Here is a 57671-nt window from a genome sequence, read left to right on the forward strand (position 1 = left end):
CTGATAGCTTGGCAGCAACGGTGGTGACTCAGTTAAGCCCGGAAATGGTTCCTTCATTGATACGCTTGTTGATTGAGTCGGATGTTCAGCTGTATGGAGTGGAGACGAAAAGTCCAACACTGGAGGATCTATTTTTGAGCTTAACGGAGGGGAAGAGCATTGGTTAGTTTATATCCTTTGGTTAAAAACGAATGCATCAAAATCGTTAAGAAAAAACGACTGTTGGTCGTGTTGCTAATATTGGCCGCACTCATACCTATGTTTACTTTTGCCCAGATGAAGGTTGCTCAAAATAATCTGAAGCAGTTTGGAACGAAAGATTGGCGTGCTGAGCAGAGGCAGAAAATTACGGATTACACTAGGAGCATCGGTAGCGCACGCGTACCTGAGGAATGGAAGCAGTTTCGTAGGGTTGAAGTCATACTGGCCCAGTATTACTTGGATAAAGATGTGAATCCTGCAGAACCTAACGGGGTAACCTTTACAAGAGAATTTCTTAAAAATGCTGTCGGTTTGTTCATCCCTTTAATGATTATGGTGATCGCTTCCGACCTTGTGTCGTCCGAGCATTCAACCGGAACTATCAAGCTGCTGCTGACGAGACCCGTTGAGCGATGGAAAATTTTAATGAGCAAGCTGATCAGTATTATATTGTTTACTTCTCTGATTGTAACCTGCACGGCCTTGCTTTGTTATCTCATATCCGGTATTGTATTTGGCTACGGAGGTTGGGATATGCCGATCTTCTTTGGATTTAAAGTTGTCGGTACCGAAGTGGATACTTCTTATGTTCGTCCAGTGGAGCAATGGCTTTATCTTATCATGGAATTCGGTTTGGTTTGGTACTCTGCGCTGATCGTAGCGGTGATGTCTTTGATGGTTTCAGTTATGATACGCAGTACGGCCGCTGGGATGGGATTGATGCTGGCTGTGCTAATTTCGGGTACCATACTGACGAATATGGTGTCTTCGTGGGAAACTGCAAAATATTTATTTATGGTCAATTTGCGGTTAACTGATTATTTAACAGGCAGCCTTCCGCCCATAAAGGGTATGGATTTACCGTTTTCTTTGATGGTACTAACGGCATGGGGAGCTGCGTCCATAATTGCATCATTTGTAGTATTTACGAAAAAAGATATATTGAACTAACGGTACAAGATGTTATAATGCACAATAGAAACTAGAGCTAGAGAAATAATGTGACAACCAACTTCGTTTAGTTTGTAAGAATGGTTGCACATAAGGGGAGGCTGCGATGGCGGAACAACTCGATTTGTTTGCTAACAAAACAACCACGCGGACGGATTACGACGCTGACGATATTCAAGTGCTTGAAGGGCTTGTAGCGGTCCGAAAAAGACCAGGTATGTACATAGGGAGCACAAGCTCCTCCGGGCTTCATCATTTGGTGTGGGAAATAGTGGATAATGCCGTTGACGAACACTTGGCCAAATTTTGTTCCAAGATAGACGTGACGATTCATAAGGACCAATCTATTACGGTTCAAGATAATGGACGTGGGATTCCTACAGGGATGCATAAAACAGGTATTCCGACGCCACAAGTTGTCTTTACGATTCTGCATGCCGGCGGAAAATTCGGCGGTGGAGGATATAAGAAATCCGGAGGTTTGCATGGTGTAGGAGCATCTGTTACTAATGCGCTTTCCGAATGGCTGGAAGTTATTATTTATCGCGATGGGAAGACACATCGCCAACGGTTTGAATATTGGGTGGACGAGAAAGGCGTAGAGCATGTTGGCGAACCGACATCCGGACTCGAGATCATAGGAAATACAAGACAGACGGGTACGAAGGTTACCTTTAAACCGGATAAACGCGTATTTCAAGCCGGCATAGCGGTTAATTACGATACTTTGCTTGAACGGCTTCAAGAAATTGCATTCTTGAATTCAGGCTTGCAAGTGACCGTAAAGGATGAGCGAGCCGATAAGCAAGAAACATTCCAGTACGAAGGTGGCGCAAGCCAGTTCGTCCAATTTTTGAATGAAGAAAAAACAGTGCTGCACGAAGTTATTCATTTCACAGCGGAAAAGGATGATATCGAGGTAGAGGTAGCACTTCAGTATAATGACGGTTACACGGAAACGCTGGTTTCGTTTGTTAACTCTATACCTACCCGTGGCGGCGGTACGCATGAGACGGGCTTTAAAACGGCTTATACACGAGTAATGAATGACTATGCGCGTAAAACGGCTGTTCTGAAAGAGAAGGATAAAAATCTGGACGGTCAAGATTTGCGCGAAGGCATGATGGTCGTCATCAATATCAAGATGGGCGAGGTTGAATTCGTCGGTCAAACGAAGGATCAATTAGGCAGTGCGATAGCTCGAAGCGTTGTAGATTCAATCGTATCTGAGAAGATGGCTGTATTCCTGGAAGAAAATCCTCAAACCGCGCAGATGGTGATGAAGAAGGCTGTTCAATCGGCTAAAGCTCGCGAGGCTGCACGAAAAGCACGCGAAGAGGTGCGCAGCGGCAAGAAGGGCAAGAGCGAGAGCTCTAACCTTGGAGGCAAGCTAACCCCGGCACAATCGAAGGATCACACCAAAAATGAGTTGTTTATCGTAGAGGGAGATTCTGCGGGAGGCTCTGCCAAGCAAGGCCGTGACTCCAAGCATCAAGCGATTTTGCCATTGAAGGGCAAGCCGATGAATCCGGAGAAGGCAAAGCTTCTTGATATTATGAAAAACGATGAATATAAGGCGATCATTGCGACGATTGGAGCGGGGGTAGGTCCTGAATTCGATGCAACGGAGAGCAATTATGCCAAAATCATCATCATGACGGATGCTGATACGGACGGTGCGCATATTCAGGTGCTGCTTCTTACCTTCTTTTATCGTTATATGAAGCCATTAATAGATGCTGGGAAGGTTTATATCGCCCAACCGCCATTGTACAAAGTAACCAAAAAAGCTGGCAAAAACAGCTCGGTTAACTATGCTTGGACCGATGAACAGCTGAATAAGCTGACCAAGGAATTGGGCAAAAATATCGAATTACAGCGCTATAAAGGATTGGGTGAGATGAATCCTGATCAGCTGTGGGAGACAACCATGGATCCAGCGACAAGGACGATGCTGCAGGTGCAGATTGAGGACGCGGCAAAAGCTGAACGGCGTGTATCTACGCTGATGGGTGATAAAGTTGACCCGCGCAAGCGTTGGATTATCGAGAATGTCGACTTTACCGAGTTCGAGGAGTAGATAAACTGTGACAATATTGGAAAATTTTTTACCTGCATTTCTGGAGGAAGTAGTTGGAGACCGATTCGGCCGCTATTCCAAATACATTATACAAGACCGTGCGATTCCTGATGTGCGGGACGGCTTAAAGCCTGTACAGCGTCGTATTCTATATGCTATGTACGATGCTGGCAATACGCCTGATAAACCTTACAGCAAGTCTGCCAAAACAGTCGGGTATGTAATGGGTAATTACCATCCTCACGGAGATTCGTCCATCTATGATGGAATGGTACGGATGGCGCAGCCTTGGAAGATGGGGCATACACTGGTCGATGGTCACGGAAACTGGGGATCACAAGATGATGATCCTCCTGCAGCAATGCGTTATACCGAGGCACGGTTGTCCGAAATTGCTATGGAGCTGCTGCGTGATATTGAAAAACGTACAGTGCTGTTTAAGGATAATTTCGACAATACGACCAAGGAGCCTGTGGTTCTGCCGGCGCGTTATCCGAATTTATTGGTTAACGGAGTTAGCGGCATCTCCTCCGGCTTTGCAACGGAAATACCGCCCCATAACCTTCGTGAGGTAATCGATGCATGTATAGCCATGATCGACAAGCCCGGTATGGAGCTTGAAGAGCTGATGCAGATCGTCAAAGGACCGGATTTCCCGACCGGCGGTATCATTATGGGCTCCGATGGTATTCGTGAAGCTTATCGCACAGGAAAAGGGCGGATTTATGTCCGGTCTCGTACAGAAATTGAAAATATGCGCGGTGGACTTCAACAAATCGTCATTTCTGAAATTCCTTACCAAGTCGTCAAATCACGTCTAGTTACGGCAATGGAAAATATACGGATTGAGAAGAAAATTGAAGGCATCGCCCTGGTGCGGGATGAAAGCGGACGTCAAGGTTTGCGAATCGTTGTCGAACTGAAGAAAGAGGCGGATGCACAAGGTATTCTTGCTTATTTGTTGAAAAAAACCGATCTTCAGGTTACTTATAATTTCAACATGGTTGCTATTGTTAATAAAACTCCTAAGCAGCTGGGCATACAGGATATTATTCACGCTTACATTCAACATCAGAAGGAAGTAGTGACACATCGTACACGCTATGACCTGGACAAGGCTGAGGATCGGGCGCATGTGCTGGAAGGGCTGGCCAAGGCATTAAACATTTTGGACGAGGTTATAGCAGCGATCAAGGCATCCAAAAACCGGTTGGATGCACAAAATAACCTGGTTGCTATGTTCGGCTTTACAGAGCGTCAAGCCGATGCCATTCTGACCTTGCAGCTGTATCGTTTGACCAATTTGGAAATCCACTCCATCGAGAAGGAGCTTAAGGATGTCCAAAAAACGATAGCACTTTTGAACTCCATCTTGAACAGTGAAAAGAAGCTGCTATCGGTTATCAAGGATGAGATGACAGCAATTCGCAATAAATATGGCGTAGACCGCCGCTCTGACATTCAAGATGAGGTGGAAGAGCTCAAGGTTAACCTTGAGGTTATGGTAAGCGCTGAAGATGTTTATGTTACCTTGTCCAATGAAGGATACATTAAGCGGACAAGCAAAATGTCCTTTATTCGATCAGGCGGGGAAATTGAGAAAACAGGTCTCAAGGATGGCGATTATGTACGCTACCTTCTGGAAGTAAATACTCTGGAGAATCTGCTCATTTTTACGCAAAAGGGACAGTTTTATCTGCTGCCGGTACATCAGGTTCAGGAGTACAAATGGAAGGAAAACGGCACAGCCATTGTGAATGTTATTCCTATTTCCAAAGATGACCGGATCGTCAATGTGATCCCGGTGAAGGATTTCGAAGAACCTGGCCGGTCGGTTGTATTTGTTACCAAACGCGGACAGGTAAAGCGGACCGAGCTCAAGGAATATTTCACCAACCGATCGATTGGCATTGTAGGTTGCAAGGTCGGGGATAACGATGCAATATTTGAAGTACGTCTAAGCAGCAACGATCAAGATATCATGCTCGTATCCAAGCAAGGTATGGCCATTCGCTTTGCGGAAACGGAAGTGAATCCGATGGGACGGGCGGCTGCCGGTGTTCGTGGTATTCAATTGAAGGATGATGATGAAGTCATCAGCGCCGAATGGATCAAAGGGGAGGAAGGCGAACTGCTTGTTGTTTCCGACCTCGGCTACGCGAAACGTTCGCTTGTTCTTGATTACCCTGTTCAGGGTCGTGGAGGCAAGGGAATTGTCACCTTTGAATTCAGAGATGGCAAGCGCGTGAAGCCTAACGGCAATCAGCTTGTGAAAGCCTTCATCGTCAAAGAGGAGCTGCTGATTACCGCATTCCTGCAAAGCGGTGAACGTGTCTCATTTTCTACGGAGAAAACGCCGATAGAACAGCGCAAATCAACAGGAAGACAGGTTGTTACCGTTAATAAACCAGACCTGATTTCCGATTTGTTGAAGAGCGATTAGAGTTGGATTAATCGTAGCTATTGTAATGAGCTTCATGTTTTTCAATAAATTCCAAAAATAATTTCAATACGGCCCACACCGGCATCGATTCGTCCAATCGGTCGAGCCATTGTGGGTCGTTTATTATGCCGGATTGTAATGCCTGTTCCCCGATAAGCTGTTTCCAATCTTCCATCTCCCAATCACTCCTTACACGAATTGACAAGCCCCGCCTCTAGTCAAATACCTATGCTGCATTATATGTTGAAACGAGTCTAATGTTCCTGTTATTTATCGATTAATGTCTTAAAGTATTTATGATATTAACCTTTAAACGTAAGAAAGGTAGTGATATAATAAAAATAACAAACGAGGAAAAATTTTGGAGTTGAAAACAGGAGTGATAATCTGTGGTAACCCAAGAATTTGCTAAGCTATGGTGGAAGCTGTCCAAGGATCTTCATACCCATATGGATGCGGAGCTTGCCCCGTCCTTAACTGAAGGGCAGCTAACGGTTTTAGAATTGCTTTTGAACCGGGATCGAATGAAGCCTTCAGATTTTATCGAATTTCTAGCAACAACCCCTGCTGCGATTACTACACTATTGGATCGGATGGAAAAGGCGAATCTGGTTACACGGGAGCGGGATGAGAAGGATCGCCGTATCGTATGGGTGCAGGTCTCGGAGAAGGGAAGAGCGGAATGCGAACGCGGAATGCAAATTCGTGAACGGTTTCTGCAAAGCTATTTGAGCCGAATATCTTCACATAATCAACAGCTGTTGGTTTATCTTCTCGGCAAGGTAGCGAATGCATGATAGTGAGAGTTCAAAAAGTCGCTGAAAGTTTTTGAGGGTTGCTATTTTTCCAGATTAGGTTACAATTGTTTTTAACAAAGAAAGCTGTGTGTGACTGGCGGAACATGGGGAACCATGAGGGAGCACATAGGGTACAGAGCCGTACGCCTGGGCAAAGGTAAGGGAGCATATCCCTTGCCTTTTTCTGTTCTTAATCGAGACGAAGGGTTGGGAGAACATGACAACAAAAAGCCTTATATTAGATGGAGCTCAAGTAGCGGATACCATAAAGGCACAATTGACTAAAAGGATTGAACAGCTGGCAGACAAAGGAGTTATCCCCTGCTTGGCGACAGTTATTGTAGGGGATGATCCTGCTTCTGAAACCTATGTGAGAATGAAAGGAAACGCATGCAAGAGGATTGGGATTGTATCGAGGCGGATTCAGCTTGCCAAGGATACCACTACGACACAACTGCTGGATGTTATTCAACAGCTCAATAATGATCCTCTTGTACATGGCATTTTATTGCAGCATCCGGTTCCATCCCATATTGACGAAAGAGCAGCCTTCGATACAATAAGCATCGATAAAGACGTAGACGGAGTTACGACGTTGGGTTTCGCTCAGACGGCATTTGGAATTGGGGCTTTTCCATCCTGCACGCCAGCAGCTATTGTAGCGATATTAGATGCATATAACATTTCTATCGAAGGCAAGCATGCTGTAGTTATCGGGAGGAGTCCAATCCTCGGCAAGCCTGTATCCCTAATGCTGTTGAACCGGAATGCAACGGTAACGATATGCCATTCCAAAACGCAGCATCTGGATCAGATCGTAAAGTCAGCGGATATCGTTGTTGCAGCAGTAGGCAGACCCAAATTTGTGCAAGGCGACTGGATTAAGCCTGGAGCTGTAGTCATGGATGCCGGTTACAATAAAGGAAATATCGGTGATGTGGATTATGATGCATGCTTGCGGCATGCAAGTGCGATTACACCGGTACCGGCAGGTGTAGGACCCGTAACTATCGCAATGCTGCTTAAGCATACCGTTGATGCAGCCGAGAGGACCCGTATCCTATAATAAGGATGTATACAGAAAAGCATGAGGAGCAGCCTTAAATCGTGAGAGAGGTTGATATCATAAGCCAAACTTTAAAAAGTGAGGTATAATTGAACTCGATGATTTATAGGGATCTTTTTTTATAGGAGGGGAATCCGTGAGCGAGATCGCGATTCTAGAGCTGGATTGCTTACAGAAATCCATTTTCCAAGAAAAACCGAGAACCTTGTTTCAGGGGATTACTGCGAGGATTGAGGAGCCTTCAATAATCGCAGTGCTAGGAGTCTCCGGGCAAGGGAAAAGCACGCTGCTGCGCATCCTGGGCAGGCTGGATACAGCAGATGCGGGGACGGTAAGTTATCGTGGCCGACTTTCCAGCATATGGCGTCCTCATGCTTGGAGAATGAAGGTGAGCTATGTGGCTCAGCTATCGGTTATGCTTTCGGGTAGTGTGGAGGATAATTTGCGAGCAGCAAGCTTTATCCATATCCAGCCGTTTGATAATCAACTGGCAGTAGAACTGATGGGCAAGGTAGGACTTGGCAGCATGGATTGGAATAAACAAGCAGCCGATCTTTCCGGTGGTGAGAAGCAAAGGGTTGCATTGGTACGATCCATGCTGCTAAGGCCGGAAGTGCTTCTATTGGATGAAATCACAGCTTCTCTTGATTTGCATAGTAAGATAGCGGTTCAAGAGCTGTTAATGGAATGGCAAAGAAAAGAAGAAAGCACGATTATCTGGGTAACACATGATTTGGAGCAAGCGCGACTAACGAGCGATCGCGTTTGGTTCATGGGAGAGCAAACATTGCTGGAGCAGAAGGATACCGTTGATTTCTTTACGAGCCCGGAATCTGAGATTGCCCGCCAGTTTTTGCAAATTACGCGGGAGGAAGCTAATTAATTATGTCCAATCTTGCGTTAGGCTTTACTCTTGTTTTTATCGTTATTACAATTCTTGTATCCATGTGGCAGAAGCTGGGGTTAGAAAAAGATATTATTATAGGGACGATTCGTTCAGCCGTTCAATTATTGCTTGTAGGGTATTTGCTGCAGTTTGTTTTTAATGCTAACCATCCGGCATTTTTAATCCTTATTTTATGTGCCATGATTATTATTGCAGCTTGGAATGCAAGCCATCGGGCAAAAGGAGTTTCAGGCATCCGATGGCGGATCATTCTGGCTATAGGGATCACAGAAGGGCTAACGATGGGACTGCTGCTGACACTGGGTATTATTGATCCGACTCCTCAATATATCATACCTGTGAGCGGCATTATCATTGGCAACGCTATGGTTGTATCCGGTTTATACTTGAACCAAATGAAACGGGAGATCCAAACTTCGAGGGGGCAGATTGAGACTTTGCTTTCGCTTGGAGCGACAATGCGTCAGGCTATTCAAGAATCGTTAAAACGCTCTGTGAAGGCAAGCATGATCCCAACTATCGATGGAATGAAGACAATGGGTCTTGTACAGCTGCCAGGAATGATGACGGGGATGATTGTAGCAGGAGCCAATCCGGTAGAAGCGGTGCGTTATCAGGTACTCATTGTATTTACGATTATTGCAGCAGCGGCGTTGTCAAGTATTGTCCTCAGCATGATCAGCTATAAGCTGTGGTTTACGAGTGATGAGCAGCTGCGTTCAACGGTATAAATACAACGGCTTTCAATGAAACATAAAAAAACGACCGCTTATAAGCGATCGTTCCACATTATCCAAGGAAATGCTGCAGGAGGCGTTGAGGTAAAGCTCAGCGTCTCTTTTGTAACCGGGTGCTCAAAGCTGAGCTCGGTTGACCATAAAGCGATTTGCTGACCGGGCTTGGTTAGATGCGCTCCATAGCGCTGATCTCCGACCAAGGGACAGCCAATGGTTGCGAATTGGACACGGATTTGATGCGATCTGCCGGTATGCAGCTCGATGTTGACGAGTGAGAGTCCATCCATATGGTCTATCACTCGGTAATCCAATATGGCTTCTTTGGCTCCTGGTTTGCCGGGAGGTACAGCGGATACCATATTGGTTTTAGTATCCTTAAGCAAATAATGGGTCAATGTACCGAATGGCTGTTTAGGCTTTCCGTTGATGACCGCTGTATAATGCTTGCGGATCGTACGTGTCCTAACCGCATCAGAGAGTCGGGATGCGGCCTTCGAGGTTTTGGCGAACACCATGACGCCGCCGACAGGCCGATCTAACCGGTGAACCAACCCCAAGTATACGTTGCCCGGCTTGTTATGCCGATGCTTGAGATCCTGCTTGATCATGGTAAGAAGATCAGGATCGTGGGAATCGTCCTCCTGTGTCGGCACGTTCACCGGCTTGACGATCACTATGACATGATTGTCCTCGTATAGAACAGGGATGGAGGGAAGAGCGGCTTGCGCCATTGGCTACGCCTCCCAGCGGCCCAGGATGCCGCAGGGCAGCATCAGCTTCGAAGCCGTAATCGGCAGCCCGATTTCTCCGCAGGTTATATTGCCGCCATATTTGTTGCCAAGCGACAAAGCTAAAATGTTTTTCAATACCGTCGCGGAAATGCCGGTCGTATACGAGTTAATAAGGAAAAACAACGGACGGTCCGACATGATTTGCATACATGATTCTACAAATGGGAACAGGTTCGTTTCAAGCTTCCAGGTTTCACCGTTCGGTCCGCGGCCGTAAGAGGGAGGGTCCATAATGATAGCATCGTACTGGCTTCCCCGGCGCTGCTCTCGCTGTACGAACTTAAATACATCATCTGTAATGAATCTCACCGGACGGTCTCCCAGACCGGATAATTGAACATTCTCCTTGGCCCATTGCACGACTCCTTTGGATGCGTCCACATGACACACCTCGGCTCCGGCATAGGCGCAGGCGACAGAAGCTCCACCTGTATAAGCAAATAGATTCAGGACACGGATCTTGCGTCCCGCTCCTTGAATTTTATCAATCATCCATTTCCAGTTAGCTGCTTGCTCAGGGAATAATCCTGTATGCTTGAAGCTGGTTGGCTTAATATGAAATGATAATTTATCGTAGGCGATGGTCCAGCGTTCCGGGATTTGCTTCTTATAGTCCCATTCTCCGCCGCCGCTGGAGCTCCTATGGTAATGGGCATCTGGATTTTTCCACAATCCGCTCTCTTTGGCTAGCGGCCAAATGATCTGTGGATCCGGTCTGCGCAATATGATGTCGCCCCAGCGCTCCAGCTTTTCTCCTTCGCCAGTATCAATAACCTCGTAATCTTTCCAATCGTGTGCTGCAAACATGACGTTACCTTCTTTCTATCATTTTCCGAAATTCCATACTTGACAATCCTATCTATTGTACACGAATTTATATCGAGAAAAAAGGAGTAAACAAATTTGCAATGGAAACTTCATTTTTGTCTATACTAGATAGTATTTTACAATAATCTTAATACAAAAAGACTGGAGTCGCCTCCAGCCTCTGAGTAGAACCTTATTATTTAGTTAGATCGATGCTCTCGATAAGTCCTGGCAGCTCATTTGTGGAGAACTGCTGGAAGCTTGAGTTGATCAGTCTCTTTTTGATGCTATCCGGAGCTTGTACATAAGGGGTGTAGCCACGTGATTCTACGCGCATGATATGGTAGCCGAATTGTGTTTTAACGGGCTCGCTAATCGTTTTTACTGGCAATTCAATCGCTGCCTTCTTAAATTCAGGGACCCATTCGCTTACAGCAGCATTTTCGTAATAACCGCCATTTGACTTGGAGCCCTCATCCTCTGAGTACTCTCTGGCTACAGCGGCAAAATCAGCGCCGCCCTTAAGCTTCTCCTGTACTTCCTTCACTTTCTTGTCCACTTCTTCTGCAGGACGTGTTGCACCTTGTTCATCTCTGAAATTGATTAGGATGTGGCTGACAGAGGCCGCTATATAGTCCGTGTTGTTGTTGCTTACTTCCTTATCGTACATAACCTTGGCAGGAACCGCCAATGCTTTCTGCGAACCAATCACATTATCAAGATAATCGCGCAGATCCTCTTCAGTCAGGTTTAATTTGGCTAGAAAGGCTGCTGAGCCCTGGTCGCCGCTAATTTCTTCAATATATCCCTTTAAGCTGTTGAACTGCTTGGTTACAGCCTTAGGAAGCAATTCTTTATCCTCACTGGTCATTCGGCCGTACAAAATCTTGCTTGCAACAAATTGTTTGAGCAGGGAAGTTTTATAGTTAATATCAGCATTCGCCGATATATCCTGTTGATTAAGCAGACTTATAATATTCATATACTTCTCAAAATCGCCAAGTGTAACCTGCCCGTCTTTATAAACGGCAACGATACTGCTTAAATCGACTTTGCGACCTACATAAATGGTTTCATTGTCGCCGTCCCAAGTTACTTCCTTACCCAGTGCTTCGCTTACAAAGCGTAGCGGAACATAAGTGGTACCGTTATAGATAAAGCTATCATCCGCCGGTTTTTTCTGTTGACCATCAAACATATATTTGATGTTTTTGAAATATACTTCAATTTGTGTCCCGCTGGCATATGCTATCGACCCTGTCATCATAACACCAATCGACAAGCCCAGTACGAGTCCTTTTAACTTATCATTCATATCTTATTTATCCACCTTTCTTTTCTCCAGTGTGCTCTGTGGTTGTACGGTATAAAAGCACACTTAATATATATTCCTCTTCAATCGACAAATTCCTGCTTTTTTTGGTTAAAAGGATATTAGGCCAGCTGGCCGGATGTCGATTAATAAGAAAAAGTATATTTAGTCAAAAGAGAGGATTTTGGAAGCTGATGTAGTATTTGTCTTAAAGAAACAGAAAAATTAAACAATAAGGGGATGGATGACTTTATGATGGATTTATTCCCCGGTCCGGAAGATCTATTCTTGTTTCACGAGGGCAGCTTGTTTAAGAGCTACCGGGTGCTTGGAGCACACTTTGCGAAACTTGAAGACACCTTGGGGGTTCGGTTTGCTGTTTGGGCGCCGCACGCAAGGGAAGTACGGGTTATTGGTGATTTTAACAACTGGGATGGCAGCGGATATGCAATGAGCAGGGCGAGCACTTGGGGTGTATGGAGTTTGTTTATTCCTAATGTGCGGGAAGGCGATTATTACAAGTACGAAATTGTTACACAGCATGGAACTCTGGTTCTGAAGGCAGATCCCTATGCATTTTACTCGGAATTGAAGCCGGGGACTGCCTCACGAGTGTATGCACTCGAAGGCTACGAATGGAATGATCAGGAATGGGAAGGAAGAAAAAGCGCCAATTCCTCCTACAACAGGCCGATGAACATCTACGAAATACACATGGGAACCTGGAAAAAGAAGCCCGATGGTGAGTATTATACATACCGCGAGCTCGCTGATGAATTGGTCGATTATGTAGCCGGCATGGGTTATACCCACGTAGAGCTGCTGCCCCTAGCGGAGCATCCGTATGATCGGTCATGGGGCTACCAGGCTACAGGCTACTATTCTGTAACGAGCCGCTTTGGTACACCGAAGGACTTTATGTACTTTGTGGACCGCTGCCATCAGGCTGGAATTGCAGTAATAATGGATTGGGTTCCAGGCCATTTTGTGAAGGATGATCATGGTTTAAGGCAATTCGACGGGCAGCCCTTATATGAGCATAAGGATCCTCGGCATGCAGAGAAGCCGGAGTGGGGAACGCTTGCCTTTGATTTTTCCAAGCCTGAAGTCATCAGCTTTCTAATTTCAAATGCATTGTTTTGGATGGAAATGTATCATATTGATGGACTTCGGGTCGATGCAGTTGCAAGCCTACTTTACTTGAATTTCGGGAAGCCGCAGGATCAGTGGATCAAGAATGCGCATGGAGGGGACGAGAACCCCGAGGCGATAGCCTTCATTAAGAAGCTGAACCACACGGTGTTTGCCCATTATCCTCATGCTTTAATGATGGCGGAGGATTCAACGGATTGGCCAATGGTTACTTCACCGGTGTACGCAGGTGGGCTTGGCTTTAACTACAAATGGAATATGGGCTGGATGAACGATATGCTGAAGTATATGGAGCTGGATCCGTATTTCAGGCGCGGCAGCCACAATTTATTGACATTTTCATTCATGTACACCTTCTCCGAAAATTATGTACTGCCCCTATCTCACGATGAGGTTGTGCATGGCAAGAAATCGCTGCTCAACAAAATGCCGGGGGATTATTGGCAGAAGTTCGCAAATTTACGCGCTCTATACGGTTATATGATGGCCCATCCGGGTAAGAAGCTGCTGTTCATGGGCAGTGAGTTCGGCCAGTTTGATGAATGGAAGGATCTGGAGGACCTCGATTGGGAGATGCTGGAGTATGATAGCCACCGAACGATGCACCAGTATGTCCGGGATTTAAATCACTTCTATTTACAAGAGAAATCGCTATGGGAGCTGGATCATCAGTCTGAAGGCTTCTCATGGATCGATCCCCACGATAATAATCAGAGTATTGTTACATTTATGAGAAAGTCCAAGGATCCTGAAGATTTTTTGATTATATTATGTAATTTCACCCCTGTCACACACAGTCAGTATCGGATAGGCGTCCCATTTGCCGGTGAATATTTAGAGTGCTTTAACAGCGATATGCCTCAATATGGCGGCTCTAATCAGTTCAATAATGGAAAATTGAAGACACAAACCGTTTCTTGGCATTATCAACCGTATAGTTTGCAGCTAACGATTCCTCCGCTTGCAACCATTGTGTTAAAGCCTGTCAAGATCCAACATCTTATACACACTAAAAGAATAGGAAGGGGTTAGTGCCGATGCGCAAAAAGGAATGTGTGGCTATGCTGCTTGCAGGAGGAGAAGGCAGGCGATTGGGAGTTTTGACGAATAAGCTGGCGAAGCCGGCTGTACATTTTGGCGGAAAATACCGGATTATTGATTTTACCCTCAGTAATTGCACGAATTCCGGTATCGATACCGTAGGAGTGCTAACTCAATACCAGCCGCTGGTGCTGAATACGTATATTGGCATAGGAGCGCCCTGGGATCTCGATCGCAAGAATGGCGGTGTTACTGTACTTCCACCCTATATGGAACAAAAAGGCGGAGATTGGTACAGCGGTACGGCTAATGCGATTTTCCGTAATGTTTCCTTCATAGAGCAGTATGATCCAGAGTACGTGCTTGTAATTTCCGGTGATCATATCTATAAGATGGATTATGATCTCATGCTAGACTTCCACAAGAGCAGAGGCGCAGATGCGACCATTGCTGTAATTGGGGTCAAATGGGAGGAAGCGAGCCGCTTTGGAATTATGAGTACGGACGATGAGGAAAGAATTACGGAGTTCGCGGAGAAACCGAAGGAACCCAAAAGCAATTTGGCGTCCATGGGTATCTACATTTTCAATTGGAAGGTACTTAAGGAATATTTAACAAAAGATGAAGATAATCCGGAGTCAAGCAAAGATTTCGGTAAAGATATCATTCCGTTAATGCTCAGTGAAAATAAGAAGATGATGGCCTACCCGTTTCAAGGCTATTGGAAAGATGTCGGCACGATTGAAAGCCTGTGGGAAGCCAATATGGATTTGCTGGAAAACGAGCCTGATTTCAATCTCAACGACAGAGAATGGCGCATTTATTCGGTTAATCCATGCCAACCCGGACAATACATAGCTCCGACCGCACAAATCCGCCGTTCCCTTGTTAACGAGGGCTGCAGTGTATTGGGCGAAGTGGACCATTCCGTGTTGTTCTACGGTGTAGAGGTTGGAGAAGGAAGCTTGATCAAAGATTCCGTTATTATGCCAAATGTACGAATCGGAAATAACGTAAAAATATATAAATCCATTATCGGCGAAGGTACTGTGGTTGATGACGGCAGCGTAATCGGCGAGCCTGGGCAGCAAAATATTATTTTAATTGGCGGTAATGAGCATATCAGTCCGGCAACCTCGGCCAACTTGAAAGGGTGAGATCAAATGAAGCGTATGATGGGCGTTATAAACCTGGTAAATGAACCTGATGATTTGGAAGAACTTACCTATTCACGTTGTGTAGCATCTGTACCGTTCGGCGCAAGATACCGGTTAATTGATTTTACGCTTTCCAATATGGTTAACTCCGGATTTGAGAATGTTGCCGTCTTCACTCAACATAAGTACCGTTCGCTGATGGATCATCTTGGCTCAGGCAAGGAATGGGATTTGGATCGTAAGCGCGGCGGGATGTTTATATTGCCAGCAATCCTCCAGGAAACAACGGGAATGTCACGGGGAGATTTGTTCCAATTTTATAGTCATCGTGATTACTTTTATCGGGCTCGTGAGGAGTATGTGGTCATTTCCCGCAGTCATATCGTATGCAATATCGATTTCAATGCTGTGCTGGATTATCACTTGGAGAAAAATGCCGACATCACGGTTGTGTACAAGCATGCAGACGATGAAGAGTTTGCCAAATACCGCCGTTTGGCCGTTAAAGACAGCGGTCAAGTTACTGTAATGGAAGACCAGTCAGGGCGCCTGCGGACGGATAACATTTCAATGGAAATGTATGTCATGAGCAAGGAGCTTCTGCTAGACATGGTGGAGTCCTGCTTAGCGCAAGGATACGATCATCTCGTGCGTGACGGAATTATGAAAAATATTGATAAGCTGAGCGTATATGGTTATCTTCATGAAGGACATGCAGGCATCGTAAATACGATTCAAAGCTATTATAAACACAGCATGCAGCTGTTAAATCCTAAAGTATGGCGCGAGCTATTCTTTCAAAAAAATCTTATTTTCACCAAAGTTAAAGATGAGCCCCCGGCTAAATATGTGGAAAATTCCAGCGCCCGCAATGCTCTGATCGCTAATGGCTGCATAATCGAGGGCAAGGTGGAAAACAGTATTTTGTTCCGCGGCGTTAAAATTCGCAAGGGTGCTTATGTGAAGAACAGTATCATCCTTCAAAACTGCGAGATCGAAGAAAATGTTATTATAGAGAACGCCATACTGGATAAGGATGTATTTATTAGCAGAGGCCGAGTACTCACAGGCGACAAGCAAGCGCCATTTATTGCTTCCAAAACCAAGGTTATTTAAGAGAACCAGCTTGATTGGGTAATAGGTTTGAAGAGCATGATTTGCCTGTAGCGGCTGCACGATTGGAAGTGACTTCGTAGCTTCAAACACGTTTTCCGGACTTTTATTGAATTTATTTTAGGGTAATAAGTCCGGAAAAAACTCGCCTCGAAGTCATCTTCCAATCGTTCCGCCTATCGGCAAATAGGAGCACATTCAAAAAAATTACCCAAGCAAGCATAAATATAAAAGGAGTGGTAGGAAGCCATGAAAGTGTTATTTGCCGCATCGGAAGCAGTACCTTTTGCGAAGACAGGAGGCTTGGCAGATGTTATCGGATCTTTACCGAAGGAACTGGTCAAGCAAGGACTGGATGTAAGAGTTATACTCCCCAAGTATGAGGACATACCGGCACAATTTACGCAGCAGATGGAAACCGTCGCCACCTTTACGCTGCAGATGGGCTGGAGACAGCTGTACTGCGGTATTTTGAAGCTTGTTCATGAAGGCATTACTTTTTATTTTGTCGATAATGAAACGTATTACCGCAGAAGAGGCTGCTACGGTTACGGTGATGATGCAGAACGTTTTGCTTTCTTTTGCCGTGCTGTGCTGGACGCTCTTCCCCATATTGAATTTATACCGGATGTCATTCATTGTCATGACTGGCAGGCGGGAATGATTCCTGTGCTTTACCGAGCGCATTTCAGCTGGCAGAAGCAATATGAGAATATTAAAACCGTTATGACCGTACATAATTTGAAATATCAAGGGGTTTTTGGCAAGGAACAATTCAAAGATTATTTTGCGTTAGGCGATGAGCATTTGGGAGGTTATGCACTGGAGCTATTCGGAGGGGCGAGCTTCATGAAAGGCGGGCTTCTGTATTCCGATATTATCACAACCGTGAGTCCGACTTATGCGCAGGAGATACAAACTCCTTATTTCGGGGAATATCTGGACGGCCTTCTTCGCAGCCAACAGCATCGGCTGTACGGTATCGTAAACGGTATCGACTATGAAGAGTTCGACCCGATGACCGATCCGCGCTTGGAGGTCAACTACCGAGATTCCGTTGTAAAGAAGCAGCAAAACAAGCTGAAGCTGCAGGAGCGTCTTGGTCTACCCGTTAACAAGGATATCCCTCTAATTGCATTGGTGACGCGTCTGGTTGATCAGAAAGGGTTATCCTTGGTAGACCGAGTCATTGAAAACTTATTGTCGCTAGAAGCGCAATGGGTCATTCTCGGGACTGGTGATCATCGGTATGAGCAATTATTCCGCTGGGCTGCCGACAGATATCCGGACAAGCTCTCCGCTAATATTACTTTCAATGAACCGTTGGCGCGGCAAATTTATGCCAGCTCTGATCTTTTCTTAATGCCTTCGGAATTCGAACCTTGCGGTATCGGACAACTAATTGCAATGCGCTACCGGTCCATACCGATTGTGCGTGAAACAGGAGGACTTAAAGATACGGTGACTTCCTTTAATGAATCGACAGGTGAAGGAACAGGCTTCAGCTTTACTCACTACAACGCACATGACATGCTATATACAGTTGAACGGGCAGTAAAGCTGTATAATGACCCGGAAGCTTGGAAAACCATATGGGCCAACATTAAGAAGAAGGATTTCAGCTGGCGTAAATCTGCACAGCAGTATGCGGCTTTATATTCCAAATTACAGTAATTTCAATTGAAATGGCAAACAAACCAACGTCTCGTGAGGCGTTGGTTTTGTCTATCTTTCTTGAACGAAAGGAATTTTTACATATAGCGGTTTATGTGAAAGGAGTTTTGCAATCAGATGAGAAAGATGTATGCACTAACGGATTTGGATGGAACACTGCTGCTTCCAGATGCAACTGTGTCTATATTCACTAAGGATGTTATAACGCAATTATTAAAAGAAGGGCATGTAGTGAGCTATGCTACGGCCAGAAGCTACACAAGCTCTCAAGCAGCGGCAGGATCGATTCCCTGGAAGCATCCATTGGTATTGTATAATGGAGCGCTGTTGTACGACCCGGTGTTAAAGAAGCAGCTTGGGGGCGCCTTTTTGGATAGTGATTTGACGAATGAGCTGCTGGAATTGGGACGTTCATTCGGGCATTGCCCGCTATTATTTGCGCTGGATGAGTATGATAACGAACGTGTATTTCATGAACCGTTGGTGCATAGCGGGTATCAACAGTTTGCGGCTAGCCGTCCAGGCGATAAAAGGTTCCGTGAATTGCCCAAGCTCAGCTGTCCGGATACTGCACATACGCTGATTCTAACGTATATTGGTCATCGTGATGAGCTTCTTCCATGGCTGGAAGCAGTCAGCAGCAGGTATGCAGGCAGGGTGCACATTCATTTCATGCCGGATGCTTATATAGCGGATCATTATTTTCTGGAAATAAGCCACCCGAACGCTAATAAAAAAGATGGATTATATCTCTGGGCCAAAAGTGTAGGTTGTGAGCCAGAAGAAGTTATTGCCTTCGGAGATAATTTGAATGATCTCGGACTACTCGAAGCAGCTGGTACTAAGGTCGCTGTCGGCAACGCTCAGCAAAAGCTAATAGAGGCGGCAGACCTTGTAATCGAATCGAATAGGGAAGACGGAGTGGCCAAGTACTTGCTTCAAGCCGGGTCCATAATTTCTTGATCATCGTAGTACATCGTTTCGTTATTAAAAGAGCGATTGATTGACAATAAAGAGTGCATAAGCTCAAATAAATCGGCTTGATCCAATTGCAGTGAAATTTGACCTTCCTCATTCTCTTGACCGTGATTTTTGGAAATATGGAATCGAATGGATTTGTGATCCGGATTCACTTCTATTTCCCATTGTTCTTTTTTTAATATACTTTCCCACATATGTAATCACCGTTCCTTCTCTGTCATCAGGTTTGCCCTATTTAGTTGGACGCGAGATTAAGTATATGCGGGTAAATCGATATTATTACTGAAACGATGGGAATTAGTTTAGGGAAAAGAGTATCACTTCTTACCACCATTGTCTGGGATAGCTCGAGGTTCGGGCGATTTTATGATAGAAGTAGGCAACCGCCACAATTAGCACGGCACCCATCAGTACAGGTGTGATCAGGAATTTCCAAGCGGCAGCAGACAGCATAACGACTAATGGGTCGGCTCCGGCAGGAGGATGAAGGGTTCGAGTCCATTGCATGAAGCCGATAGCAAGCCCTACGGCGAGCGCGATACTCCAGGTATGTGTTCCAAACAAAGTCAAACAAATAAGGCCTACTAAAGTGCTGAGTAAATGCCCGCCAATTATATTACGCGGTTGGGATAAAGGACTTTCCGGCAGCGCAAAAATTAGCACGCAGGTTGCCCCAAACGGAGCCATAATCAAGCTGAAATCCATGAAGCCACCTAACCCGCTGCAAAGTAGAATGGCTGTGAAGCCGCCAAGGCTCGGAAGAAGTGCTTTCAATGGATGTGAGTAGCTGTTCATAGTGTATAAACACCTCTTTTCTTATCATTGCTCCATATGATAACATAGCTTTAGCTATTTAACTTATGGATATATTTGATGCTTGACATTGCAAATTGCAATACCGGAGAGGTGCACAATGTTCGATCAGATCGAAGGGAAATGGTTTAAATCATTTGCTGCTGTATATGAGCATAAGAGTATTAGTAAAGCGGCTGAGCAGCTGGGCTATGTGCAATCAACCCTTACGACACATATTCAACTGCTGGAGCGGGTATGCGGACGAAAGCTGTTTAATCGACTTCCAAGAGGCGTGGAGCCAACGGAAGCCGGAGTGGAGCTCTCCCATTATGCGAATCAATTTCTACAATTAGGAGAAGCGATGAACGAAGCATTACAGGCTCATACAGTAGCCAAAGGTACCGTGAAGCTGCAGGTTTTGGAGTCATTTTGCGTTTCCTACATGCCGTCGGTATTTGAACTTTTTTTCGAACAGTTTCCTCAGGTTCAGCTGGAGCTGACGACAGGCTTTTATAAGGATACATTGGAGGCTTTATTAGAGCGACGAATTCATATAGGGATTGTTCCGAAGAATCCGGAAAGGGATGATATCGATTTTCATCCGCTTGTAGAGGAGGAGCTGATATTCATTGCAGCACCGGCATTGTCCATGCGAGTGCGAGATGCCGGGCTACCAGCAGATAGAAAAGTCATAGGTTTTGGCAGCCGCTGCATTTATCAATCCATTGCACACGAAGCAATGATGCAGGAGTGGGACGTTCACCCGTACAAGAGTCTGGAATATGCAAGTCTGGAAATGATTAAGCAGACAGTTATGAGCGGGCAAGGGATTGCTCTTGTACCGAAAATTGCTGTCCAATCGGAGCTTCAGTCAGGTCGGCTTGATAGGGTGACGATGAAGAATAATATCTTTGTGACCCATGGAATTATAAGCTGGAAAGACAAGGTGGAAACGGCAGCTGCCAAAGCTCTAAAACAAACAATCATCGACAGGTTTTGAGTAAGATTGTTTTATACATATTTCTGATTTGACAGAGTGGCATTGTCGTCTTTAAACTGAAATAATGAAATAGTATCCAAAGCAGCTTAGGGAATATGTTTACGCTGCAAGTTTACTGACCAATAGACCCGAGGAGGATATGAGGATGTTTATACAAGCCCAGGAAAAGCTGGTTCCTGATTTTCATGAAAACTTAAAGGTTATCCTGTTAGGCACAGGTACGCCGCGAAGCTTTGTTGGAAGATCTAAATCTGGTGCAATCGTACTGGCAGGTAATAAAACCTTTCTAGTCGATTGTGGCGCAGGTGTGGTTGACCGGATGATACAAGCTGGCGTCATGCCGCAGCGTATTTCCGATGTGTTATTTACACATCATCACAGCGATCATAATTCCGGATTTTTCGATGTTTTTATTAGCAGTTGGCGGACACATGTTAACGCAGAGCGTGTTTTTGAAGGGCGTAAAGTCCCGATGAGCGTATATGGCCCTACAACTACGAAGGAAATAATCGGAAAAATGCGTGAATCATTTGATTTTGACGTCAATCTGAGAGTGAATTACAATAAGTCGACGGATGTCGGGGCTAATATCGAATATTTTGAAAGCAATGAAGGTGTCGTGTATGACCGTGATGGAATAAAAATTACTGCTTTTGAGGTGGACCATAGACCAGTTAAGCCTGCAATTGCTTTTAAATTTGAATATAACGGTAAAGCTGTCGTTATCTCAGGTGATACGATCCCGGTGGATAATATGGTTAAATACAGCCAGGGCATAGATCTGCTCATACATGAATCCTACAATAAGCCGTGGCTGGATGCGTTGATAGAGAAATTTCCCGAACAAACGGTAGGTCTATCGAATCCGGCAAAATATCATACAACAACGCTGGAAGCGGCTGAGATTGCGAGAGCAGCGAACGTGAAGCACCTTGTGCTGACACATCATATTCCTGCACCGCAGGAAACGGAGGAAGCGGAAGCAGCTTACATAGAAGGCATGAACGAGATTTATAGCGGGAAAATTACGATGGCGCGCGATCTTATGGAATTTGATCTTGGTTAGCCGCAGGTCTTACTATATTTTATAAAAAACAATGGTACTCAAAGCTTGATTGAGCATGCAGCGGCATGTTTGATTGAGCTTTTTTCTATAATCTTTGTAAGTTGTCCTTAGAAGGTTTCTTAACACGCCAGAAAGTTTAAGTGCATTACAGTACTAAAGTGGGTGACCTTTAATGCACCCCAAGATCAAAGGGGATTTTCATAGGGATAGCGGCGATGAGCCCAGGAGGATTTTGTGCGGAATAGAGAGTTCCGTTATTCCATCTGCCGCCGCCAATCTGGGGTGATAGCGGAAGTGGGAATTCCGTTATGTTGGCCGAATGGAGCAATTATGCACAAAAACAGAGCAATAACGGAACTAGCTGTTCCCGTATCCCTCTGTTTTTTGGACTTTTCAGGTAATAAAGGAACAATTACTTCCGCATTGACCATCACTTCCGTGGATGCAGTACCGACGTGTTGTTTAGGGTCATGAGCTTGTGATCTCTTCACTAAAAGTATAGTAAAGCTAAGTACATGGAACTGTAGAGGAGTTCATGGTTATCAAAAACAGCTCGAAGACCGGCATTGGGGAGTAAGAAGGAAGCGGTGCAAAGCACAGAGTAGAACAAAAGAGGGAATCGATATTAGGTGGAGGAGCGTAAGCGTCCGCCCTGGTCGGCACCTTCGGTGGCTGCTCGGGTATGCAACCTATCATTACCGTGTTCCCATCACACTTTGCCAACGCGCGCGAATCCCGGGCGCGCGTTGCGGCATTGCATGCGGTCGGTCGAACCCACCACTGCATACCTACAATTCGAACAACGCAAACTTCAACAGCAGACGGAATCCCGCATCCATCCCTCCTCACGCACAAACGTAGGGTTCAATTGAGCTTTTCTTTTTTGCCTAGTTTATAAAAAATTAATAACTATTAATACAGGTTTAATAGTTAATTTACTGGCAGTTTCGATTCGTTGGCTACAATGGGTTTTGTGAGAGTGAACTGCTTTCTACTAAATCTATTAAATGGAGGAATGACTCATGAATCGAAAGAAGTTAGCTTTAATTGGAACAGGTGTTACAGTAGGCACTTTTCTGCTGATTACATCCGCTTATGCAGGAATTGCTGAAAACTCGGGCTACGAGACCTACAAAGCAGCAATCAAAAACACGGTGACAGCCAAAAGTATGACAGATACGGTAGCTGTATCCGTTCAGGATAACGGTAAACAAGTATTAAACGTGAACGCAACCGTTAAGAAAGATAAAACGGCAAAAGCTGTCAGTGCAAATGTAAATGTACAAGGCGGCGGCACGGATCAATCAGTTAATGTGTATACAACAGCTGACGGCAAAAAGGTTATTAAAACTAGTGCAAGCGATATATATAACGTTTTTGATGCTAAAGACAATCAGCATGGACGTGAAAATAAAAAAGAGAAAACGGATGAGCTTCAAGGAGATAAATTTAATAAGGAAGCCGAAAATTTAATTGACGCGTTGGTAGGAAATCTTAAGCAGTATGTAACGGAAACAGCCGCTGCTAATGGAGGTAAAGAGATTCATATCTCGCTTTCAGGCAGCCAGCTTCCAACCGCAGTGAATGCCGTAGGCTCATTTCTTGTGAAGAAAGCATCTCATGATAGTCTAAATGCTCGTGAGTCCGACGCTTCAAGCAAGAAGGAATTGTTCGGCGCTGATCTGAGCGGCTTGAAGCAAGCTATGCCTAAGCTGACACAGGATGTTGCGATTACAAATGTAGATATTCAAGCATCTGTGGATGGAAACAATACAATTACGAAACAAAAAGCCGCGTTGACAATCTCGGGTAAAGATGAGTCCGGCGCAGCACATACAGTTATCGTTAACGCCGACCTTGGCATCACAGGGTTGGACGCTACTACACCGGATTCCATTGACCTAACAGGCAAGCAAGTTCAAACAGTCGATGCGAAGCAATGGGATAAGTCCAAATTTAACCACTAATGGTTAAAGCGGCAGGCGCGTTCGCAAGGATGCGTCTGCTTCATCCCTATAATAATGATTCGGAAGGAGCAGGCAGATGCAGGAGCCTATTGTGGAATTAAACGGACTTACTAAAAAATATAGCAATAAGCGCGGGGTAGAGCAGATTACTTTACAAGTCGAGCGTGGAGAGGTGTATGGCTTTTTCGGTCCGAATGGGGCGGGAAAAACAACTGTCATGAAAATAATTACAGGCCTCTGCCGAGCGGATCAAGGAAGTGCCCGATTATTCGGATATGACATCACGACACATTACACTCAGGCTATGCAAAAGACCGGAGTGCTTATTGAAACGGCTGAAGCTTTTGAATATATGAGCGGTTACAAAAACCTGCAGTTGGCGTCAAGGCTTTATCCGGAGCTCGGGAAGTCAAGAATTGACGAAGTTTTGGAGCTTGTCGGATTAGCCAAATATAAGCATGAGAAAGTAGCGGGTTATTCACTTGGCATGAAGCAGCGGCTTGGAATAGCCGCGGCATTATTGTCCGGACCTGAGCTGCTAATTCTCGATGAACCGACGAATGGCCTGGATATCGAGGGCATGGTCGAAATGCGTAAAATGATGGCTCTATTAGCCAGCGAGCAAGGAATGACGTTCTTTCTATCCAGTCATATGATTCAAGAGATGGAACTTCTATGTACACGTATCGGCATTGTATATGAAGGGAGATTGATTCAAGAAGGGTTGCTGTCTGATTTAGTGAACGGGCAGGCTCAAGGGTCGCTTGAACAGCTGTTTATTAATTCTATTCAAGAGGAAAGGGGGAGGAAGGCATATGCATAGCTTTATTGCAGGGACACGTAATGAATGGAGCAAGCTTGCTGCCCGCAAAAAACTGCTGTTCTCGTTACTTCTGCTTGTTCTGCTTCCGGTAGCTTCAGCTGTGCTGTTATCTCAGCTTCAAGCCGGCATTGGGATAGCGGCTGTATCTTCGGGTGATTTTCCCGTTCTTATGTTAAGTATTTATACCGGCTTCGTTATTCCTTTGTTCACGTTTATGGCGGCGGCAGATTTATTTGCAGGAGAAATTCAAGACCGTACGCTGAAGCTTACATTGCTGCGCCCTATAAGCAGATTCGTCGTATTTTCTTCCAAGGTAGCTGCTCTCGGGCTCTATTCTCTTGTTAGTCTTGTCGTCGGCTGTGCCGTATCCGTGCTTGCGGGGCTGCTTCTTAACTCACAAAGCGGTTGGGGAACCGGTCTTCTGCAATCGTTGGAGGCCTATAGTGTAGCGTTTGTGCCCATGTTCACTCTTGTAGTATTAGCTGTGCTGTTGACCCAGCTTTTTCGGAGCGCGAGCGGGGCGATGATGGTGTGTGTTTTTGTGTATGCTGCATTAAAGCTGTTAGGTGTCTTTTATCCGCAGTATGCGGCTTATTCACCAACCTATTATACGGATTGGCATCAGTTATGGTTGAATGGAGCGGTACCAGCGAGTAAGATCATCAATGCGACGACTTACCTTGCCGCTTCTTGTATCTTGTGTTTTACGGCGGCATTTGCTATGTTCGATAGAAGAGAAATATAGAAGGCCGAAGAGCCTATATAGGGGAAATGATATGTCGATCAAGGTTAGACTGCTGCTGTCGTACATGGCTATGCTTGTTGTACCGTTAGTGCTATTTATACTGGCCGCGCTTATTATTGGTGTGGCTTTTATTGGAGATATGAAATCTGTCTATCATGGAGAATTCCGGCACGGTAATTTCATTAAAGATGTAATAGAGAAACAGGCTGCTGTGTTCGCAGATATACAGACCAGAGCTGCCCAAGATCCGGAATCGCTGCTTAATCCGAACGTTGCAGGCGAGCTGGAAAATCTTTTGGAAGTGGTGAAGATGGGGCTGGTCATTCGCAAGGGCTCTGAGCTGCCGTATGTTTCCGATCGTCTGAACGGTTCTTCCATCCTGCAGTCACTGCCTGCTTACATCAACAAGGGAGGAGACAGTCAGGACATGAAAAAAACAAGTGACAACTGGTATTGGTACCGCCAGCATGATTTTATATTCGCCGATGGTACCAAGGGCAGTGCATTTGTCATTACAGATGTAAATTTCGTGGAAAAGTATGTGCATAAGTATTCCTTCCTGCTGATTGGCTCACTTTTTTTCATTCTATTGCTGACCAACGGGGTCTTGACTTATTTGGTATCGAGAAGCATAATCAGACCGCTGAGGAAATTGAAGCAGGCTGCTGAGCAAATACGTGAAGGGAATCTGGACTCAGAGGTTGGCGTGCATACACGCGATGAAATCGGGGAGCTGAGTATCGCTTTTGAGCAAATGAGGCATAGGCTGAAGGAATCGGTGGAGCTGCAGCTGCAGTATGAGGAAAACCGCAAAGAGCTCTTATCCAACATCTCCCATGACTTGAAAACACCGGTTACTTCGATAAAAGGGTATGTTGAAGGTATTTTGGACGGTGTGGCAGGACCGGATAAGCTGGAAAAATATTTACAAACCATATATGCGAAGACTGTAGATATGGATCGAATGATTGATGAATTATTTTTATTTTCCAAACTGGATTTAAAAAAGCTTTCCTTTCATTTTGAAACGGTAGAATTGGTTCCTTATCTCGAAGATTTGATGGAAGAAGCGCAATTTGACATGGAAAAAAAGGGCTTCTCGTTTTCGCTTGATCTTGGTGCTGCAAACCGTGGGGTAAAGGTGAGTGCAGATCGGGAAAAGCTGAAGCGGGTACTTACTAATATATGGGAAAATGCGGTGAAATACGCTGATAAAGAGTATAAAGCTATCCGCGTTGGACTGATCGGACGAGAGAAGCAAATTATCATTGAAATAGAAGATAACGGACAGGGAATACCGCAGGATGCGCTGCCCTATGTGTTTGACCGATTTTACCGGGCGGATCTGTCCCGTAATTCCCTGACAGGGGGAAGCGGTCTAGGGCTTGCTATTGCCAAACAAATTATTATGGAGCATGGAGGAGCTATTTCAGCGGAAAGTGTGGAGGGAGAGGGGACTCGTATTTCGATTACTTTACCTGCGGTAGAAACAATGAGTATGGAAAGGGGGCAGGAAAAACGTTGAAGCGAATTTTGATTATTGAGGATGAAATGAGTATAGCCGAGCTAGAGCGTGATTACTTGGAAATCGAAGGCTTTCGGGTGGATATTGAAAACCGCGGCGATACCGGCTTACAGAGAGCGCTGCAGGAAAGCTATGATCTGATTCTGCTGGATGTTATGCTTCCCAAAGTGGACGGCTTTGAAATTTGCCGGAAAATTCGCAGCGAGCAAGATACACCGATACTGATGGTATCGGCTAAGAAGGAGGACATCGATAAAATCCGCGGATTAGGTCTCGGTGCCGATGATTATATTATTAAGCCGTTTAGTCCGGGTGAGCTGGTAGCCAGAGTTAAAGCCCACTTGAACCGCTACGAAAGATTAATGGGGAAGCGGGAGAGCGCAAATGAAGAAATCCGTATTCGCGGATTGATGATCGATAAAACCTCGCGGCGCGTGTATGTTAATGACAAGGAGGTCGTCTTTACTACTAAAGAATTTGATCTTCTTGCTTTCTTGGCGGTCAATCCTAACCGTGTATTTAGCAAGGACCACTTGTTTGAACAACTATGGGGTATGGAATCAATGGGGGACATTGCCACCGTTACAGTTCATATCCGCAAAGTAAGGGAAAAGGTAGAGGCCGATCCCTCCAATCCCCAATATATCGAAACGGTGTGGGGAGCGGGCTACAGGTTTAAGGTCTAAGCTTGGGTGTAAGGGAAATAGGACTATGAAATTAAAAAGCTAAGGGAAATGAACATTTCCCTTAGCTTTTTGCAGTTAATAACCATCGCTTCGTTTCCCGGAGTGCTCAGCGATTGCTGCTCCTTCTTGAGCATCTTTGGAGACGAGATGATCGGATTGTTTAGAACGAGAGAGTCCTTCGGAAACGCGGCGGCCATATTCGGGATCTGCATTAGTAAAATTTTCAATCATTTGCTTCTGGATTTGGGGTGCGCACACATTCAGGGCGTCCACCAAGTTGCCAATCAATTCATCCTGTTCCCAATTCTCGAATTTCCGAAACGTTTCCCCGGCTTGCTTGAAATCATTAGTCCGATCAAGCTTTTGACGCACGAGCTTTGCATTGTAGGCAGGCTCATGTTCTATACCCGATGGTGCTGCTTCCTTCAATCCCCCTAATGATGACGGCTCATAATTGACATGAGGGTTTTGCTCGGGCGCTTTATCAATCATGTATTCCATTTGCCCGCTTCGTTGATTGGTAGCAACTCGAGTTTTTGGAGCATTGATAGGCAGTTGCAAATAATTGGTACCCACTCTATAGCGCTGTGTATCGGAATAGGAGAAGGTCCGTCCCTGCAGAAGCTTATCGTCAGAAAAATCGAGTCCATCTACCAGCACGCCTGTACCGAATGCAGCTTGCTCTACTTCAGCAAAATAGTTGTCCGGATTTTTATTCAAAACCATTTTCCCAACCGGCAGGAAAGGAAATTGCTCGTGATCCCATAGCTTTGTAGGATCCAGTGGATCGAAATCCAGCTCCGGATGCTCGTCATCACTCATGATTTGAACACAAAGCTCCCACTCCGGATAATCTCCTCGTTCGATCGCTTCATATAAATCCTGTGTTGCGTGGCTTGTGTTTTTGCCTTGGATTTCATTGGCTTCCGATTGCTTCAGGTTTTTGATTTCTTGCTTCAGCGGCTCCCAATGATATTTCACAAGGACGGCTTGTCCTTCTTTGTTAACCCATTTGTAGGTGTTTACACCTGAGCCTTGCATCTGTCTGTAATTAGCCGGTATTCCCCAGGGCGAAAAAAGAAATGTAATCATATGAGTGGCTTCCGGTGAATTGGACACAAAATCAAACATTCGTTCCGGATTTGATAGATTCGTCACGGGATCGGGGCGGAAAGCATGAACCATGTCCGGAAATTTCAGCGGATCACGAATAAAGAAAATTTTAAGGTTATTACCGACTAAGTCCCAATTGCCATCCTCCGTATAGAACTTTGTAGCGAAGCCGCGAGGATCACGTAAAGTTTCGGGGGAATGTCCGCCATGGACAACCGTCGAAAACCGGACAAATACAGGAGTGCGGTTTCCGGCTTTTTGAAACAGCTTGGCCCGTGTATATTTGGCAACAGGCTCATTGCCGGCTTTACCATAAGCTTCAAAGTAGCCATGGGCCCCTGCGCCGCGTGCGTGTACGACCCGTTCGGGAATCCGTTCCCGGTCGAAGTGGGACACTTTTTCAATATAATGATAATTTTCAAGTGTAGAGGGGCCTCGATTTCCAACGGTACGAATGTTCTGATTGTCCGATATCGGGTGGCCTTGCCTATTGGTTAATGTAAGGCTTTCGGTTTTATTATCCTGATTGTCCATTTTATCCTCCAAATGTATAGTCCAGCCTATTATTAGCTGTTGTTTGGAACATTATTCTTATATTTTGCCTATTGGAGTGCCTAAAGGTTATAATTGGAAATATAGAGAATTAGCCTTTTAAATTAAGAATTGAGGTACAGAAATGACAATTTATATGGCTTTTTTACGCGGCATTAATGTGAGTGGACATAACATGATAAAAATGAGTGAATTGAAAACCATGTTTGAAGCGTTAGGATTTGGACGAGTGCAAACGTATATAAATAGCGGTAATGTTTTGTTCGAATCGGAGGAAGGTGTAGAAACGCTTCAATTGCGTATTGAGAATGAAATCAAAACGGTGTTCGGTTTTACGATCAGCGTCATGTTAAGAACCGACAAGGAGCTGCAGCAGATTATAGAAAATAGTCCATTTGTGCCAGACTCCTTATCCGATGGGGAAAGTATACACCTTATTCTTTTGAAAGAAGCTCCTACGCAGGAAGAACTCGATAGACTTCCTGATGTTGATTATGAGAATGACGAATATTATATCGAGGGCAGAGAAATTTATGTCCTGTATCGTAAAAGCTTGCTTGATTCCAAGTTGCCTAAAAAATTTCAGAAGCTTGTTCCCCAGACAGCACGCAATTGGAAAACGATAATTAAGCTCTCAACTATGGTAAAAGCGATGAAAGCTCATTGAGTATTTTTTGATTCAGGGAAAATGAGTTAACAAACCATACATAAGTGCATATAGTGACACATAGTATTTTTCTTAAGATAACATTGTTAAGTAAAAAATGTTATTGGCAGGAATCTTGACTATCCAATGTCACTATTTTTTTTGTGCTAAAAGTTTCCCTTGTGCAAAATAATTGGCCGTGATCACAATAAAACTCAAGAGGTGAGAAGAATGAATGAAAATGGATCGACAGTGTCTTTGGAACCGGAGAAAGGATGGAGAAATCGAAGAACGAAACCAACTCTCCCCGAGGTGTACAGAAGTCTTCATATACCGAAAAAAGGATCGTGGTTAAAGAAATTTCTTGCATTTGCCGGTCCTGGGTATTTGGTTGCGGTAGGCTACATGGACCCGGGGAACTGGGCAACGGATATAGCAGGTGGTTCACTATTTGGCTATACCTTATTATCCGTCATATTGTTGTCTAACCTGATGGCCATCTTGCTTCAAGCTTTATCTGGAAAGCTCGGTATAGTAACTGGGCGAGATTTGGCTCAAGCCTGTCGTGACCATTATAGTAAACCGGTTGCTATGGTGTTATGGGTATTATGCGAATTGGCAATTGCCGCATGCGATTTGGCAGAGGTTATCGGATCAGCTATAGCCTTATATTTGCTTTTTGGCATTCCTTTAATATATGGCGTAATTATTACAGCATTGGATGTGTTGATTGTTTTGCTCCTGCAGAACAAAGGCTTTAGGTATATTGAAATTTTAGTAATTGTTGTAATAGTAACGATAGGGGCGTGTTTTGCAATAGAGATCTTCCTGTCTAAGCCAGATGTAGGCGGGATTATGATGGGGTTCGTTCCTAGTACTGAAATAATAACAAATCCTGTTATGCTGTATATCGCAATCGGTATATTGGGAGCAACGGTAATGCCTCATAATCTGTACCTCCATTCTTCCATTGTGCAAACCAGAAAATACGAACAAACAAGCTTAGGCAAACGTGAGGCGATAAAATTCACAACCTGGGATTCAACCATAGCTCTTTTTGTTGCGCTCTTCATTAACGCAGCGATTCTTATTATTTCCGCTGCAACCTTTCATAAGGCAGGGATGACAGAGGTGGCAGAAATAGGGGAAGCTTATCATTTGCTTACGCCTCTGCTTGGAACAACACTAGGAAGCATTTTGTTTGGGGTAGCCTTGCTCGCTTCAGGTCAAAACTCAACCTTAACTGGAACCTTGGCAGGACAAATCGTAATGGAGGGCTTTTTAAATATTCGTCTTGCAGCGTGGCTGCGTCGATTAATTACAAGGCTAATAGCGATTATTCCCGCAGTTATAGTTACGGCCATTGCTGGAGAGAGTGGAACGGCACAGCTCCTTATCTTAAGCCAGGTTATTTTATCCTTGCAGCTTTCCTTTGCCGTTATCCCGCTTATTCAATTTACAAATGATCGTAAGAAAATGGGTGAATTTGTGAACCCGCTATGGTTAAAAATTATTGCCTGGATGGTAGCTGTTGTAATAGTTGGTTTAAATGTCTATCTCTTGTATCAAACATTTTTCGGTTAATCCAGATATGGTTTAGCCCATTTCACAAAAATTGGGAACCAATATAGACGGAAGCCCATACAATGGGGCAAATGACTATATTATCTTTAGGAGGCCAACTGTATATGGAACGAGCTTTTGGACATGGAGGATTTGGACACGGAGGTTTTGACCATTTTGAACACCCGGCTTTCATTCCTCAACGCAGATTTACCCCTTATTTCTTTCTTTCACCGTTTTTCTTTAGAGGGAATAATGACACAAATGGCACATTTTTTACTCAACATCAATGTAATGAAGGGGATACAATCGGGACTCTTGCAGAAATGTACAATGTACCCCAACCTATTTTGGAGACTATGAACCCGCATATTCAAAATTCCGAATACTTAGCGCCAGGAAGCATAGCCAATATTCCTCGTTTGGATAAAATGTATTGCCATAAAATGTTTATGGAGCAAGACGGACCTGGAACCGACAGAAATTCCCCTATGGTGAATCCAGAACCTAATATGATGCCAGTTCAAGAGAAACTTCATATGCACCCGCATGGTCAACACGCTCATTCTGCCTATCCGTACTCCTATCCATACCCAACACAATACTATCCAGGCGGAGGACATCATGCAGGGCATCATGCCGGCCATCATGGCTTTGGTGTGCATCTCGGTGGTCATCTTGGAGGGCATGGAGCTGGAGTGCACGCAGGTGGACACCTTGGACATCAGGGCATGGGTGTTCATACCGGCGGATATCTTGGAGGTTACGGAGCGGGGGTACATGCGGGCGGACATATGATGGATCATGGTGCTGGCGTTCATCTTGGTGGTCATCTCGGGGGACATGGAGCTGGAGTACATGCAGGTGGAAATCTTAAGGATCATGGCGTAGGCATGCATGTTGGGGGCAATCTTGGGGATCATGTAGGTCAGCTTGGTGTGCATCTCGGCGGTCATGTTGGAAATGAGGAAAAAAATCAATAAGGATTGAACTGAACAATAAACGGCAATAGAAATAAGCTCTCTATCCTTTTGGGATGGAGGGCTTTTAACTCATGACTATGATAAACTCAATGAATAAAAATAAAAAAACTTTCATCCATGAGAAAACGACCCAACAGATGAAAGCTTTCATATAAACTATAAACTCAATTTATCGAATCTGGTTTTAATGTCCTCAAGCATCAGCTTTGCTGCAATGATGCCGCCGGATGTATTCCATATCGGTTCATTTACACTAAAGGCCCGTTGTTTTTTTACGACGTTGAGATTTTGTCCCAGAGGGCTTTTGAGCCATTCTTCGGTCGTTTTGGTAGCGCCGGTTTCACCTTCACGGTCGGAAGTGAAATAGAAAAATACGTCACCGTCAAGCACAGTTATTTGCTCCATTGAAATATCTGCGGAGAAATCGTTCTTGTTTTGTGCTTCAGGACGAGCAAAGCCTATTTGATCAAGGATAACGCCTGCAAAATTATTTTTGTAGTATACGCGTACTTTCCCGGGTTGGAATCGAGCCAATGAAATGCGCAATTTCGTTTTATCACCGAGAGCAGCTTTGGTTTGTTGAATGGCTTGGTTGTAGCTGTCCAGAATAGCTGCTCCTTCGGCTTCTTTGTTCAGAGCCTGAGCATACAATTTGAAATTATCCAGCATACTGTCGCCGAGATTTTCGGTGAATACGGTAGGTGCAATACTGGAAAGCTGCGGATATACTTTCTCTTGTCTAACCTTGGTTCCCAAGATGAGATCCGGCTTCAAGCCGGCAATAAGTTCAAGATTGGGCTGCGTCTCGTCCCCGATTACTTGCACACCGGACATTTTATCCTTGATATGATCGAACCATGGCTCGCCAATCCACGATTTAACGGCAGCGACAGGTTTAATGCCCAGCTCTAGCAAAGATTCAGTGCCTTGGTTAGTTAAAACCACAATGCGTTGTGGCGTTCCAGTAATAGTTGTTGTACCCATTGCATGTTTGATAGTTCGACTTGAGGCATCATTACTCTTTCCCTCGGTTGACTTCACTGGATTTTGAGTAGCGCAAGCTGAGATAAGTAAAGACATGATGATTAGTAACGTTAACGCCATCCCTAGTTTTGATCTTAACAACAGTAGATCCCCTTTCAAATCCATAAACGCTTAAATGATTATCATTATCAATAAAAGCTATGTTTGTTATACTAATATAAAAGCTTTTTTCATGCAATGCTTGTTGAGGCGATTTTCATGAAAATAGACAGATATGAGGATGTGTCACACTTTGACTGAGCAGTCAGGTAAATTAGCACTACAATCGCAGGAATGGATTAGAACGGCATTATTTCAAATCATGGATAAGAAGGAGTATTCACACATATCCATAACCGAAATCGCGGATAGGGCGGGGCTTGCAAGGCAAACCTTTTATCGTAATTTCCAAAGCAAGGATGAAATTTTACTGGACTATTTGGAAGAACTTATGAAAGGCTTATGGAAGGATCTCGGGGAGTTGTCTACCATTAATGAAGAGATTCTGGTTGCCCTGTTTCGCAATTGGAGAAGTAATGTTCCTTCCTCGCTGATCCACAATATCGTTGCAAAAGACCGTAAAATCAGGCAGCTCATTCATAAGAGCATTAGTGATTCCTTCGATGAGCTGTTCGTTCATATAAAAAAAGTTCCAGAAGAAAGCGTAGATGATACATACCGAATGTACGCTCACAAATCATTGTCCGCCATCGTTCATTTGATGCTAATAGAGTGGACGTTAAACGATTTTCAAATGACACCTGAAGAAATCGGAGGAATGGTTAGCGACTTGACTGCTTCGATACGATTGTATTTGTGAAATTATTTATTGTAACTATATGAGGATAGAATCTCTGTTAGGAGGCAGTCCATGATAGAACAAAGTATTCCTTATCGGCGATTGTCCCATTTGCGTATAAGCGGGGGGAGACTCGACAAGCCTGAGCAAGTAGTGAAGCAGCTTGGCGCCATGCAGGCACAGGATTATCATCAAACCCTGTGGGCAATCGGTTTAAGAATGAAATCATCGACCCTTGCGGATATCGAACGAAGCATAGAAGATCGTAAGATCATTCTGACTTGGCCGATGCGCGGAACGATTCATTTTGTGCCGCCCGAGGATGTGAGATGGATGTTGAAGCTTTCGGCAGCACGAACTTTGGCGCAGGATAATCGCAGATTGGAGCAATTGGAGCTTAATCAGAAAATTATTGAACAGAGTAAGCAGATTATGTACGACGCCTTGCGTGGGGATAAGCGAATATCCCGGCCCCTTCTCATGGATTTACTTGAGGAAGCAGGGATCAGCACGAAAAATCAGCGGGGATATCATCTTCTATGGTACATTGCTCAGTCTGGTCTCATCTGTATGGGGCCAAGGGAGGGCAAGCAGCAAACCTTTGTATTGCTGGATGAGTGGGCACCTGGAGCCAAAGAATTATCAATGAGTGAAGCGCTTGCCAAGCTTACAGAAAAATATTTTACCAGCCACGGACCTGCAACAGTACAGGATTTTGCCTGGTGGGCAGGTATCACACTAACCGATGCCCGAAAGGGGGTCGAAGCTGTTCGAGCCCGTCTGGTGTCGGGGAAGTTAAATAATCAGGAATACTGGGAAGGCGAGCATTCAGAGACGGGGTCTACCGATGCTGAATCAACCGTCTACCTGCTTCCGGGATATGATGAGCATCTGCTTGGCTATAAGGACCGAAGTGCAGTGCTAAAGGCGGAATATTCAAACCATATTATACCTGGCGGCAACGGCGTATTTATGCCCACCCTTATCATTGACGGTCAAGTAGCCGGCACTTGGAAACGAACGATCAAGAGTAAGGGCATTGATATCGAGTTCAACTTATTTGAATCTCATGAAGACAGGGAAGAGAATATCCTGCAGACGGCTCAACGATATTGTGAATTTATAGGACTGCCGTTAGGTTCGACAAAAATGGACAAGAAGAGGCCAAAATGAGCATAAGATAGTAGAGGGGCTTGCTTAGCAGCAGCTCCTTTTTATTTTGTCGAGATGGCATACAGGAATGTGAAACTGCAAACACGAAAGGGGTATTTTATTTAAATCAACTTATCCCTATAACCGCTCCATTTGAAAGAGTATGATTAAAAAAACAGAATGGGGAGTAGTGTTGATGTTAAAATTGAAATATTTGTTCAATGATGTGAATTTAGCAGAAATGCTTTTGAAAAATTGGGAATTTGAAAAAGAGTCCATCGATATGTTCAAGTATTACAGAATATCCTCAAATGCAATTTATCCGTTTAAATGCGATGGTAAGACTCAGTTCTTAAGGTTTGCCCCTAAAGAAGAGAAGAGTAAAGAAAATATTTTGGCGGAACTTGATTTTATCTCTTATTTGCGTGCCAATCACTATGGAGCTTTAGAATCAGTTACTTCTAAAAATGGAGAGGAGCTTGTAGAAGCACACACACCATGGGGCGATTTCTATGCTTCGGTGTTTAAACGTGTGCCGGGTGTGCAGATGAACAAAACGGATTTTAGTGATTCCACTATTTTCAGCCATGGGAAAGCTTTAGGAAAATTGCATCAGTTATCAAGTGAGTATACGCCTATTAAAACCAAAAGATGGTCATATAGCGATGTTTTGGATTGGATTCAGGATCACTTAATGGACTATCCAGAAGAAACAGCTGCTTTGAAGGAAGCAACGATACTAAAAGAATATTTCTTATCGCTCCCAGTAACAAACAACAATTTCGGACTTATTCATTATGATTTCGAATACGATAATGTATTTTTTGATGAAGAAACTAAGTCTTGCCATGTTATTGATTTTGATGATGCTATGTATCACTGGTATGCGATGGATATTGAGAAAGCGCTTGACAGTTTGCGTGACTATATCCCAGCTGAAGATTTCAGCCATAAGAGCAAATGTTTCATGGACGGGTACCTTACTGAATATGATGTCGCTCATGATATTTCGTCCTTCCTACCAGCATGTAGACGGTTTGCTAATTTATACGCATATGTTCGCATTCTAAGATCAATAACCGAAAAATGGAACAACGAACCTGAGTGGCTAATAAATTTGAGGGGCAAACTTTCTAGGGGATTACAGGAAAAATCAGCTTGTTTTGGGGAGGAAATCTAGGATTGCGGTAGCCCCAAGTCTGCGGGGAAATAATGGAGGTTGAATATGATGGTAATTAAAGAATTGGACGACCATTTAAGAAAAGGTATAAATGATTTTCGAGGAATGATTATTGTATCCAGAAATCAAGTGCATTCATTAGAGAAATTACCGGGATACGTAGTGTTATTTGATGGCGAAATAAAAGGACTCATCACTTACAACATGAATGAGCATGATTGCGAGATTGTATCTCTTGATAGCAAGGTAGAAGGCCAAGGTATCGGAACCACACTCATTGATCTGGTCATTGCAAAAGCGAGAGAGGATGGCTGCAAACGAGTGTGGTTGATCACTTCAAATGATAACATAAGGGCTATTCGTTTTTATCAAAAAAGAGGCTTTAACATTAAGGCTGTTTATGAAAATGCTATCACTGAAGCCCGAAAAATAAAACCATCCATACCACTGATTGGATTTGATGGCATTCCAGTTCGCCACGAAATTGAATTTGATTACATTTTATAACAAATGCTTGTCTATTCAGCAGGAGAAATTTGATGAGCTGGCGCCGCGGCAGCCTTAAACAAAAGGGGTAATAAGAAGTAACATTATCCATACTTTTAGCGTCTAATTCATTATTAGATAAAGCTATCGCACTATAATTGACCAGGGCACTTCGGCATCATTTGAAGGAGGAGGTTCATCATATGTTGCAAAACATCATTCCTAGAGCAGCTGTGCGAGGGACAGCTTCCGGTGTTATTTTCATGGCGTTTTTTGGTACTCTATGGGCTGGAATTGGAATTAGAGGACTTCAGGGCTGGGGGCTGCCCTGGCTTTTGACTCTTTCCCTAATAATTGGTATCACGCTGCTTTATGGCGGAATTACTTTGATAAAGAATTCTCGAGGATTATCAGACAATGAGGCAGATGCCCGCCGTTCAAAACGTGAGGGTATACGGTTTGGTATTGTTTTTGGCATAGAAGGGATGTTGATTGCTGCCGCGGCTGTAATTTGTGAGTCTACCGATCACCCGGATTTGTTTATCCCTGTGATGGCTCTTATTGTCGGTGCACATTTCTTTCCGCTGGCGCATCTTTTCCGGGTCAAGATTCATTATATTGCAGGTACACTCCTTTCCTTACTTGCGACACTTACAATGATAGCTCTACCGGTGAGAGTTACTTTGGGGCATCATCAAATCATGGCTTGGTGGGCAGTTATCGGTTTTGGCTCAGCCTTGATATTATGGGGAACCGGTGTGGCCGTTTGGCTTATAGGCCTTGGGCTGCTGAACAGGGCTCAAACTTACCCTTAGAAAAAATAAGAAAGTAGTGATGAATTTATGCTAACAGAAGGTCCTGGCATTATTCTAGTTACAGGAATTATGGCGAGTGGAAAATCGACAGTTGCCCAGTTGCTTTCTGAACGGTTTGAACAATCAGTGCATTTACGGGGAGATATTTTTCGGAGAATGATCGTCAATAACCGCCAAGAGGTAGAGCCGAACGCGGGTAAAGACGAGCTGGATCAATTGCGACTTCGATATCGACTGGCCGCACACTCTGCAGATGCCTATTTTCAAGCTGGATTTACAGTAATCGTTCAAGATGTTGTAGTTGGTCCTATGCTAAACGATTTTATTTCCTTTATCCAAAGTCGTCCCTTCTATGTAGTGGTTCTTTGTCCAAATTCAACAGTCGTGAAACAGAGGGAAGCTGCCCGTTCTAAAAAAGGATATGGTGCTTGGACTGTGGAAGGGCTGGACAATTTGCTGCGAAATGAGACACCCCGACTTGGAATGTGGTTAGATTCATCTGAATTGACAGCTGAAGAAACGGTTGAAGAAATTTTGAGAAGATTTCAAGATGAAGCGAAATTAACATAGCGGAGAACCATTACTCAATAAGAACGAGGCTTTGGGCTTGGAGCGGATGTTACGTTGTACTAATCGGTTTAGATGAATAAAGAAGTTGTGGGTAAAAAGGGCATACATAGAAATTAACTCAGGAGGGTGATGGGATTGAAAGTATTGCTTGCTGTATCTGTCATCGTTGTTGTGTTGTTGGGCATAATCGGTGGGTATACGGCATTCATGTCGCCCGAACATCACAAATATATCGTCTCAGATGGTTATACCGGCTGGGTTGAGGTCACATTTGGTCAGGCGGAGTCTCAGCCGCTCGAAAAAGAACATCGTACCTATGTGTACCACATTCCTGCTAACGGAAAGCTAAAAACATCCACCCCGATGAAAGCAGGAACCATGAGTGTTTTCTATCTTGGCAGAGACGGCAAACTTACGGAAACAGGGCAATATGAGGAAACCATACATGCTATAAGCACAAGAAGCCATAGTACGGGTTATGCAGATGGTCGTAGAGAGGACTCCCCAACAGTGGTTAGTTTTTACCTTGGCAGTAAAGAGCAATGGGAATCTGAAGCGGAAAAGGTAAATTAAAGAAATAAAATTAATGAAGCGGGGGTATTTTAATGGAAAATCATATTCATGTAATTAGAGATAGTTGGAATCAATGGTCAGGCAATTGGTATAAAAGATATAGAACGGATGAAGCAATTTCAAAAATAATCAAACATCCAGAATCAGTTTTTCATCCAACCACGTATTCAATGATAAAAGAGGCATGTCCAAACCTGGAAGGCAAACGAATTTGTGTTCCTTCAAGCGGTGATAACCATGCTGTTTTTGCTTTTCATTTGATGGGAGCCAAAGTAACCTCTTCCGATATATCGGAAGAACAACTGGAGAATAGCGCTAATATAGCCCACAAACATGGTTGGGATATTGAATTTGTATGCGATGATACTATGAAGTTAAGCAAAATAAAAAGCGGTGAATACGACTTTGTATTTACATCTAACGGCGTCCATGTGTGGATTAATGATTTGAATTCCATGTACAGCAATATACATAGAATTTTAAATAACAAGGGTCGTTACATAATGTTTGACATTCACCCTTTTATGCGACCGTTGGGAAGAGATACAGAGAAGATAACGGTAGTAAAGCCATATGACTCAACAGGTCCTTTCGGAGAAATACCAACTTACAAATGGCGGATACAGGATATAATGAATGCTGTTATTTCATCAGGCTTGAACATTAAGCATTTAGAAGAAATGTATGCAGAGGATGGTACATTTTGGATAGATGAATCAAGTGATCAAAGAGATACCAGATCGCGTGAAGAGCTTGATAAATTATGTGATTGGAAGTTAAACCCGATGGCTGCTATTCCTCAATGGTTATCGATATATGCAATTAAATGAACTAATGGATAGCCATAATGAATAATGGTAAAGGAAAAAGAAAAAATGGACTTTACAATATTTTGTAAATGTATTATATTTGTATGCGCAAGCAATTATTGTGAGATGAGGCTGAAACCGTGCTTGGGATCTATTTGAAAGAATGTCTGTACTTCACTGCCAATCGACTGGGAAGAGTAATTAGCAAAATGGCAGAGGATGAGTTTGCTACAAGTGGTTTGTCACCAACTTCTGCTTTTTTATTAATGGCCGTTTTTGAAAAGGAAGGGATTTCACAAAAAGAGTTAGGTGAAATGCTCCATCTGCAACCTTCAACAGTGACCCGTCTTATTGAGAAGCTTGTCATCAAAGGATTGATCACTAGCCGAGTAGAAGGACGGTTATCGCTTATTTTTGCCACGGATAAAGGTAAAGCGATGGATGAAACGATCAATGAATGCTGGAATAACCTTCGTAAACGATACTCCGAATTATTAGGAGAAAAGGAAGGCGACGACCTATCACTTCACCTATATAAGGTAAGTGATCAATTAGAAAATATTGAATGATTAATCATTCTTTATTTAGATAAATATTTGCTTGCGCAAACAATTATTATAAGGGAGAGATTAGTATGAACCATGATGCAAGTACGAAATCAGTTGCTGATGTAAAGAAGCCAATTTTGATTCTTGGCGGGACAGGAAAGACAGGTCGTCGTGTGGCTGAGCGGTTGATGGCGCGTGACTTGCCGGTAAGGATTGGTTCCCGTACGGGCGAACCATCCTTTGATTGGGAGAACCCGTCCACCTGGGAATTGTCGTTGAGGAATGTAAGGGCGGTATATATAACGTATTACCCTGACCTAGCGCTTCCGGGTGCAGCAGCAGCGGTTGGTGCTTTTGCCAAACTTGCAGTGGACCATGGGGTCAAGCGACTGGTGCTGCTATCCGGTCGAGGCGAAGAAGAGGCTCAGCTTAGCGAGCAGGCGTTGCAGGAATCGGGGGCTGACTGGACGATCCTGCGGGCGAGCTGGTTCTGCCAGAACTTCAGCGAGAGCTTCCTGCTGGAGTCTGTCCTCAGCGGAACAGTCGCTCTCCCGGTCGCAGATGTTAGGGAGCCATTCATCGACGCTGAGGATATTGCGGATGTCGCAGTCGCGGCTTTGACTGAGGACGGTCATGTCGGTCAGCTATACGAGTTGACCGGTCCACGTGCGCTTACCTTCGCAGAAGCGACCGAAGAAATTGCCAAGGCTAGCGGCGGAAACGTCCGCTATTTGCAGCTCACAGCGGAGCAGTTCACGAATGAGCTGGCACAGCAAGACCTACCGGCTGATATCATAACGCTGCTGACCGATCTGTTCACTAAGGTGCTGGATGGTCGCAACTCCCACCTGACAGACGGTGTTCAGCGTGCCCTGGGTCGGGAGCCAAGAGATTTTACCGACTATGCTCGAGACACAGCGGCGACTGGCGTCTGGGGGGAGGTTCGAGATGAGCGATCGCTTGTTAAGTAGCTTGACCTTTTTCTCAGCCCTGGGCTCAGGATTGATCGCCGGAATTTTCTTTGCTTTTTCCGTATTCGTGATGGCCGCCCTTGCGCGACTCCCAGCGGCGCAAGGCATTGCAGCCATGCAGTCTATCAATGTCGTTATACTCAATACGGTGTTTATCGTAGTATTTATTGGTACGGCCTTGGCGTGCGCCGTTCTGGCGATCACCTCATTTTTCAGATGGGGCGAAGCGGGTTCGATTTATCTCCTCGCAGGCAGCCTGATCTATCTCATCGGCTCCTTTTTGGTTACTCTCGTGTTCAATGTGCCGCTGAACGACGCGTTGGCAGCTGTGGATCCCATTAGTGCGAAAGGCGCTGATGTATGGACACATTACAACGCCAGCTGGGTAGCTTGGAATCATGTGCGGACTATCGCTACTGTTGCATCATTGATATCGTTTGTAATGGCATTCCGACAGTTAGGCTAACCTCCTGCGGTCATTTATGTGTGTCATAAGAGGGACATTCACTTATAGGACGAAGCTGCCGATATGGTTCGGCAGCTTCGAAGGGCTTACGCGAGATCGCCCGTGGTGAACGCCTTGGCTGCCGCTTACTCAACAAACGTCCGGTTCAGTCTTGCCAGCAGCTCCCCGAACTTTTGACGTTCCTCATCGGACCAATCCTTGAATAACTGAGCATGCCTGGCTAACCGGGCTTTTTTGGCGTTCATTACTTTTCGCATGCCTTCTTCCGTAACTTGAAAATAACTGGATCTTCCATCTGTTGGGTCTGGTAATCGCTGCACATACCCCTTGGCTTCCAAAGCAGTCGTTTGTCTGCTTATCGTCGATACATCGAGATGGAACTCGTCAGCTAACGCCTTAACGCCTATAGGTCCACTCTTGGACAGCTGTGTGAGAAGCGTATAGGTTGATCGGTCTAACCCTCCCAGCTCTTTATCCAAAGTGGTGCGGCGAATAAGAATTACTAATTCATAATCGATCAATTCCAGATCTTTTTCTTCCATTGTTTCATCATTCCTTTGTAGGGTATTGACATTTGGGTATGTAGTTATACAATAATACATGATATAGTTGCATCGTACAACTACATACAAATAAATCCATTTTGGTACGCTAATCTGTTGGATAAATAGGATGATTGAGATAACTGAGTATTAAGCAAACTTTGCGATGGGAAGGTTGAGGAAATAATGGCTAATAAGGCAGCAAGAAATTCATCATTTTGGTTCATTATTTTATCTATTTTTTTCGGGAATTTTATGTCCATTCTTAGTTCCACAACGATCAATGTTGCATTTCCGGTATTTATGAAAGATTTTCATGCAGAGTTAGGTGCGGTTCAATGGATGATTACCGGATTCTTACTGGCTACTGGAGTCGTTGCTCCAGTTGTCGGTTATTTTGGTGACCGTTGGAGCTATAAACGATTGTATATATGTTCCCTATCGGGGTTTACGCTATTCTCCGGTTTATGTACGATCGCGTGGAATATCGAATCGCTTGTATGGTTTCGGATACTGCAAGGGGTATTCAGCGGCTTAATTATACCGACAACGATGACGATGATCTATCAATTTATTGAAAAGGACAGACAGGCTTTCGCGATGAGCTTATGGAGTTTATCCTCCATGCTGGCTCCGGCTTTTGGACCGACATTGGGAGGTTGGCTCACCGAATACTTGGGTTGGAGATCGTTGTTTCTCCTTAACCTGCCGATTGGGATCACAGCTGTTGTCGTTGCGTTCAAATGCCTTCCTTATCAGCGCTCAAGCCACTCGAAAACATTCGATTTACCCGGTTTTATAACAGTTCTAATCAGCAGCTCTTTCATTATTTTGGCGTTTAGCGAAGGGAACGGTTGGGGTTGGACCTCATGGAAAACACTCACTTTTCTCATTGTTGGGTCAGCGACATTGGTATATTTTATTCGTAGAGAGCTTTCCTTGAAGGAACCGCTGCTGAACTTGAGTGTTTTTAAAATAAATCGCTTTACATACAGCTTGATAATCAATTGTATTATAACCGTTTCTTTATATTCAGGTACTTTTTTAATCCCGGTTTTCCTGCAGGATATCCAGCAATCGACGGCTCTGAACACGGCATTGGTGTTGTTGCCCGGTTCCTTGATTATGGCTTTCTTATCTCCGATTGTTGGAAAGCTATATGCGAAAACAGGCCCTTTCTGGCTGATTCTTGGCGGTATCGCACTGCTGATCATATCGACCTGGGAGTTGAGTCATATTTCGCTGCAGGCTACACATCTGTATGTCGCGGTTTGGATGACGATTCGTTACATGGGAATTGCCTTGGCATTTATGCCCGTTATGAACGCAGGAATGTCCTCGATTCCCAAAGAGAAATCCGGACACGCATCTTCTGTAACCAACTGGGTACGTCAAGCAACGGGTGCATTGTCTATCGGGATATTCAGTTCTTTGCTCGCTGCCAGGTCTTTGATTCACCAGAAGGAGCTGATTGGAGGAGGGGAAGCAAGCGCCCAATTCGTGAAAGAGCAAGGCATGACCTTGGGTGTGCAGGATGTTTTTATGACGGCTACGATCATTTGTGTGCTTGCTGTACCCTTGACCTTTTTACTAAAAGAAAGGCGTAAGTCAGCACATCCATCGAGCTAGTGAGACTAACAATCGGTCAAACGAATGAAACAATTTCTCCCTAATTCATGTCTTTTATATAAGACTGCTTATTGAAATCGAAAGGGGGACAAATTGTGAAGAAGATATTACTCACTTTGCTGTCCGTACTATTTCTTTCTTCTTGTCAAAATCAATTCAATTCAGAGAGTTGGTTAGATGATCCCGAGAAACGAAATAGTATGGTATATGATTTGTTAAATAAACACGAACTTATAGGGAAATCGGATAAGGAAATTATTAGCTTATTAGGGGAGCCAGAACAGAAGTTGGAAGAACCTGCTCTCCAGTATGTTTACTACTTAGGGAGAGCGGGGTTAGGGGTAGATGACAGCTTACTTATTCTGCAATTCGATCAAAATGGGAAACTGGAGAGCCACAAAATAAGCCATAGCTAGTAACTCTCATGTGGGAACGCTATTCTAACGTGAAGAACCTATTTTTGTATACTGTTTAAAACGAAATCTGACTTGACGAAATCATTTTCTATAAGTTGAATCGTTTAAGCAGCTTTTGTTTATGTGCGGTAAAAGCCTCTTCTAGAGATATATCGTACAAATCTGCCAGTAATGAAATATTGCCTAGAACATCTCCAATTTCCTCAATTAAGTCTTGCCTTAGTTGATCTTTGGATTGAATGGATTCATCCGGGCGATCTCTACCGATTTCATAAGATCGGACTGCTCGTGCAACCTCACCTGTTTCTTCCATAAGAAATCCAACTCTTATAAAAGGACTGTAGCTGGCCCAGCCTCTTTCTCCATAAAAATGTTTAATCCATGTTTGGACATCATTAATTTCCATTTTATAGCACTCCTTGATCTTTAAGATGATTTATATTTCAACATATAGTATATTATACAATGAAAGATAACTATATATAGTCCGGAGATGAAAATGTGAAATCAATATGTGTTTTTGCAGGATCGAATTTAGGAGAGCATCCCGAATATCAAATTAAAGCTGCTGAGCTGGGTACTTACATGGCCCAAAATAATTATCGATTAATTTACGGTGGATCTAAAATCGGATTAATGGGTGAAATCGCTAATGCCGTCATGAACGGCGGAGGTCAAGTTATCGGGGTGATGCCTAAAGGATTGTTCAAGGGCGAGGTGGTACATAGAGAGCTGACTCAGTTAATAGAAGTAGAAAATATGCATGAGCGCAAAGCTACAATGGGGCAGCTGGCTGATGGGTTTATTGCTTTACCGGGCGGTTTTGGGACTTATGAAGAGCTTTTCGAGGTCCTGTGCTGGTCACAAATAGGTATACATAAAAAACCGGTAGGCATTCTTAATATCCGAAATTATTTTGATCCCTTAATGAATCTGATTAAATACAGCATAAATGAAGGCTTCTCCAATTCCTCACATCTCAGTCTGATAAACGTTTCCAATGAACCTATGGAGCTTTTAAATCAAATGGAAAACTATATTCCGCAAACGTTAGAACAAAAGTGGAAACAGCTCAGCTAGTTAAAGGGATATATAGTGGAATAGGGTGACGTCGATGAAAAAAATAATGCTGGGCATGATTACTGGGGTTTTGCTTTCCACTGATAATGAGAGTGAATTACAGACTACATATAGAAGAGACAAGTTACGGGTATAATTGTGACAGGAGATGCATAACTGATGAAACAAAATAAATATGATGATTCCAATTTCTTTTCAGCTTACAAGCAAATGCCGCGTTCAATCCAAGGACTTGAAGGTGCTGGAGAATGGCATGTGTTCAAATCTTTACTACCGGAATTACGGAATAAAAGTGTGCTTGATTTAGGCTGCGGCTTTGGTTGGCATTGTCGATTCGCTCGTGAGCAACAAGCAAGTTCAGTAGTAGGTGTCGATATTTCAGAGAAAATGCTTCAAATGGCTCGTGAACAAACAGATGATTCTGCAATTTCATATATACAAATGCCGATTGAAGATATCGATTTCTCAATTTCACAATTTGATATCGTTATCAGTTCATTGGCTTTCCACTATATCGAATCATTTGAACTGATTTGCAAAAAAGTACATCATTGTCTGAAGCCAGGAGGTACTTTCGTCTTTTCAGTTGAACATCCTATATTTACTTCTCGAAATGAACAAGATTGGTATCTTGATGATCAAGGAAACCGTCTGCATTGGCCCGTGGACAACTATCAAGCGGAGGGAATGCGGAAAACATCATTTTTAACAGACAATGTAATTAAATATCATCGTACAATCTCAACCTATATCAATGACTTAATTGGAGCCGGGTTTGCAATAAACGCCATTAAGGAACCTATGCCATCCGAAGAAATGCTGAAGAACAATTCATTGATGGAAGACGAAAATCGAAGACCCATGTTCTTGATTATATCAGCAGAAAAAGTAAGTGCTGCCAACTGACAGAAATTTTAGCATTTACAATAATGCAAAAAAGCAGTCCAAAACGTTTTTCCAGTTTTGGACTGCTTTTTTTAGTTAATTTTTACTGCCCATGAACCGCTCCTCTTTCATATTGTGATGAAATCATACACGTCGGTAATGATTTTGTTTGAAATGGAGCTTTTTTTGAAATCCTACTAAAATCAAAATAGACGCGAGGGTGTGAGGTCATGAGTAATGCTGAAGCCATTATAGCTGCAATAACGAAAGCAAAAGGCAGAAGGTCCCTTTACCATTTTACTAGAGCAAAGAATTTACCGGCTATTGCACATTTCAATGCTTTGTTATCCAGTTATAACTTGCATCCCCACTTTGCAGGAGTTCGACGAACAGGGGCCAAGGAAGTGGACTATAATAATTATTTGATTACAATCAATGCTCACCTAAAAATTCCTGACAGTATGATAGCACCCGGAGTAACACAGGAACAATTTCGAGCTTGTCTCGATATGCATGTTTTTTTGTGGCCAACCTTAAGGGATTGCCGAAAAATGGTGGATACTTATGCTCGAAGAGAGACGGATGAAGCGTTTGCTGTTCTAGAATTAGATGCATTTTCCTTATTATTGGAGCATTATTCAGCAGGTAAGTTATCCAAGTACGACTCGGGAAGCTCGCCGCGTTTTCCAACTCATTGTTCCTACAAGAAAAGTCCGGCTATTTTTCTACCGCTAAGTGGCTTCAAGAGTATAATAAATAACACGGTGCCGGTAAAAGCTTCCGAAATAAAGGAGGTTTTGATAGAAAATCAGGTTAACAACGTCTCAAAGTATTTACGAGCTTTATATGTCAATAACTCTAAAGATACGCCTGAATGCTGGAGTGCTCTGTTGAAGCCTATGGACGAATTAATTTAATGGCCCTACTTTTCAAACTTTTTAAGAATGGACCGTAGCCCGAATATGGTTGCAAGCGCAACACAGCCAATAACAATCATCATGATTGGCAACATTAGAAAATCTGTCATAGGCTACCCTCTTCCTCCTGCTTTTTTAATAGAGTAGCAGAAAGAAGATAAAAAGGTGCTCGAATACAGTTGTCGTTACTTGACTACTTTTAGGATGTTTAAACTACGACAGCATAATTAACTAACTGTTAAGTAAATTCCATTTTTGCTCAAAGTCGTTGAGGTAGCCTTCGGTATTGCGATTAATTCACGCAATCGATAATTTGTTATTAAAGACAGAAAAAGATCCACAACAAAGGGTTGTGGATCTTTTTCCTATTCTTGATTAGATGGATAGAAATATTTTTATACTTCCATCTTTAGAATAGAATTCAAAATCAGTTGTATAGGCTCTTCTAATATCACTTTTCCAAATATTCACCCAAGCATGAAAGACGCCCTGTGGGTCGGTATTATCCACCTCTACAACATGGTAGTTTCCTGCTAGAATGAGGACGCTGCTTTCATCGATATATTTCTCTTCAGAACCAATATGCAAATCATAATCACCTGTAAAATCACTTGAATAATTATTATAAACAGCATAGATATCACCTTTTACATTTAAACGAAGAAATTCTTCCCACAGACTAAGTATTTTGTCTGTATTTTGATTATTGGTTCTTATTTTTTTGCCATAAATAAGCTTTTCAGTTACTGCTGCGTGCATGTATATTTCCTCCTACTAGTTTTAATATAGAAAATATAACATTCATATTATGACAACAGTCTGTCAGCTTTCATAAATAAATTTAATTTCATTCCTATATTCATGTTTAAGCCATAGTGGAGATAATATCTTTACATGCCTGCCAAACATGAGTAGAAATGGCAATACATTTTTAGCACTGTCATAATGAAAGGCTACTTTTATACTCCCATCTTCAAGGATTGATATTTCATCTTCCGTAAAAAAATCGTATAACTTACCAAGTTCACTTTTGGAAAACAGCAATATAATCTCCTCAACTTTAACGGACTTAGGAGTTAAGTACTCATTTTCCACCGTATAAACATTTCGAGTATTGTCAAGTATGACCTCCATACTTCTTATCCTAGTCAATTTAAATAATCTTAAAGCTTTTTTGGATTCACAAAAGGCTTCCAAATACCAACTCCCATTCATAAAATTTAATTTTAAAGGTTGAATGATTCTACTCGAAATATTGGCTGTTTGTGACACATACTGAATACAAATTTTATACCCCTCATCAATGACAGAGAGTACTTTTTTTATCTTCAATTTGGTTTCTTCTTCTATCGATTCTCGGTGTAATGTAGATGATGTTATTGTAATATTAGAATGAAATTCTTCCTTATTTTCTTTCAAAAGCTCTATTTTTCTTTGTAACACGGATAATTGATTGTTATCAAATAACTCACTTTTTAATGTTAAACCTTCTAATAAAAATTTCTTTTCCTCTTCGTTAAATGTAAATTTATCTAGTTGATAGTTATCTATTAATGTGAAACCACCATTTTTTCCTAGATAAGAAATAATAGGGATTCCGATTGCTGATAGAGCATCCATATCTCTATAGATCGTTCTTTTACTTACTTCAAATTCATTGGCTAGTTCATCGGCAGAAACTAATTTTTTCTTCAATAAATAGATAAGTATGGAGAACATTCTCGCTGTTTTCATGGCATCCTCCTTGTCTGATCAAATTACCATATTGCCAAATTAATTAATACATTTTCTTTTTTAAAACTACGACAGCGAACACCGTGCCACTGAATACTTCTCGTAAAACATAAAGCGTTTCATTCCCTTTTTCAGGCTGAACGCCATCCATCGATAAGATAATGCCCCCATTTTGTTCCGTTGTCCCAGCAAGAACTTTGTTGACATGAAGAGGATTTATGAAGACCTTACACTATCGATCCGTACATTTATGCAAAAGAGCAGGCTTCCATGATGTTGGAGGCTTGCTCTTCTTGTATTTAACCGTATGTTAATATTTTATTTCAACTACATCATCATTTACATCTTCATAGCTAATTTGCTTCGTATCTTCAACCATAAATCCAGTTCGCTCATGAGCAGCTGTATCTTCATAAACCGTTTCTGGATTTCCGTCCGTTTCTATATTGATTTTTTCTTTCGGCATTGATTCGTATCCCTCCTTATAGTCTAAAGATAATTTTTCCAAAACGATAAGATTTATACATTGATATTGACAGCTATACTCTATTAAATTAACTACCTATCATTGACTTTACTAATGTAAATGTGCTAGAGTCGAAATATGGGATTTATTGGTAGTTGATTGGGGTGAAAATATGATAAGTTACAATCCACTTTTGAAGGTGATAGAGCAGGACGGAGTAACTTTTAAAGAGTTAATCGAATCTCATGGCTTTTCTTCACGCACTCTTGCTAAAATCCGCAAAGGTGAATCTGTCACTTTAGAAACCATTGAAAGACTCTGCTTCATTCTTAAAATTCCAATTCAAAACGTTGTGGAAATATTAGATGAAAATGGTGAGAAGTTTAAAAGATAATAAATTTCAGATTGAGAGGGATTTGGCGAAAAAGCATGGATGAACACGTGTAAGTAATAGGGGAGGATAACATTTAATGACAAAAGAACATGCTATTGATCGTTCAAAGATGCTTTCAAGAGAAAATCAAAAATCATACTTTGTTGTTCATTCATCTGAAACGAATAACGATGTTTTTAACAATAAGGGTTATCAAGTTGTCGACCAAGAGGAGCTAGATAAACAATTGGCTTTAGGAGCTATAAGCAAAGATAAAATAATTTTTAGTATAGAAGTTTAACATTTAAAAATTAGCCAAATTTTAACTTCGAAGCAAGACCCCACTTTGTGGGGATTTTTTTGTGTAACCCATAATAAATCTTAACAATGGATGTCTATTTTTGATGGTTGAAATTTGGATGATATTGGATAATTTGTGCTTGAGCGAGGTAAAATGGGTACATTTTCTAATGAAATTGCGGCAGCTTTATGTTTATAATCATCAAATGCACTATAAAATATCAAAATCACAACAAAGATTGGAGATGCTATGATTTCATTTAAGAAGCGTTCTTTTGTCATAATTATTTTGAGCAGCACATTGTTCTTCACTAGTGCGTCTCAAGCAAGAGAAGCGAAAATAGACACCTTAAACCCATATACCGTCGCTCAGTCGGACATGCCGGCAAATATCATTGAGAATAATGAGACTGTTGAAGTAGTCAATGCTCCCCAGAGTATTACATTGGAAGAAGAACAAAAGGTCGATGAGAATAATTATGAGACCTATTCAGTAACAGCCTTTACATCAGGATATGAAAGTACGCAAAAGAAGAAAGGTCAGAAAGGTTACGGCGTTACAGCCAGTGGAAATCAAGTTCAAGAAGGAATAACAGCAGCTTGTCCTAAATCCATGTCATTTGGAACCGAAATTTATATCAAAGAATTGGATCATACATATATTTGTCATGATCGTGGGAGTCGAATTACAGAAGGCCACCTTGATATTTATTTTGATGATTTAAAAGAAGCAAGACAATTCGGAAGACAAAAATTAAGTGTTGCAGTAATAGATTAAGAAAGCAATAACCTGCGGCCCATAGGATTAACGAAGTAACCGCCTTGATTTCCCGAAAAACTTGACCCATTTTCTCTCTTGGTCATCTCTATAGAAACGTATTCCAATTAATTTAAGCGGTGTCCAGATCTCTTTAAATTCATAATACGGCATTTTTAAATCCACTCCTGCTACTGCCACTCTGTTTTTTATATGTTATTTTAGCATGGCAGTTTTATATACAAAATCCCCTAAACGGGGGATATAGTTCCAATAATAATTACATTCCCTTAGAAAAGAACAAATAAAAAAGAAAGCTCCTAAAAGGGCTTTCGAAATTTAGCACTATTTGGTGTTCGAAGTTGCTTTTTAGCTACAAGGGCAATGCCTGTAATAGAAATGATAATTAGTAAACATCCTTCAAATACAGATATTTGACCATCATTAGTCCACATTAGAGTAAGAAAAAATAAAATCCACATATTCACATAGATGTATTCATAAAGTAAGCGCGGCACTTCAACATCCCTCCTCTATATATAATAATGCATAAATGAAGGAATGTGTTAATTAAGAGTAGAAATTTGTTGGATTATGATGAATGAGGTTTAATTTTCTATTAAATGGGACATATAGCCTGAATTAATTACGATGATTATTGATATAATCCCAAATTTCGCCTGATATTAAAGAAACAACGAATAATTCAGTAGAAGTAATAAAAGTATTGAAGTTCAAGCCATTCCTATGGAGGAAATAAACAACTAATAAAGATAAACACATAGTTGTTAAGATAACTACTTTCTTCATTGATTTCATCCTCACTTGTTCTGTTTTATAAGCATTGTTGGAGAGGTACAGGATACCATTAAATGATGGCGAAAGGCAAATTTCATAGTAAGCTTAAGATGCTGGCTCGGCGAAACATTTTGGAGCATAATTAAAAAAACATCCGCTCGGGATGTCAGAGTATGATTGTATTATTTTATCACAAGCACAGGAATCTTAGAATGTTGGACTAAATTATGGCTTACACTCCCCAAGAAAAATTCCTTAACATCAGATAGCCCTCTATTTCCTACAATTACCAGATCAGCTGATATATCATAAGCATAATTCAAAATAGTTGTAACTGGATTACCTATAAGTAGTGTCGCTTTTGCATTTGGAATAGGTGACAGTTCGTCGTTCAGCTTGTCTATTATTACTTGCGTATGCTCCAAATAGTCCTTTTCATAATCATCAGAAGGTGTAAATATTGCTTCTCCAAGTATAGCAGCACGGTTATGTAGAGAGTGAACAACTTCAAGTTTTGCATCATTAATTTTAGCAATTTCGATTGCTTTTTCAAGTGCCTTTTTCGAAGAATTGGAACCGTCATAGGCTAACACAATGTTTGAAAACATAATCAACATCCTTCCAGTTCTAATTAGATCTACATTAATTATAACGCTATACAAAAATTAAACAAATACTTGAATGTAACCAAGCATGATCAAGCTCAATCGGATATTGGGCATGTCATGCTTTTTTGAAAATAGTTCGAGGTGGCTTCAACCGGAATTTGTGAAATTAGTTTTCAAAACCAACTCTAGCCTGTACCTGACACTTACTTGTGCACATATATTAATCTGGTGAAGATGCAGGAGGTTGATGATGTGAAAAAGGTTAAGTACAAAATGGGTAAATTAGGGAAACATAATTTCATGAAAAAATTTGATGCCATAAACGCATACTTGCCTGATACTCGATTAGCCACTAAATCCAATATAAAAACAATGATAAGTTTATACGAATCGCTTTACTTAAAACCTGATGAGGGTACAGGGGGCCATGGGATATATAAACTAACCAAAACCAATAACGGCTATTCGTTAAGAAGCGGGACCACCTCGAAATCTTTCAGTTCAATTGGCGCTTTATATGACTCACATCAACTACTATTCACTAAAAATAAGTATATTGTTCAGGAAGGTATTGATTTGTTAAAACATAACAAACGAGCATTTGATATTAGAGTTATGGTACAAAAGAACAGAAATAAAGAATTGGTTCCGACAGGAATTATTGGAAGGTTAGCGAAACCTAAAAAGATAGTAACTAACTATCATTCAGGAGGCACTCCTTTGCCTATAGAAACATTACTCAAATCACATCTTAAAAGCGACTCCAGAAAACAATATATTCAAAAAATTGTAACATTAGGGATAGTAGCGAGCAAAGTCCTTGGTAAAAGTTATAAAAGTAAACGTGCTTTCGGTGTTGATATAGCAATTGACTCTAAGATGAAGCCATGGATTCTGGAAATTAACACTCAACCTGATATGAGTATTTTTAACACTTTGAAGGATAAGACAATGTATAGGAGGATTTTAAGATACTCCAAATAGAAGGATTAGCAACAGGGACCAGAAATCGGGGAGAACATTTTTAAAGGGACTAAGATTTTTGAACCATTACTAAAAAGATTCCTAGTATGTGCGGATCGGTGCAACCTGCCCCGGTCTATTTTTATTTCTCTGACTAACCATTTTAGCGATGGCAAATCACATGTGTTCCATGCAGGTAGTAATTGAAACAATGTTAATTTGGCACACTACACAGTTTTCTATACAGGCTTATTTGGAGCGGTATTATGGATGTTTTTTTATAAGTTAATAGTGGGTGGACAGAATATACCTATTCGTAAAGGCAACTTTTGGTCAATTAACTGCATTGACAGATGACGAAATGCAGACTAAGATAAGTTATATATTTAGTAAATTACTAATTTAGTAAATTAGTAAAACGAATTAGCAAAATTTAAAATGGAGAGTGTGGAAAAAATGAAAATCCCAACAACTTTAAAACATAAACCAGTAGTCGTATCGGAAAATTATGAGCAGGTTGACGGCCGTTACGCCCGAAACACAGATGCAAAAGGATTATCCCTGGGATTGGCCCAGTGGAACGATAGAGGGAAGGTCGATATCTCAGCCAAAGTGTGGAGGTATACAGGGGAGAAGTGGTCAAGGCAGTCAGAGGAATTGCCTATGCACCGTGTTCTTGACCTTGCCATATTGATTTGCAGGAGCAACTTGTTTTTTCAGGATGCCTATCGTTTCCCGAAAATGTATGACCCTGATAACACTACGATCGACCGCATTGGGCTGCAAGGCGATGCTATGAGTGTAGCCGTCTGCACAGAAAATCCCATGATTGATAATGATATTAAGCTGTTCGCTCAGGCTCTTAGTGAGGATGGCGAAATGATTGGAGAACGACTTCGTGTATTATCCCAGCTATTAAAAGAAATGGGGTACTAAAATGTTGCAGGAGGAGAAATATTATGAACGACAACGGACAATACTATTTGTCCCCTACAAGACAACTGACAGATGTAGAAAAAGAACTTGTTTGGAAGAAGCCATTATCTCATAAGGTAAGCGAAGAAGAGCTGCGCATATGTAATGAAATAAAGCGCAACTGGAATCGCGGCGAAATGAAAATCGCCAATATTTTGTTAGAGGGTGACGCAGGTTCCGGTAAAACACAGCTTGCAAAAGCATTGTCATCCAATTTAGGGCTGCCTTATACGAAAGTGACCTGTTTTGCCGATATGGACAAATCAGATATTATTGGGGCTATTTTGCCGGTTATATCATCCGAACGAATAGAGAAGATGGAGCCCGCAGAGCAAGCCGTTCTGAAAGCATTATATGAAAGCGACGGTTTTCAAAGCACAACTGAAATATTAATGAACGTACTGGGAGTTACACAGGAACAGGCTGCCTTAAAGCTGAAGCAAGTACTGACAAGGATTGAGCAAAACACCGAGGATGAAGTGGTTGAGTATCGATTTTACCCATCCGAAATCGTTAGAGCCTATCAAAAAGGCTATCTTCTGGAAATTCAGGAACCAACCGTTATTCGTGATGCCGCGGTGCTAATGGCACTCAACTCTGCCTTAGAGCTGGACGGAAGCATTAACCTTCCCACAGAAATCATTCGCAGACACCCGGATTTCATCGCAGTCATCACAACAAATCGCAGCTATGCAGGAACCAGACCGTTAAACGAAGCGTTGCGTGACAGAGTTCAGCATACGGAAAAGATGGATCTGCCAACCAAAGAAATTATGATTGAAAGGGCAATTTCCAAAACCGGTTATAGGGATGAAAAGGTGTTGGATGTATTAGCTGATATCATTATTGTTTTGGATAGAACAGCCAGGGCGAATGCGATTAAAGGTGTGGCGGGTATGCGTTCATTTTTCTACTGGGCGGATGCGGTTGCAGGGGGTGCTTCGGTAAAAGAATCGCTTTATCATAAGGTCATCTACAAGATTACAACTGATTCCGAAGAAATCAAGCTATTGGAAGATGCACTAAAAAGCCAAGGTTTGTTAGAAGGGCTAGATAAAGTTGAGATTGAATTAAAAAAAAAAGAAAATTTGATGAAACAGAAATAAGAACTTGGGGAACTATTGACGACACTGATTTTGAGGACAACGACAAGGAAGAGGAACAGGGGATTGCGTTAAAAAAATCAGCGGATAGTGACGAAAGTACATCCGATGTTACTGATGATTCTACCGATATGGAAAGTTCAGATACGGGAGAGGATGGTCCCCCTAAATATCATCAGGCAAATCCTGAGCCAATGTCAGACGAAGCGAAACAAAAAGATCGGAATTTCCGTAAAAAGCTAAATCGCGACGCAAGGGAGATTGTGTCCGATTCTATTCATAATAAGATTAAGCTCATTGTTCACCGTCCGGATTATAGTATTGAATCCCCGCAGGAATATATCAGTCTAAGCAAGGAACTTATGCCTATCGTACGGGAGATTGCCAGGAAGACACTTCCACTATTGGAACATGAAATTTCATCCGAGTTTGCAAGGAATCAATATTATGGCAGTAAATTTCAGGCGGATAGTATTGCTTATCGGGATTTCAGGTACTTTGCCAAGAAACTTCCTCCAACAGAATCTCCCTCCCTTGTGGTCGGTCTAAGAGTGGATGAATCAGCATCCATGTCCGCTTTTGGGAGATTAGAAGCTGCCAAGCGTGCAGTGTTAGCCGTATATGAATTTTGTCAGATTTGCCATATTCCCATATTAATCTACGGAGATACAGCGGATGCTTCCAAGCTGGAGCAAATGTCGATTTATGCTTATACCGATTTTGATAAAACAGATTCCAACGATCGATTCCGACTTATGGGAATTCGAGCAAGAAGCAATAACCGTGATGGGATGGCTCTTAGAATTATGGCAGACCGATTAGCCGTTTCACCACAACAGACAAAATTGTTGATCAGTATAAGTGATGGACAACCGAAGGCCATGGAGGATTATACCGGAAATTATGCAATCAAAGATATGCAGCAGACCATAGCCGAATATGAACGGAAAGGAATTACCTTTCTTGCAGCGGCGATAGGTCAGGACAAAGATGTAATTAGTCATATTTATGGGAACGAGAGATTTTTGGATATTACAGATTTAAAAGAGCTACCAACGAAGTTGGTTCGGATTATAGCTCGGTATTTATAATTGTAGAAGTCAGTTATCGAACCCGAAAGGAGAGAAAGACATGGACAAGAACAAGCGCAGGGAGCTTCAGGAGGAATACAAGCAGCTTAAGACCTACATGGGTGCCATACAAATAACAAACAAAACCAACGGCAAAATTTATGTAGATAGCTACCCCAACTTGAAAAACAAATGGATGAACATACAGGGACAACTGGACATGGGCAGGTTTGCCAATTCCCAATTGCAAAAGGACTGGAAGGAACTGGGGGCTGAAGCTTTCACCTATGAGGTGCTGGAGGAGAAGGAAACCGAGGGAGTTACCGACGTGCGCTGGGAGATTAAGCAAATGGAAAAGCGGTGGCTGGAGAAATTGCAGCCATACGATGACAAAGGATATAATAGGGCACCAGTGATTAAATAGATAAAACACGGCGGTAAAAGACGGTATGCTCCAACAGACATGCATCCCGTCGACACGTTTCCATTGAAGAAGTAATTTAATTGATTGGATTTGAGGGACCTTTAGCTTTTACAGTATGGGTTTCTTTTTTTTATTTGAGTGTTCCTCACATTATTTCACCAAGCTGCCAGTTGATTGTTTTTCTTTCCACATCATCGTAATTACAAGACCAATAAACAAAATGACAGCAGCAAAGAGATACGGATAGTTAATGTCTACATCAAATAATATACCGCCTAACGCGGGCCCGACGATATTACCTAAGCTTGTGTATGTTGAGTTCATTCCAGCAATAAATCCTTGTTCTTTTTCGGCAGTTTTTGATAAATAGGTCGTTAATGCTGGTCGTAGCAAGTCAAATGCGAGAAAGATGAAGCATGTTATTAGCAAGATGGCTAAATAGCTAGAGATCATGGTGGATGCTATCGCTAATACTACACCAGCAATTAAGCATATCTGGATGAGTTTCTTTTCACCGAGTTTATCTACCATTTTACCAAACATAAAGATCTGAACTACAACCCCG

60 protein-coding genes, 2 pseudogenes and 1 riboswitch (2 of these 63 running past the window's edge) are annotated in these 57671 nt (G+C 42.7%); of the genes and pseudogenes, 47 read left to right on the top strand and 15 right to left on the bottom strand.

Annotated elements, in window-relative coordinates; all coding sequences use genetic code 11:
• The 4 genes from NV381_RS25345 to gyrA all read left to right on the top strand — a co-directional run.
• On the top strand, positions 1 to 167 hold the final stretch of the coding sequence (locus NV381_RS25345) for an ABC transporter ATP-binding protein (protein WP_258216082.1). It extends 790 nt beyond the left edge of the window; only the last 167 of its 957 coding nucleotides appear in the window; its start codon lies beyond the left edge, outside the window; the stop codon is at positions 165 to 167.
• Positions 160 to 1152: an ABC transporter permease gene (locus tag NV381_RS25350; protein WP_258216083.1), complete on the top strand. Its 993-nt coding sequence runs from the start codon at positions 160 to 162 to the stop codon at positions 1150 to 1152. Before NV381_RS25345 ends, NV381_RS25350 begins: the two co-directional genes overlap by 8 nt.
• Positions 1153 to 1258: 106 nt before the next feature.
• On the top strand, positions 1259 to 3232 hold the full coding sequence (gene parE / locus NV381_RS25355) for a DNA topoisomerase IV subunit B (protein WP_258216084.1): 1974 nt from the start codon (positions 1259 to 1261) through the stop codon (positions 3230 to 3232).
• Between the two features lie 7 nt (positions 3233 to 3239).
• Complete coding sequence (gyrA, locus tag NV381_RS25360) at positions 3240 to 5675, top strand: DNA gyrase subunit A (protein ID WP_258216085.1); 2436 nt, start codon at positions 3240 to 3242, stop codon at positions 5673 to 5675.
• Between the two features lie 7 nt (positions 5676 to 5682).
• Here gyrA and NV381_RS25365 read toward each other — a convergent pair whose 3' ends face one another.
• The gene (locus NV381_RS25365; RefSeq protein WP_258216086.1) at positions 5683 to 5850 is read right to left on the bottom strand and encodes a hypothetical protein; all 168 of its coding nucleotides are present in this window, start codon (positions 5848 to 5850) and stop codon (positions 5683 to 5685) included.
• Between the two features lie 274 nt (positions 5851 to 6124).
• Between NV381_RS25365 and NV381_RS38525 the strand changes: the two are divergent.
• The 4 genes and pseudogenes from NV381_RS38525 to NV381_RS25385 form a co-directional block, all read left to right on the top strand.
• Positions 6125 to 6337: pseudogene (locus NV381_RS38525) on the top strand (MarR family transcriptional regulator); the annotation flags it as partial.
• A 215-nt stretch (positions 6338 to 6552) separates the two neighbouring features.
• Positions 6553 to 6632, top strand: a riboswitch (ZMP/ZTP riboswitch).
• 57 nt (positions 6633 to 6689) lie between these two features.
• A complete protein-coding gene (locus NV381_RS25375) occupies positions 6690 to 7538 on the top strand; it encodes a bifunctional 5,10-methylenetetrahydrofolate dehydrogenase/5,10-methenyltetrahydrofolate cyclohydrolase (protein WP_258216088.1) in 849 nt (282 codons plus the stop codon).
• A 136-nt stretch (positions 7539 to 7674) separates the two neighbouring features.
• Positions 7675 to 8421: an ABC transporter ATP-binding protein gene (locus NV381_RS25380; RefSeq protein ID WP_258216089.1), complete on the top strand. Its 747-nt coding sequence runs from the start codon at positions 7675 to 7677 to the stop codon at positions 8419 to 8421.
• A 2-nt stretch (positions 8422 to 8423) separates the two neighbouring features.
• Positions 8424 to 9176: an ABC transporter permease gene (locus tag NV381_RS25385; RefSeq protein WP_258216090.1), complete on the top strand. Its 753-nt coding sequence runs from the start codon at positions 8424 to 8426 to the stop codon at positions 9174 to 9176.
• Positions 9177 to 9214: 38 nt separating this feature from the next.
• Here the strand turns inward: NV381_RS25385 and NV381_RS25390 are convergent, their stop codons facing one another.
• The 3 genes from NV381_RS25390 to NV381_RS25400 form a co-directional block, all read right to left on the bottom strand.
• Positions 9215 to 9913, bottom strand: coding sequence for an RluA family pseudouridine synthase (locus tag NV381_RS25390; RefSeq protein ID WP_258216091.1), 699 nt, complete (start codon positions 9911 to 9913; stop codon positions 9215 to 9217).
• Between the two features lie 3 nt (positions 9914 to 9916).
• Positions 9917 to 10780, bottom strand: a complete 864-nt coding sequence (locus tag NV381_RS25395; protein ID WP_258216092.1) for a class I SAM-dependent methyltransferase — start codon at positions 10778 to 10780, stop codon at positions 9917 to 9919.
• A gap of 196 nt (positions 10781 to 10976) precedes the next feature.
• Positions 10977 to 12095, bottom strand: coding sequence for a peptidylprolyl isomerase (locus NV381_RS25400; protein WP_258216093.1), 1119 nt, complete (start codon positions 12093 to 12095; stop codon positions 10977 to 10979).
• 249 nt (positions 12096 to 12344) lie between these two features.
• On the opposite strand from NV381_RS25400, the gene glgB reads away from it, so the two are divergent.
• From glgB to NV381_RS25425, 5 genes are all read left to right on the top strand, one after another.
• Positions 12345 to 14276, top strand: a complete 1932-nt coding sequence (glgB, locus tag NV381_RS25405; RefSeq protein WP_258216094.1) for a 1,4-alpha-glucan branching protein GlgB — start codon at positions 12345 to 12347, stop codon at positions 14274 to 14276.
• Between the two features lie 5 nt (positions 14277 to 14281).
• On the top strand, positions 14282 to 15442 hold the full coding sequence (locus NV381_RS25410) for a glucose-1-phosphate adenylyltransferase (protein WP_258216095.1): 1161 nt from the start codon (positions 14282 to 14284) through the stop codon (positions 15440 to 15442).
• Between the two features lie 15 nt (positions 15443 to 15457).
• On the top strand, positions 15458 to 16558 hold the full coding sequence (gene glgD / locus NV381_RS25415; protein WP_379373235.1) for a glucose-1-phosphate adenylyltransferase subunit GlgD: 1101 nt from the start codon (positions 15458 to 15460) through the stop codon (positions 16556 to 16558).
• Positions 16559 to 16804: 246 nt separating this feature from the next.
• On the top strand, positions 16805 to 18229 hold the full coding sequence (gene glgA / locus NV381_RS25420) for a glycogen synthase GlgA (RefSeq protein WP_258216097.1): 1425 nt from the start codon (positions 16805 to 16807) through the stop codon (positions 18227 to 18229).
• 117 nt (positions 18230 to 18346) lie between these two features.
• Positions 18347 to 19192 carry an HAD hydrolase family protein gene (locus NV381_RS25425; RefSeq protein ID WP_258216098.1) on the top strand — a complete coding sequence of 282 codons (846 nt, stop codon included), beginning with the start codon at positions 18347 to 18349 and terminating at the stop codon, positions 19190 to 19192.
• Here NV381_RS25425 and NV381_RS25430 read toward each other — a convergent pair.
• Both NV381_RS25430 and NV381_RS25435 read right to left on the bottom strand, forming a co-directional pair.
• Entirely contained in the window at positions 19168 to 19404 is a 237-nt protein-coding gene (locus NV381_RS25430) for a hypothetical protein (protein ID WP_258216099.1), read from the bottom strand. The two genes, NV381_RS25425 and NV381_RS25430, sit on opposite strands and share 25 nt — an antisense overlap.
• Before the next feature lie 130 nt (positions 19405 to 19534).
• The gene (locus NV381_RS25435; protein WP_258216100.1) at positions 19535 to 20005 is read right to left on the bottom strand and encodes an HPP family protein; all 471 of its coding nucleotides are present in this window, start codon (positions 20003 to 20005) and stop codon (positions 19535 to 19537) included.
• A gap of 118 nt (positions 20006 to 20123) precedes the next feature.
• On the opposite strand from NV381_RS25435, the gene NV381_RS25440 reads away from it, so the two are divergent.
• The 7 genes from NV381_RS25440 to NV381_RS25470 all read left to right on the top strand — a co-directional run bounded on the left by NV381_RS25440 (position 20124) and on the right by NV381_RS25470 (position 27817).
• The gene (locus tag NV381_RS25440) at positions 20124 to 21005 is read left to right on the top strand and encodes a LysR family transcriptional regulator (protein ID WP_258216101.1); all 882 of its coding nucleotides are present in this window, start codon (positions 20124 to 20126) and stop codon (positions 21003 to 21005) included.
• Between the two features lie 145 nt (positions 21006 to 21150).
• Entirely contained in the window at positions 21151 to 22071 is a 921-nt protein-coding gene (locus tag NV381_RS25445; RefSeq protein ID WP_258216102.1) for an MBL fold metallo-hydrolase, read from the top strand.
• Between the two features lie 1022 nt (positions 22072 to 23093).
• Positions 23094 to 24038, top strand: a complete 945-nt coding sequence (locus tag NV381_RS25450) for a hypothetical protein (protein ID WP_258216103.1) — start codon at positions 23094 to 23096, stop codon at positions 24036 to 24038.
• Between the two features lie 76 nt (positions 24039 to 24114).
• A complete protein-coding gene (locus NV381_RS25455; protein ID WP_258216104.1) occupies positions 24115 to 24861 on the top strand; it encodes an ABC transporter ATP-binding protein in 747 nt (248 codons plus the stop codon).
• A complete protein-coding gene (locus NV381_RS25460) occupies positions 24854 to 25606 on the top strand; it encodes an ABC transporter permease (RefSeq protein ID WP_258216105.1) in 753 nt (250 codons plus the stop codon). Before NV381_RS25455 ends, NV381_RS25460 begins: the two co-directional genes overlap by 8 nt.
• A 31-nt stretch (positions 25607 to 25637) precedes the next feature.
• Entirely contained in the window at positions 25638 to 27131 is a 1494-nt protein-coding gene (locus tag NV381_RS25465) for a sensor histidine kinase (RefSeq protein WP_258216106.1), read from the top strand.
• On the top strand, positions 27128 to 27817 hold the full coding sequence (locus NV381_RS25470; protein ID WP_258216107.1) for a response regulator transcription factor: 690 nt from the start codon (positions 27128 to 27130) through the stop codon (positions 27815 to 27817). The genes NV381_RS25465 and NV381_RS25470 overlap by 4 nt, the downstream gene beginning before the upstream one ends.
• Before the next feature lie 75 nt (positions 27818 to 27892).
• Here NV381_RS25470 and NV381_RS25475 read toward each other — a convergent pair.
• Positions 27893 to 29449, bottom strand: a pseudogene (locus NV381_RS25475) (catalase); the annotation flags it as partial.
• Between the two features lie 157 nt (positions 29450 to 29606).
• On the opposite strand from NV381_RS25475, the gene NV381_RS25480 reads away from it, so the two are divergent.
• The 3 genes from NV381_RS25480 (at position 29607) to NV381_RS25490 (ending at position 32674) form a co-directional block, all read left to right on the top strand.
• A complete protein-coding gene (locus tag NV381_RS25480; protein ID WP_258216109.1) occupies positions 29607 to 30149 on the top strand; it encodes a DUF1697 domain-containing protein in 543 nt (180 codons plus the stop codon).
• 210 nt (positions 30150 to 30359) lie between these two features.
• Positions 30360 to 31712, top strand: a complete 1353-nt coding sequence (locus NV381_RS25485) for an Nramp family divalent metal transporter (protein ID WP_258216110.1) — start codon at positions 30360 to 30362, stop codon at positions 31710 to 31712.
• Between the two features lie 104 nt (positions 31713 to 31816).
• On the top strand, positions 31817 to 32674 hold the full coding sequence (locus NV381_RS25490; protein WP_258216111.1) for a hypothetical protein: 858 nt from the start codon (positions 31817 to 31819) through the stop codon (positions 32672 to 32674).
• Positions 32675 to 32830: 156 nt separating this feature from the next.
• Here NV381_RS25490 and NV381_RS25495 read toward each other — a convergent pair whose 3' ends face one another.
• Positions 32831 to 33799, bottom strand: coding sequence for an ABC transporter substrate-binding protein (locus NV381_RS25495; RefSeq protein WP_258216112.1), 969 nt, complete (start codon positions 33797 to 33799; stop codon positions 32831 to 32833).
• A 151-nt stretch (positions 33800 to 33950) separates the two neighbouring features.
• On the opposite strand from NV381_RS25495, the gene NV381_RS25500 reads away from it, so the two are divergent.
• From NV381_RS25500 to NV381_RS25550, 11 genes are all read left to right on the top strand, one after another.
• The gene (locus NV381_RS25500) at positions 33951 to 34517 is read left to right on the top strand and encodes a TetR/AcrR family transcriptional regulator (RefSeq protein ID WP_258216113.1); all 567 of its coding nucleotides are present in this window, start codon (positions 33951 to 33953) and stop codon (positions 34515 to 34517) included.
• A 51-nt stretch (positions 34518 to 34568) separates the two neighbouring features.
• Positions 34569 to 35669, top strand: coding sequence for a winged helix DNA-binding domain-containing protein (locus tag NV381_RS25505; protein ID WP_258216114.1), 1101 nt, complete (start codon positions 34569 to 34571; stop codon positions 35667 to 35669).
• Between the two features lie 175 nt (positions 35670 to 35844).
• Positions 35845 to 36828, top strand: a complete 984-nt coding sequence (locus NV381_RS25510) for a phosphotransferase enzyme family protein (protein ID WP_258216115.1) — start codon at positions 35845 to 35847, stop codon at positions 36826 to 36828.
• Positions 36829 to 36873: 45 nt separating this feature from the next.
• Positions 36874 to 37335, top strand: a complete 462-nt coding sequence (locus NV381_RS25515) for a GNAT family N-acetyltransferase (protein ID WP_258216116.1) — start codon at positions 36874 to 36876, stop codon at positions 37333 to 37335.
• Positions 37336 to 37517: 182 nt separating this feature from the next.
• On the top strand, positions 37518 to 38129 hold the full coding sequence (locus NV381_RS25520) for a DUF7010 family protein (protein ID WP_258216117.1): 612 nt from the start codon (positions 37518 to 37520) through the stop codon (positions 38127 to 38129).
• Positions 38130 to 38156: 27 nt separating this feature from the next.
• A complete protein-coding gene (locus NV381_RS25525; protein WP_258216118.1) occupies positions 38157 to 38699 on the top strand; it encodes an AAA family ATPase in 543 nt (180 codons plus the stop codon).
• 135 nt (positions 38700 to 38834) lie between these two features.
• Positions 38835 to 39272 (top strand): DUF6843 domain-containing protein, encoded by a 438-nt coding sequence (locus NV381_RS25530; protein ID WP_258216119.1) that lies wholly within the window; start codon positions 38835 to 38837, stop codon positions 39270 to 39272.
• Between the two features lie 32 nt (positions 39273 to 39304).
• Complete coding sequence (locus NV381_RS25535; protein WP_258216120.1) at positions 39305 to 40102, top strand: class I SAM-dependent methyltransferase; 798 nt, start codon at positions 39305 to 39307, stop codon at positions 40100 to 40102.
• A 188-nt stretch (positions 40103 to 40290) separates the two neighbouring features.
• A complete protein-coding gene (locus NV381_RS25540) occupies positions 40291 to 40650 on the top strand; it encodes a MarR family winged helix-turn-helix transcriptional regulator (RefSeq protein ID WP_258216121.1) in 360 nt (119 codons plus the stop codon).
• A 65-nt stretch (positions 40651 to 40715) separates the two neighbouring features.
• Positions 40716 to 41600 carry an NAD(P)H-binding protein gene (locus NV381_RS25545; RefSeq protein WP_258216122.1) on the top strand — a complete coding sequence of 295 codons (885 nt, stop codon included), beginning with the start codon at positions 40716 to 40718 and terminating at the stop codon, positions 41598 to 41600.
• Entirely contained in the window at positions 41578 to 42066 is a 489-nt protein-coding gene (locus tag NV381_RS25550) for a DUF1772 domain-containing protein (protein WP_258216123.1), read from the top strand. The genes NV381_RS25545 and NV381_RS25550 overlap by 23 nt, the downstream gene beginning before the upstream one ends.
• 125 nt (positions 42067 to 42191) lie before the next feature.
• Here NV381_RS25550 and NV381_RS25555 read toward each other — a convergent pair whose 3' ends face one another.
• Positions 42192 to 42608: a MarR family winged helix-turn-helix transcriptional regulator gene (locus NV381_RS25555; protein ID WP_258216124.1), complete on the bottom strand. Its 417-nt coding sequence runs from the start codon at positions 42606 to 42608 to the stop codon at positions 42192 to 42194.
• A gap of 186 nt (positions 42609 to 42794) precedes the next feature.
• Between NV381_RS25555 and NV381_RS25560 the strand changes: the two genes are divergently transcribed.
• On the top strand, positions 42795 to 44237 hold the full coding sequence (locus NV381_RS25560; protein WP_258216125.1) for an MDR family MFS transporter: 1443 nt from the start codon (positions 42795 to 42797) through the stop codon (positions 44235 to 44237).
• A 95-nt stretch (positions 44238 to 44332) separates the two neighbouring features.
• Positions 44333 to 44653 (top strand): lipoprotein, encoded by a 321-nt coding sequence (locus tag NV381_RS25565; protein ID WP_258216126.1) that lies wholly within the window; start codon positions 44333 to 44335, stop codon positions 44651 to 44653.
• Between the two features lie 88 nt (positions 44654 to 44741).
• Here the strand turns inward: NV381_RS25565 and NV381_RS25570 are convergent, their stop codons facing one another.
• On the bottom strand, positions 44742 to 45059 hold the full coding sequence (locus tag NV381_RS25570; protein ID WP_258216127.1) for a MazG-like family protein: 318 nt from the start codon (positions 45057 to 45059) through the stop codon (positions 44742 to 44744).
• Positions 45060 to 45154: 95 nt separating this feature from the next.
• Between NV381_RS25570 and NV381_RS25575 the strand changes: the two genes are divergently transcribed.
• The 3 genes from NV381_RS25575 to NV381_RS25585 all read left to right on the top strand — a co-directional run bounded on the left by NV381_RS25575 (position 45155) and on the right by NV381_RS25585 (position 47535).
• Positions 45155 to 45733: a TIGR00730 family Rossman fold protein gene (locus tag NV381_RS25575; RefSeq protein WP_258216128.1), complete on the top strand. Its 579-nt coding sequence runs from the start codon at positions 45155 to 45157 to the stop codon at positions 45731 to 45733.
• Between the two features lie 159 nt (positions 45734 to 45892).
• Complete coding sequence (locus NV381_RS25580; protein ID WP_258216129.1) at positions 45893 to 46639, top strand: class I SAM-dependent methyltransferase; 747 nt, start codon at positions 45893 to 45895, stop codon at positions 46637 to 46639.
• Between the two features lie 209 nt (positions 46640 to 46848).
• On the top strand, positions 46849 to 47535 hold the full coding sequence (locus NV381_RS25585) for a DUF7002 family protein (RefSeq protein ID WP_258216130.1): 687 nt from the start codon (positions 46849 to 46851) through the stop codon (positions 47533 to 47535).
• 375 nt (positions 47536 to 47910) lie between these two features.
• On the opposite strand, the gene NV381_RS25590 is transcribed toward NV381_RS25585, so the two are convergent.
• The 3 genes from NV381_RS25590 to NV381_RS25600 form a co-directional block, all read right to left on the bottom strand.
• Positions 47911 to 48294 carry a GyrI-like domain-containing protein gene (locus NV381_RS25590; protein WP_258216131.1) on the bottom strand — a complete coding sequence of 128 codons (384 nt, stop codon included), beginning with the start codon at positions 48292 to 48294 and terminating at the stop codon, positions 47911 to 47913.
• Between the two features lie 63 nt (positions 48295 to 48357).
• Complete coding sequence (locus NV381_RS25595) at positions 48358 to 49269, bottom strand: helix-turn-helix transcriptional regulator (RefSeq protein WP_258216132.1); 912 nt, start codon at positions 49267 to 49269, stop codon at positions 48358 to 48360.
• Positions 49270 to 49579: 310 nt separating this feature from the next.
• Positions 49580 to 49735: a hypothetical protein gene (locus NV381_RS25600; protein WP_258216133.1), complete on the bottom strand. Its 156-nt coding sequence runs from the start codon at positions 49733 to 49735 to the stop codon at positions 49580 to 49582.
• Positions 49736 to 49907: 172 nt separating this feature from the next.
• Between NV381_RS25600 and NV381_RS25605 the strand changes: the two genes are divergently transcribed.
• The 3 genes from NV381_RS25605 to NV381_RS25615 all read left to right on the top strand — a co-directional run bounded on the left by NV381_RS25605 (position 49908) and on the right by NV381_RS25615 (position 51186).
• Entirely contained in the window at positions 49908 to 50129 is a 222-nt protein-coding gene (locus NV381_RS25605) for a helix-turn-helix domain-containing protein (RefSeq protein ID WP_258216134.1), read from the top strand.
• Positions 50130 to 50205: 76 nt separating this feature from the next.
• The gene (locus NV381_RS25610) at positions 50206 to 50409 is read left to right on the top strand and encodes a hypothetical protein (RefSeq protein WP_258216135.1); all 204 of its coding nucleotides are present in this window, start codon (positions 50206 to 50208) and stop codon (positions 50407 to 50409) included.
• 249 nt (positions 50410 to 50658) lie between these two features.
• Positions 50659 to 51186, top strand: coding sequence for a 3D domain-containing protein (locus NV381_RS25615; RefSeq protein ID WP_258216136.1), 528 nt, complete (start codon positions 50659 to 50661; stop codon positions 51184 to 51186).
• Between the two features lie 959 nt (positions 51187 to 52145).
• On the opposite strand, the gene NV381_RS25620 is transcribed toward NV381_RS25615, so the two are convergent.
• The gene (locus NV381_RS25620) at positions 52146 to 52571 is read right to left on the bottom strand and encodes a universal stress protein (RefSeq protein WP_258216137.1); all 426 of its coding nucleotides are present in this window, start codon (positions 52569 to 52571) and stop codon (positions 52146 to 52148) included.
• A gap of 252 nt (positions 52572 to 52823) precedes the next feature.
• On the opposite strand from NV381_RS25620, the gene NV381_RS25625 reads away from it, so the two are divergent.
• The 5 genes from NV381_RS25625 (at position 52824) to NV381_RS25645 (ending at position 57106) form a co-directional block, all read left to right on the top strand.
• Entirely contained in the window at positions 52824 to 53555 is a 732-nt protein-coding gene (locus NV381_RS25625; RefSeq protein ID WP_258216138.1) for a YheC/YheD family protein, read from the top strand.
• A gap of 435 nt (positions 53556 to 53990) precedes the next feature.
• Complete coding sequence (locus tag NV381_RS25630; RefSeq protein ID WP_258216139.1) at positions 53991 to 54470, top strand: DUF6530 family protein; 480 nt, start codon at positions 53991 to 53993, stop codon at positions 54468 to 54470.
• 23 nt (positions 54471 to 54493) lie between these two features.
• Positions 54494 to 55615 carry an AAA family ATPase gene (locus NV381_RS25635; RefSeq protein ID WP_258216140.1) on the top strand — a complete coding sequence of 374 codons (1122 nt, stop codon included), beginning with the start codon at positions 54494 to 54496 and terminating at the stop codon, positions 55613 to 55615.
• Positions 55616 to 55743: 128 nt separating this feature from the next.
• Entirely contained in the window at positions 55744 to 56703 is a 960-nt protein-coding gene (locus tag NV381_RS25640; protein ID WP_258216141.1) for a vWA domain-containing protein, read from the top strand.
• Positions 56704 to 56743: 40 nt separating this feature from the next.
• Complete coding sequence (locus NV381_RS25645) at positions 56744 to 57106, top strand: GIY-YIG nuclease family protein (protein WP_258216142.1); 363 nt, start codon at positions 56744 to 56746, stop codon at positions 57104 to 57106.
• A gap of 150 nt (positions 57107 to 57256) precedes the next feature.
• On the opposite strand, the gene NV381_RS25650 is transcribed toward NV381_RS25645, so the two are convergent.
• Positions 57257 to 57671, bottom strand: the 3' portion of a protein-coding gene (locus tag NV381_RS25650) for an MFS transporter (RefSeq protein WP_258216143.1). Its footprint extends 788 nt past the window's final position; the window shows 415 of its 1203 coding nt (coding positions 789-1203); the start codon falls outside the window, past its right edge — the gene reads right to left on this strand; it ends in the stop codon at positions 57257 to 57259.

The organism is Paenibacillus radicis (ex Xue et al. 2023) (assembly GCF_024722015.1).
Taxonomy (GTDB): domain Bacteria; phylum Bacillota; class Bacilli; order Paenibacillales; family NBRC-103111; genus Paenibacillus_S.

What these genes read in the sequence shown, in the direction of transcription:
- parE (WP_258216084.1), top strand. Translation starts at nt 1,259, where the DNA reads ATGGCGGAACAACTCGATTTGTTTGCTAACAAAACAACCACGCGGACG.
- NV381_RS25365 (WP_258216086.1), bottom strand. Translation starts at nt 5,850, where the DNA reads ATGGAAGATTGGAAACAGCTTATCGGGGAACAGGCATTACAATCCGGC.
- NV381_RS25375 (WP_258216088.1), top strand. Translation starts at nt 6,690, where the DNA reads ATGACAACAAAAAGCCTTATATTAGATGGAGCTCAAGTAGCGGATACC.
- NV381_RS25385 (WP_258216090.1), top strand. Translation starts at nt 8,424, where the DNA reads ATGTCCAATCTTGCGTTAGGCTTTACTCTTGTTTTTATCGTTATTACA.
- NV381_RS25390 (WP_258216091.1), bottom strand. Translation starts at nt 9,913, where the DNA reads ATGGCGCAAGCCGCTCTTCCCTCCATCCCTGTTCTATACGAGGACAAT.
- NV381_RS25395 (WP_258216092.1), bottom strand. Translation starts at nt 10,780, where the DNA reads ATGTTTGCAGCACACGATTGGAAAGATTACGAGGTTATTGATACTGGC.
- NV381_RS25400 (WP_258216093.1), bottom strand. Translation starts at nt 12,095, where the DNA reads ATGAATGATAAGTTAAAAGGACTCGTACTGGGCTTGTCGATTGGTGTT.
- glgB (WP_258216094.1), top strand. Translation starts at nt 12,345, where the DNA reads ATGATGGATTTATTCCCCGGTCCGGAAGATCTATTCTTGTTTCACGAG.
- NV381_RS25410 (WP_258216095.1), top strand. Translation starts at nt 14,282, where the DNA reads ATGCGCAAAAAGGAATGTGTGGCTATGCTGCTTGCAGGAGGAGAAGGC.
- glgD (WP_379373235.1), top strand. Translation starts at nt 15,458, where the DNA reads ATGATGGGCGTTATAAACCTGGTAAATGAACCTGATGATTTGGAAGAA.
- glgA (WP_258216097.1), top strand. Translation starts at nt 16,805, where the DNA reads ATGAAAGTGTTATTTGCCGCATCGGAAGCAGTACCTTTTGCGAAGACA.
- NV381_RS25425 (WP_258216098.1), top strand. Translation starts at nt 18,347, where the DNA reads ATGAGAAAGATGTATGCACTAACGGATTTGGATGGAACACTGCTGCTT.
- NV381_RS25430 (WP_258216099.1), bottom strand. Translation starts at nt 19,404, where the DNA reads ATGTGGGAAAGTATATTAAAAAAAGAACAATGGGAAATAGAAGTGAAT.
- NV381_RS25435 (WP_258216100.1), bottom strand. Translation starts at nt 20,005, where the DNA reads ATGAACAGCTACTCACATCCATTGAAAGCACTTCTTCCGAGCCTTGGC.
- NV381_RS25440 (WP_258216101.1), top strand. Translation starts at nt 20,124, where the DNA reads ATGTTCGATCAGATCGAAGGGAAATGGTTTAAATCATTTGCTGCTGTA.
- NV381_RS25445 (WP_258216102.1), top strand. Translation starts at nt 21,151, where the DNA reads ATGTTTATACAAGCCCAGGAAAAGCTGGTTCCTGATTTTCATGAAAAC.
- NV381_RS25450 (WP_258216103.1), top strand. Translation starts at nt 23,094, where the DNA reads ATGAATCGAAAGAAGTTAGCTTTAATTGGAACAGGTGTTACAGTAGGC.
- NV381_RS25455 (WP_258216104.1), top strand. Translation starts at nt 24,115, where the DNA reads ATGCAGGAGCCTATTGTGGAATTAAACGGACTTACTAAAAAATATAGC.
- NV381_RS25460 (WP_258216105.1), top strand. Translation starts at nt 24,854, where the DNA reads ATGCATAGCTTTATTGCAGGGACACGTAATGAATGGAGCAAGCTTGCT.
- NV381_RS25465 (WP_258216106.1), top strand. Translation starts at nt 25,638, where the DNA reads ATGTCGATCAAGGTTAGACTGCTGCTGTCGTACATGGCTATGCTTGTT.
- NV381_RS25480 (WP_258216109.1), top strand. Translation starts at nt 29,607, where the DNA reads ATGACAATTTATATGGCTTTTTTACGCGGCATTAATGTGAGTGGACAT.
- NV381_RS25485 (WP_258216110.1), top strand. Translation starts at nt 30,360, where the DNA reads ATGAATGAAAATGGATCGACAGTGTCTTTGGAACCGGAGAAAGGATGG.
- NV381_RS25490 (WP_258216111.1), top strand. Translation starts at nt 31,817, where the DNA reads ATGGAACGAGCTTTTGGACATGGAGGATTTGGACACGGAGGTTTTGAC.
- NV381_RS25505 (WP_258216114.1), top strand. Translation starts at nt 34,569, where the DNA reads ATGATAGAACAAAGTATTCCTTATCGGCGATTGTCCCATTTGCGTATA.
- NV381_RS25510 (WP_258216115.1), top strand. Translation starts at nt 35,845, where the DNA reads ATGTTAAAATTGAAATATTTGTTCAATGATGTGAATTTAGCAGAAATG.
- NV381_RS25515 (WP_258216116.1), top strand. Translation starts at nt 36,874, where the DNA reads ATGATGGTAATTAAAGAATTGGACGACCATTTAAGAAAAGGTATAAAT.
- NV381_RS25520 (WP_258216117.1), top strand. Translation starts at nt 37,518, where the DNA reads ATGTTGCAAAACATCATTCCTAGAGCAGCTGTGCGAGGGACAGCTTCC.
- NV381_RS25525 (WP_258216118.1), top strand. Translation starts at nt 38,157, where the DNA reads ATGCTAACAGAAGGTCCTGGCATTATTCTAGTTACAGGAATTATGGCG.
- NV381_RS25535 (WP_258216120.1), top strand. Translation starts at nt 39,305, where the DNA reads ATGGAAAATCATATTCATGTAATTAGAGATAGTTGGAATCAATGGTCA.
- NV381_RS25540 (WP_258216121.1), top strand. Translation starts at nt 40,291, where the DNA reads ATGGCAGAGGATGAGTTTGCTACAAGTGGTTTGTCACCAACTTCTGCT.
- NV381_RS25545 (WP_258216122.1), top strand. Translation starts at nt 40,716, where the DNA reads ATGAACCATGATGCAAGTACGAAATCAGTTGCTGATGTAAAGAAGCCA.
- NV381_RS25550 (WP_258216123.1), top strand. Translation starts at nt 41,578, where the DNA reads ATGAGCGATCGCTTGTTAAGTAGCTTGACCTTTTTCTCAGCCCTGGGC.
- NV381_RS25555 (WP_258216124.1), bottom strand. Translation starts at nt 42,608, where the DNA reads ATGGAAGAAAAAGATCTGGAATTGATCGATTATGAATTAGTAATTCTT.
- NV381_RS25560 (WP_258216125.1), top strand. Translation starts at nt 42,795, where the DNA reads ATGGCTAATAAGGCAGCAAGAAATTCATCATTTTGGTTCATTATTTTA.
- NV381_RS25570 (WP_258216127.1), bottom strand. Translation starts at nt 45,059, where the DNA reads ATGGAAATTAATGATGTCCAAACATGGATTAAACATTTTTATGGAGAA.
- NV381_RS25580 (WP_258216129.1), top strand. Translation starts at nt 45,893, where the DNA reads ATGAAACAAAATAAATATGATGATTCCAATTTCTTTTCAGCTTACAAG.
- NV381_RS25585 (WP_258216130.1), top strand. Translation starts at nt 46,849, where the DNA reads ATGAGTAATGCTGAAGCCATTATAGCTGCAATAACGAAAGCAAAAGGC.
- NV381_RS25590 (WP_258216131.1), bottom strand. Translation starts at nt 48,294, where the DNA reads ATGCACGCAGCAGTAACTGAAAAGCTTATTTATGGCAAAAAAATAAGA.
- NV381_RS25595 (WP_258216132.1), bottom strand. Translation starts at nt 49,269, where the DNA reads ATGAAAACAGCGAGAATGTTCTCCATACTTATCTATTTATTGAAGAAA.
- NV381_RS25600 (WP_258216133.1), bottom strand. Translation starts at nt 49,735, where the DNA reads ATGCCGAAAGAAAAAATCAATATAGAAACGGACGGAAATCCAGAAACG.
- NV381_RS25605 (WP_258216134.1), top strand. Translation starts at nt 49,908, where the DNA reads ATGATAAGTTACAATCCACTTTTGAAGGTGATAGAGCAGGACGGAGTA.
- NV381_RS25610 (WP_258216135.1), top strand. Translation starts at nt 50,206, where the DNA reads ATGACAAAAGAACATGCTATTGATCGTTCAAAGATGCTTTCAAGAGAA.
- NV381_RS25615 (WP_258216136.1), top strand. Translation starts at nt 50,659, where the DNA reads ATGATTTCATTTAAGAAGCGTTCTTTTGTCATAATTATTTTGAGCAGC.
- NV381_RS25620 (WP_258216137.1), bottom strand. Translation starts at nt 52,571, where the DNA reads ATGTTTTCAAACATTGTGTTAGCCTATGACGGTTCCAATTCTTCGAAA.
- NV381_RS25630 (WP_258216139.1), top strand. Translation starts at nt 53,991, where the DNA reads ATGAAAATCCCAACAACTTTAAAACATAAACCAGTAGTCGTATCGGAA.
- NV381_RS25635 (WP_258216140.1), top strand. Translation starts at nt 54,494, where the DNA reads ATGAACGACAACGGACAATACTATTTGTCCCCTACAAGACAACTGACA.
- NV381_RS25640 (WP_258216141.1), top strand. Translation starts at nt 55,744, where the DNA reads ATGGAAAGTTCAGATACGGGAGAGGATGGTCCCCCTAAATATCATCAG.
- NV381_RS25645 (WP_258216142.1), top strand. Translation starts at nt 56,744, where the DNA reads ATGGACAAGAACAAGCGCAGGGAGCTTCAGGAGGAATACAAGCAGCTT.